Source organism: Halomonas sp. HP20-15, from assembly GCF_033446685.1.
Classification (GTDB): Bacteria; Pseudomonadota; Gammaproteobacteria; order Pseudomonadales; family Halomonadaceae; genus Modicisalibacter.
This window is the reverse complement of the sequence record NZ_JAWQLY010000008.1, coordinates 171,676-229,263: the sequence shown is the minus strand read 5'-3', so window position 1 is coordinate 229,263 and position 57,588 is coordinate 171,676. Positions and strand designations below refer to the sequence as shown.

The following is a 57,588-nucleotide window of genomic DNA, read 5'->3' as shown; positions in this document are numbered from 1 at the left end:
TTGACCTTGACCAGCGTCGACAGCGCCACGCCCACCGGGTAGTAGGTGCCGCCGGTGGTCGCGGTGCCCATGATGTAATGGCCGCCTCCGCCATTGTCCTGGGCGCTGGCAGCGATGCTGCCAAGACCCAGAGCGAAGGCGGTGGCGACACCGAGTGTCGACTTGAGTAGCTGATGCTTGTTCATAGCGTGGTTTCCTTTGACTCAGTTTCTTGTCGTTGTGGCTTCGAGAGACGCCGATGGCGACGTCTGGTTCATGGCGAGTCGCCAACGGCATGAGACGTTCCATCTCACGGTGGTACGCCAGGCAGAAAGATCCCGGGGCATCGATGGTCCAGAAGTGGCTTCCAGGCCGGTTCTTTGCGATGGATCTTCTTTAGCCGAATACTTGTTCTAAATATTAATACAGCGTTCCACATAAAGAGCGTGGCATAGCCCTTCGTAAAACGCCGACTAAACTTTAGTTCTAATCTCTCGTTCTCCAGGTCGGCGTCCCACCCCTACCCACCTAGCACTTCCCCGTCTCGACAGACACTTATCTCCTGGACATGACACGACTTACCCCCGCGCCAGGCACGGGAGCGTCGCGATCATTTGACAGGGGAACTTCGTATCATATACTGATACTACGTTCTATTATATGAGACACGCGGCGTGGCCGCGTCGCATTGGACGCTCGCTGTCTCGCCACTCGCTGTTCAGTAGCCTGAACACGACACCGAAATACCGCATGCAACATGAGGCCGAACCATGAAAGAACCACTCGAAGGGGTCACTGTCATCGAATTCTGCAACGTGGCGGCCGGGCCATTTTGTGGCATGTTGCTGGCCGACATGGGGGCGGACGTCATCAAGGTCGAAAGCCCAAAAGGGGGCGACAACCTGCGTGCCTGGCCTCCCATTACCGAGGGATTCAGCGAAAACTTCGCCTCGCTCAACCGCAACAAGCGATCCGTTGCCCTGAACCTGAAGGACCCGGACGATCGGGATAATGCCCGGTTACTTTGCGAAAACGCCGACATCGTGATCGAGAACAACCGTCCCGGTGTCATGACGCGTCTCGGCCTCGATTACGACACCCTTTCCCAGCGGAATCCGGCACTGGTTTACGTCTCCATTTCCGCTTACGGACAGACGGGTCCTCGCGCCCAGGAAGGGGGGTTCGATCTGACGATACAGGCCATGAGCGGCATCATGAGCGTGACCGGCGAACCCGGTGGCGCACCGGTCAAGTGCGGCGTACCGCTTGCCGACTTCTGCGCGGGTCTCTACGGCGCCTACTCCGCGCTGGCGGCGCTGCGTGCCGCACAGGAAACGGGCCAGGGAACGCATGTCGACGTGCCGATGCTGGGCGCCACGCTGGGTATCGCCGCGTTGCAGACCTCCGAATATTTCGGCAGCGGCAAGGATCCGGTGAAGCTGGGCAGCGCACATCCTCGCAATGCCCCCTACCAGGCCTTTGCCGCACGAGACGGCTATTTCGGCATGGCTGCCGGCAACGATGCGCTGTGGCAGAAAGTCTGTACCGTCGTCGACCGGCCCGAGTGGGAGAATGAGCCCAAGTACGCAACGACGACCTTGCGCGCCCAGCATCAGCACGAGCTGCGTGACAATCTCGAAGCCATCTTTCAGGAAGCGGATTGCGCCGTCTGGCTGGAACGGTTCCGCGCCATCGGCGTGCCCTGCGCGCCCATCAATTCCTACTCGCAAGTCCTGGCCGATCCGCAGGTGGAACACATGGGGTGGGTGCAGCCCCTGACGCTGCCGAACGGGGTCACGACCCGGACCTTTGGCTCGCCGGTCCTCATGGGCGGAACGCCCCAGACGATACGTCGCCCCCCGCCGCTTCTCGGCGAACATACGGAAGACGTCCTGGCCACGCTGCAACGGAAAACCCGCCATGAGTGAACGACTGAAGGTCTCGGAGCGCCCCGGCGCCCTGACCGTTTCGCTGAATCGACCCGACAAGCGCAACGCCCTGTCCTCGGCGCTCGTGGAAGACCTGATCGGGGTGATCGATGACGCGAGTCGACGCGGCATCGAAGTCATCGCCTTCCAGGGCGAGGGCAAGAATTTCAGCGCCGGCTTCGATTTCACGAACTGGCAGGAACACAGCGAGGGCGATCTCGTCCTTCGATTCGTACGCATCGAGCAGTTGCTGCAGAGGATCGTGCGCTCCCCCGCGCACACGATGGCGTTCGCCCACGGCCGCAACTTCGGTGCCGGCGTCGACCTGTTCGCCGTATGCAGACAGCGTATCTGCACCCCCGACACGACCTTTCGCATGCCTGGCCTGAAATTCGGCCTCGTACTGGGAACGCGACGCTTCGCCTCGATCGTCGGTCGCGACCGGGCGCACGAGATTCTCTCGTCCACACGGACCTTCGACGCCGCCGAAGCCAACCGCATCGGGTTCTCGACACGAGTCGCCGAGCGCGACGAATGGAAGTCGCTTCGCGACGAGGCGACCGCCGGAATCCCCGATCCCTCACGCGCGCTGCTCAACGCGGCATTGGCGGACAGGATGCTGGTCCACGACCTGGCATCCCTCGTGGAATCCGCGGCAACGCCCGGCCTGAAGCAGCGCATCGAGACTTATCTTGGATAGTCCAGGATCGCCATCACTCTCTGGAGGCCCGCCATGTCGTCGTCCGGTCATATCTCGAAAAACAAGATCATCGCTCTCGAGGAACTTGCCGCAAAGATTCCCGATGGCGCTTCCGTCGCACTCGGCGGCAGCTTTCTCCATCGCGGTCCCTTTGCCCTGGTCCGGGAACTGATCCGTCAGGGGCGGCGCGATCTTGAAATCATCAAACAGTCGCCGGGATACGATATCGATATCCTGTGTCGTACCGGCGTCGTGACACGTGCCCGTACCGGCATCGTGGCCATGGAGGGTAACTTCGGCCTGGCACCCTGGTACCGCCGGCGTATCGAGGAGGGAAACCTCCTGCTGGAGGAGCATGCCTGTGCAAGCCTGACCGCCGGCCTGCGCGCCGCCGCCTATGGCGTGCCGTTCCAGCCCTGTGGCGGGCTGCAGGGCAGCGGCCTCGCCGCGCTCAACGGCTGGCAGACGCTCGAGGATCCCTACGGCAGCGGGGAATCGGTGTATGTCATCCCCGCCATACGCCCCGATTTTGCCGTCATCCACGCCAACGAAATCGATGCCCAGGGCAATACCCGCGTCCTCGGCACGAGCCACTGGGATCGCATCATGAGCCGCGCGGCCGACCGTGTGCTCGTCGTTGCCGAGCGATGCGTCGATACCCTGACCTTCGTCGACCGGCCCGAAGCGACCCTCATCCCCTATTTCCTGGTCGAGGCGGCCTGCGTCTGTCCGCAAGGAGCCTGGCCCGGCTCCAACTATCCGGACTACGAGATCGATTACCCGGCCATCGACGCCTACCTGGCCCCGGGTGAAGACGCCCTGGAACGCCATCTCGCGTCTGCCCCCGAAGTCCGCGCCACGGCCGAGAGGAGTGACACCCATGTCTGAGCGCTGGTCAGCATTCTCGTACCTGGTCACCAACCTGGCGCGCCTCATCCGGCCCGACGAAATCACCTTTTCTGGCGTCAACTCGACGTTCCCGATGCTGGCCTGCCTGATGGCCAAACGTGCCTACGACTGGGATTTCATCTACATCAACGTCGCCGGCGGCGTGGACCCGGACGTCGAGCATATTCCGCTATCGAGCTCGGATCCCGCCCTGGCCCACGGCTCGGCATCGATCTTCTCCAACGAGGATTTCTACGACCTCTGCACCCGGGGCCGCATGGACCTGACCTTCCTGGGCGCCGCCCAGATCGACGGCGAAGGCAACGTCAACAACTCGGTCATCGGCGACTGGCATCACCCCAAGGTCAGGCTGCCGGGCGGCGGCGGCGGCGCCGTGATGCTGCCGACGGCCAGGCGGGCCTGCACCTGGCGAACCGAGCATTCCACCAGGACTCTGGTGAACACGCTTCACTTCGTCACCTCCTGGGGCGGGATGGACAGCGTGGTCACCCCGATTGCCGTCTTCAAGAAGCGCAACGGCCGGCTCGCTCTCGAGTCCTGGCATCCAGAGGTGACATTGGACGAGGTGCGAGAACGCACCGGGTTCTCCTTCGAGCATGACGGGGCCACGCTCACGCCACGACCGACCGGCGCCGAGCGCGACGCCCTGCAATCGCTCGATCCAGAAGGCCGCTTCGAGGCAGATGCCGCGGTTACCATTCGGTGAGGTGAGACATGCAAGAAGAGACTTTGCTCGATAAGTACAGGGTCCTGTGGCGGTCTCGGGACTGGCATGATCGCCCCGCTCTGCTCAGCGAGGACACGGCGCTCACGTACGGCGAACTCGCCGCTCGTGTCGACGCGCTGGCAGCCGACCTCATCGCTCGCGGCATCGAGCCCGGCGATACGGTCGCCCTGTCGATGGCCCGGACCGGAGACAGCGTCGTGGTCCTGTTGGCGATACTCCAGGCCGGCGGTTGCCTGTGTCCCATGGAGCCAAGAACCTCGCCGGAGGAAATGGCGGATCGGCTGCGGCGGCTTCGCTGTCGCTGGGTGGTTACCGACGAGACCCAGGCCCACCAGTTCGCCGACGCGCCTCATGACTGCACCGTTCTCGATCGTTCACGGTTGAGCGGCGATCGCGGCAGGACCGAGCCCGGATCGCCGGTGACGGCCGATAGTCCGGCGTTGATCCTGTTCACCTCGGGCAGTACCGGGCAACCCAAGGCACTTCAGCTGACGCACCGTGCGTTGAGCTGCAATGCGCTGGGCGTCGTTCGGCATACCGCGCTGACGCCCGACGACCGGCTCCTGCACATCATGCCGATCTATCACACCAACGGCATCAACAACCAGATCCTGACGCCGCTGCTTTCGGGGTGCTCGATCGCCTTCACGCCGCGCTTCAAGGCGGAGAACGTTCCCGGTCTCATGGAACGGTATCGACCGACGATCATTACCGGGGTACCCACCATGTATTCCCGCATGCTCGCCCATGACTTCCCGGCCGCCGCCTTGGCCGCCCTGCGCATGGTGCGGTGCGGATCAGCGCCCATCACCGTCGACCTCCAGGAACGTATGGAAGCCCTGTTCGGCTGCCCCGTGGTGGTTTCCTACGGACTTTCCGAGGCAACCTGCACCTCGACCATGAACCCGCCGGAGCGCCGGCGCATCGGCTCCGTGGGTACCGTGCTGGATGGCCAGACGGTTGCACTGCTGCAGGTAGATGGCGACGTCCCCGTTGCGCCGGGCCAGGAAGGCGAGATCTCCATCGCCGGGCCGGCGCTCATGAGCGGGTATCTCGACGAAAAGGGCATCCCCTGCCGCGACGACATCGCTTCCGGCTGGTTCCGCACCGGCGATCTCGGACGCTTCGATGAGGATGGCTACCTGTCGATAACCGGAAGGATCAAGAACGTCATCATCCGCGGCGGAGAAAACATCGCGCCCGAGCTGATCGAGCGCGTCCTCATCGCGGATCCCTCGATCGACGCCTGTTGCGTCGTGGGAAAACCCGACCCCGACCTCGGGGAAGTGCCCGTCGCCTTCGTGGTCCCCAACGCCGATCACGATATCGACACGGTCAGGCTGATGAATCTCGTCAGCCAGCGTCTTTCCCGCAGCCATCAGCCGGCTTGGATTATCGCCATCGGCGAACTCCCCGAAAGCGCCATGGGGAAAGTGGACCGAAAGGCACTGGCACGCCGTCTCGCCGAACCGGCCGGCGCCACGCCCTGAAACGCGGCATACCTCAGGGAGTGAGCGGCGATGGCGGCGTTCCCGGCGGGCACGTCACTTTGCCTCGGCGGGAAACCAGGCAAGCGGTCAATTGAGAATGGTTATCAGGAGTGATAGCCTGCTGCGATCGCAACGGGGAACACGCCATGGCCGCAAAGCAAAGCTATCGAATATTCGACGTCACCCTCGCCCGGCGTACCCAGGTCAGCCCCTCGCTGGTCAGGTTCACCTTCACCGGGCCGGCGGTCGGCCAGATGGCCACCCACGCGCCGGACCAGCGCATCAAGCTGTTCTTCCCCGGCACTGAATCCGGCAGCGAAACTGGCGTCCAGGGCGGTCTCGACGCGCTGTTCGAGATCGTCCGCCTCAAAGAGCACGACTGGTACGGCGCCTATCGCGCCCTGCCCGACGCCCAGCGCCCGCCGATGCGTACCTACACCATTCGCGCGTTGCGCCCGGCCAGTGCCGAGGTCGACGTCGAGTTCGTGCTCCACGGCGACAACGGCCCCGCCTCGCGCTGGGCGATGCAGGCCCGCCCCGGCGATCGCCTGGCGATGACCGCCCCGGTGGCCGACACGGACCCGGTGGGCTTCGAATGGAAGCCGCCGCGCGGGGTGCGGCGCATCCTGGTGGTGGCCGACGAGACCGCCCTGCCGGCGGCCGCCGGGATTCTGGAAGAGCTTGCCACGCGCTCCGACCGGCCGTTGGTACAAGCGCTGGTCGAGGTGCCGCAAGGCGGCGACGAGCAGCCGTTGACGCCCACCGCCCAGGTACGCTGGCTGCCGCGCGACGCCGCCCCCGGCTGTGCCCACGGCGAGCGGCTGCTGAGCGCGGTGCGCGATCTCAACCTGCACCAGGAAATCCGCGCCCTGGGCGGCCAGCCCGGCAGTACGCTCGGAAGTGCAGAGAGTGCGGACACTCTCGAAGAAACGGCCGACGACTGCCTGTTCTGGGAAGCCGCGAGCGCCGACGACAGCGCCCCCTTCTACGCCTGGATCGCCGCGGAAACCAAGGTGGCGCGGGGCATTCGACGTTATCTGGTCAACGAGTGCGGGCTGCCCAAGCGCTACGTCACCAGCATGGGCTACTGGTGCGAGGGCAAGGTGCTGGGTTAGCCGCCCGATTCGTCAAATAGCGCGCTGACCACGACCCCGTAAAAGCGCATTTGTGGCACCATGGCAGGGCTAATCGTACGTAGGAAAAGCCCGCCATGCCCCTCGCCTCGTCACCCGCCCTCCAGCCCGGCTTCATGGCCATCCACGGCAACCGCCTGGAGGACCTGCGCGGCGTGGCCGTGGAGTGGATGAAACGCCATCCGCTGACGCCGCTGGAAGACGAGGTAATCCTGGTCCAGAGCAACGGCATTGCCCAGTGGATGAAACTGGCGCTGGCCGCCGACGAGCGCGATGGCGGCACCGGCATCGCCGCCGCGCTGGACATCACCCTGCCGGCGCGCTTTTTGTGGCAGGCCTACCGCGCGGTACTCACTCATGTCGAGAACGACCCTGGCGCCGTGCCGGCCACCTCGCCGTTCGACAAGTCGCGGCTGGTATGGCGGCTGTGGCGGTTGCTGCCGGAGCTGATGTCGCGCGAGGTCTTCGCCCCGCTGCGCCAGTTCCTCGAGGGCGATGACGACCTGCGCAAGCACCATCAGCTCGCCGAGCGCCTGGCCGACCTGTTCGACCAGTACCAGGTCTACCGGGCCGACTGGCTGGACACCTGGAGCCGCGGTGAGGACGTCTTGATCACCGCCCGCGGCGAGGCCCGGGCGCTCGACGCGAGCCAGTGCTGGCAGCCGGCGCTGTGGCGGGCCGTCTGTGAGAGTGTCGCCGAGGACATCGGCGACGACGGCGTCGCGTCGAGCCGCGCCATGGTCCATCGCCGCTTCCTCGAAGCCGCGCATCATCTGGATTGCGACGCTCGCCCGCCCGGGCTGCCGCGCCGGGTGATGGTCTTCGGCATCTCCTCGCTGCCCCAGCAAACGCTCGAGGCACTGGCCGTCATCGCCCGCTGCTGCCAGGTGGTGCTGTGCGTGCATAACCCCTGCCAGCACTACTGGGCCGATATCATCGAGCACAAGGACCTGTTGAGGGCAGCGAGTCGTCGTCAACGCCGCAAGCCGGGCATGCCCACGCAACTCGACGTGCTCGGCGATGGTGACGGCGAGGCCGGCCTGCACCTGCACGCCCAGCCGCTGCTCGCCGCCTGGGGCAAGCAGGGCCGCGACTACCTGCGGCTGCTCGACGAGCACGACGACAGCCAGCAGTACGAGGGCCTGTTCGCCGCCGAGGCGCTGCGCATCGACCTGTTCGAGCCGTTCGTCGACAGCCGCGGCGGGCAGCGCCTGCTCAATCAATTGCAGGACGACATCCGCGAGCTGCGCCCGCCCCACGAGACCCGCGAGAACTGGCCGGCGGTGGACACCCGCCGCGACGACTCGATCGTCTTCCACCTCGCCCACAGCCCGCAGCGCGAGGTCGAGATCCTTCACGACCAGTTGCTCGCCGCGTTCAGCGCCGACCCCGAGCTTCGCCCGCGCGACATCATCGTCATGGTGCCGGACATCGACCAGTACGCGCCGCATATCCAGGCCGTCTTCAGTCAGTACGAAAGGAAGCAATACGAGTACAGCCCCCACGAGCGACGCCAGGCCGGCCCCAGCGACCCGCGCTTCATTCCCTACACCCTGTCCGACCAGGGCAGCCGCCATCGCCTGCCGCTGCTGATCGCCCTGGAAACGCTGCTGCGCCTGCCCGAACTGCGCCTCTCGGTGAGCGATCTGCTCGATCTGATCGACGTCCCGGCGCTGCGCGAGCGCTTCGGGCTCAAAGAGGACGATCTGCCCACCCTGCGCCGCTGGATTCAGGGCGCCGGCATTCGCTGGGGGCTGCACGGTCGCCAGCGCGAAAGCCTCGACCTGCCCGACGGCATGGAGCAGAACACCTGGGCCTTCGGCCTGCGCCGGCTGCTGCTCGGCTACACCGTGGGCGAGGCGGCCAGCGGCCCCTGGCGGGAGATCGAACCGTTCGACGACATCGGCGGGCTGGAAGCCCAGCTCGCCGGGCCGCTGGCCAGCCTGCTGGAAACCCTGGAGCGCCAGTGGCACGCGCTGCGCGAGCCCACCGACGTCAACGGCTGGGTGCAGCGGCTGCGCACGCTGCTCGAGGAGAGCTTCAGCGGCGACGACGCCCAGGACAGCCTGATGCTGGCCCAGCTCGAACTGGCCCTGCAGGGCTGGCAGGAGAGCGCCGAGGAAGCCGGACTGACCCGCGAACTGCCGCTTTCCGTGGTGCGCGAGCACTGGCTTGCGCAGATCGACGAACACAGCCTGTCGCAACGCTTCATGGCCGGGGCGGTCAACTTCGCCACGCTGATGCCGATGCGCGCGATCCCCTTCAAGCGCGTCTGCCTGCTGGGCATGAACGACGGCGACTATCCGCGCAGCCATCCGCCGATGGACTTCGACCTGATGAACGGCGACTACCGGCCCGGCGACCGCTCGCGCCGCGAGGACGACCGCTACCTGTTCTTGGAGGCGCTGCTTTCGGCCCGCGACCAACTCTACGTCAGTTGGGTGGGCCGCAGCATCGTCGACAACAGCGAGAAACCGCCCTCGGTGCTGGTCGGCCAGCTGCGCGATCATCTGCGCGCCGGCTGGCGCTCCGCCCACGACGAAGAGCTATTGAACGCGCTGACCAGCGTGCACCCGCTGCAGCCGTTCAGCCGCACCTACTTCCCGACCCCGGCGGCACTGGCCGGGCGCGGCGTCGGCCAGCGCCGGCTGATCACCTACGCCCACGAATGGCGCGCGGTGCATGGCGACACGTCCCCGATGGTCGAGCGTGGCGAACTCGGCGAATTCGCCCAGGAAGGCCCACTCACGCTCATCCAACTCGGCAACTTCCTGCGCGACCCGGCGCGGGCCTTTTTCACCACCCGGCTCAAGGTCGCTCTCGAGCGCGAGGACCTGGTCAGCCTCGACCACGAGCCCTTCGCCCTCGACGGTCTCGCCAACTGGCAGTTGCAGGATCAGTTGATCCAGGTACAGCGCCGCGCCGTGGACGACGGCGAGCCGCGGCTACCGGCCATGCACCAGGCGCTCGAGCGCCTGCAGGGCCAGGGCGTGCTGGCCATGGGCGCGTTCGGCAACCGCATGCGCGAGCAACTCGTCGAGCCGATGGAAGCGCTGTTCGAAACCTACGAAGCCGCGCTCGACGCCTGGCCCCACGCCCTCGACGAGCCCGAGCCGATCCTGCTCGACGTCCCCGGCGCGCCGCCGCTGGAAGACTGGCTGGACGGGCTGCGGCACAGCGCCGACGGCGAGCGCTGCCGCCTGGTACTGACCAGCAGCAGCCTGATCAAGAAAGGCAAGTATCACTGGCATCACATCCTGCGCCCGTGGGTCGCGCATCTGGCCGGCCACTTGAATGGCGAGCCGATGACCACGCGGCTGCTCTCTAAGGCCGGCCACGTCACCTTGCCGCCGCTCGAGCCGGCCACCGCCCGCCAGCATCTTCTCGACATCGTCGCCGCCTGGCAGGCCGGCATGCGCGGGCCACTGCCGCTGGCCAGCACCAGCGCCTTCGTCTGGCTCAGCAAATTGGGCACGCCGGACAGCGAGCGCGGCGACGACGCCTGGCATGCCGCACGCAAGACCTACGAGGGCGACGGCTACAACGCCGGCGAAGTCGACCGCAACCCCTACCTCGCCCACCGCTGGCCGAGCTTTGCCGCGCTGTACGAGCATCGCCTCGACGCCTTCGGCTTCGCCGAACTCACCGAGCGGCTGCTGGCCCCGGTGCATCGCGCCGTCAAGGGGGATAAACAAGAGCGGGACAAGCAAGAGCAGGGCAACAACGGCAAAGACAAGAAAGCACAGGGCAAGCAAGCGGGGAGCCAGCCATGAGCGACGTCACGCAGCTAGACCCACTCAGCTTTCCTTTGCACGGCAGCCGCCTGATCGAAGCCAGCGCCGGCACCGGCAAGACCTTCACCATCGCGCTGCTCTACGTGCGCCTGGTGCTCGGCGCGCGTCACGATGACGACCCGGCCGCCTTCGAGCGCCCGCTGACCCCGCCCGAGATCCTGGTGGTGACGTTCACCAACGCCGCCACCCAGGAGCTGCGCGAGCGGATTCGTTCGCGATTGGTCGAGGCCGCCGAGGTCTTTTTACAGTCGCGCTCTCCACAGTCGCCCGAAGACGCGACCGACCGCCCGGGGGCGACGGCGGAAGGTCGCAGCGAGGGTCTTTTTCCAGGGATGGAAAAAGTAGCGCCCAGGGAAGGGTTCACAGCGCCCTCGCAGAGGCCTGTCGACGGAATAGCCCCGACCACGGGAAGCCAAGCCGACCCGCTGCTTCTCGCCCTGCGCGACCAGTACGACCCGGCCAGCTGGCAGGCCTGCGCGCGACGCCTGCAACTCGCTGCCGAGTGGATGGACGAGGCCGCCGTCTCGACCATCCATAGCTGGTGCTACCGCATGCTGCGCGAACACGCCTTCGACAGCGGCAGCCTGTTCTCGCTCGACTTGGAAAACGACCAGACCGAGCTGGAGCTCGAGGTGGTGCGCGACTACTGGCGCAACTTCTACTATTCGCTGGACGCCGAGGCGCTGGCCAGCGTGGTGCGCCACTGGGACGCGCCGGAAGCGCTGCACCAGGCGGTACGCAACCTGATGGGCGAATGCGCGGCGCTGCCCAACGGCGCCCCGCCTCCCGCCGAAACCGTCTCCCGCGCCCAGCAAGAGGCCGCCCGGCGCCTGGCGGAGCTCAAGGCGCCGTGGCCGGCCTGGCTCGACGAATGCGAAATACTGTTCGAGGAAGCCGCCAGGCAGAAGGCCTTCAAGGGCCAGAGCTTCAACGCCAGGAGCCGCGCCAACTGGCTCGGCGCGTTGCGCGAATGGTGCCAGGGCGATGCCACCTGGCCGGGCCTGACCGACGCCGCCTGGCGGCGCCTGACCCCGGACGGCATGGCCGAGATTTGGCTCAAGGGCGAGCCGCCAGATCACCCGGCGCTGGCCGCGCTGGAGGCGCTCCAGGGCGAACTGCGCGCCCTGTCCGACCCGTACGCCGACCTGCTCACCCATGCCGTGCACTGGTGTCGCGAGCGGCTCGATCGCGAGCAGCAGCGTCGCGCCGAGATGGGCCCCAACGAGCTGCTGACTCATCTCGATCGCGCCCTGGCCGGCCCCAACTGCGAGACGCTGGGCGCGCAGATCCGCCGCCAGTTCCCGGTGGCGCTGGTCGACGAATTCCAGGACACCGACCCGGTGCAGTACCGCATCTTCGACTGCGTCTACCACATTCACGAGAACCGTCGCGAGTGCGGGGTCTTCCTGATCGGCGATCCCAAGCAGGCGATCTACGCCTTCCGCGGCGCCGACATCCATACCTACCTGCGCGCGCGCCGCGACACCCAGGGCCGCCACGTCACCCTGGGCACCAACTTCCGCTCCAGCGCCGAGATGGTCGCGGCGGTCAATCGCTGCTTCGCGCATGCCGAGTCCCACCCGCCCGGGGCGTTTCTGTTCAAGGAGCGCGACGGCGTCAACCCGGTGCCTTTCATCGGCGTCGGCGCCAAGGGCCGCAAGGACTCGCTCACCGTGGACGGCCGACCGCTGCCCGCCATGACGCTGTGGCGGCTAGACGCCGACGAGCCGCTCTCCAAGACCGCCTATCACGGCGAGATGGCAGAGCGCTGCGCCTCGCACATGGTCGAGCTGCTCAACGAGGGCCAGCGCGGTCGCGCCGGGTTTACCAGCGAGGATTCATTCAAAGCGCTGAAGCCCTCCGACATGGCGGTGCTGGTCAACGGCCTGGGCGAAGCGCGGGCGATCCGCCAGGCGTTGGCACGGCGCGGAGTGAAGAGCGTCTATCTCTCCGACAAGGACAAGGTGTTCGCCTCGGCAATGGCCTCGCAGCTGGAAGCCTGGCTGCACGCCTGCGCCGAGCCCGACAACGCCCGCAAGTTGCATACCGCCCTGGCGATGCCCGCGCTGGGGCTGGATATCGCCACGCTGAACGACTTGAACGACGACGAGTTGGCCTGGGAAGGCCGGGTCATGCAGTTTCGCGACTACCATCGACTGTGGCGCAACCAGGGCGTGCTGCCGCTGGTGCGACGGCTGATCAACGACTTCGAGATCGCCACGCGGCTACTTGAGGGCGGGCCGGCCAGCGAGGGCGAGCGCTTGCTCACCGACCTGCTGCACCTCGGCGAACTGCTGCAGCAGGCCAGCCAGGAGCTCGACGGCGAGCACGCGCTGATCCGCTTTTTGGCCGAGTCCATCGCCCATCCCGAAGGCCAGGGCGATGCCCACAAGCTGCGCCTGGAAAGCGACGCCGACCTGGTGCAGGTGATCACCATCCACAAGTCCAAGGGGCTGGAGTATCCGCTGGTGTTCCTGCCGTTCATCTGCGGCCATCGCCCCACCAAGAAAGAGGACTCGCCGCTGCGCTGGCACGACGCCGAGGGCCGGCTTCACATCAGCCTGGAGGCCGACGAAGAGACGCTGGCCACCGTCGACCGCGAACGCCTTGGCGAGGATCTGCGCAAGCTCTACGTCGCCCTGACCCGCGCCCGTCACGCCACCTGGCTGGGCATGGCGCCGCTCAAGGGCCTGGAGGGCAGCGCCATCGGCCAGATGCTCGACAACGGCGCCGCCATCGACCCGGCCGGCTTCGGCGATGCGCTGGCCACGCTCAAGGGGCACGGCGACGCTGCCTGCCCGAGCATCCACATCGAACCGGCGCCGCCGGCCCATGCCCGCATCGTCGAACTGGCCAGCGTCGATGACGTCCTCGGCGAGGCGCTCACCCCCGCGCGGCCCGCCCACGAGCACTGGTGGATCGCCAGCTACTCGGCGCTGCGCGTCTCCGCCGACGGCGTGTCGCCGAACGCCTTCGAACCCGCCCCAGTAAGCGCTGACACTCTCCACAGCGCCCCACCCACGGCGCCTGCCGATATCGCATCCATTAGTCTGGTCGAAGACGTGACGCTGCCCGAACCGACCACCGCGCTGGAATCCACCGCACTGGAAGTGATCGCCGAGCCCCGCGATCGCGGCAACAACGAGCAGACCGCCAGCCTGCATCGCTTTCCTCGAGGACCGGGACCCGGCACCTTCCTGCACGGGATTCTCGAATGGGCCGGCGAACAGGGCTTCGCCCGGGTGGCCGCCGATCCCGCCGCCCGGGAGGACGCCCTGGCGCGGCGCCTGAACCTGCGCGGCTGGTCCCACTGGCTGCCCACCCTGCACGAATGGTTCGGCGCGCTGCTGACCACCGAGCTGCCGTTGCCGGCGCCGGGCGGGGCCACGGCGACGTTCAGGCTCGATTCGCTCGCCACCTACCAGGTCGAGATGGAATTCTGGTTCGCCGCCAGCCGGGTCGACACCCCTCGCCTGGACGCCCTCGTAAGCGCTCACACACTCTCCGGTGCGCATGGCGCCACCCCGCGCTCGCCGCTGGACGCCGACACGCTCAACGGCATGCTCAAGGGCTTCATCGATCTGGTGTTCGAGTTCGAGGGGCGCTATTACGTCGCCGACTGGAAGTCCAACCACCTGGGACCGGACGATGCCGCCTACAGCCACGAGGCGATGCGTCTGGCGGTGGCCGAGAAGCGCTACGACCTGCAGTTCGCGCTCTACCTGCTCGCCCTGCACCGGCTGCTCAAATCGCGCCTGCCGGATTACGATTACGACCGCCACATCGGCGGCTCGTTGACGATCTTCCTGCGGGGCGGCATGGCCGAGAGCCGCGGCGTGTACGCCGAGCGCCCGCCCCGCGAGCTGATCGAGGCCATGGATGCGCTGTTCCAGGGCCACGCGGCCGCCGCCGGGGCGCCGACCGACACGGAGACGCCGGCATGACCAAGCGCACGCCTGGCAAAGGCAGACAGAGCACCCTGCACGACGCCACGCCCGATCTGTTCGAAGACCTTTTCGAAGACCCGAGCGATGGCTCGGCGACGGCCCCGCATCCGGCCCTGGACGATATCGATGCGCTCGTCGCGCTGCTCGACCGCTGGGTGGAACGCGGCTGGCTGCGCGCGCTGGACCGTGCGCTGGCGGTGTTCCTGCATCGCGAAGTGAACGACGGCCCGCCCCTGCTGCTGCTGGCCGCCGCGCTGGCCAGCCACCAGCTCGGCCGTGGCCATGTGTGCCTGGATCTTGCCCAGACGCTGGCCGCGCCCAACCTGGCGCTGTCGCTGCCGCCGGAGGGCGACGACCTGAGCGACCCGCCGCCGCTACCCAGCCAGGTGCTGGAGGGGCTGGAGCTCGAGCGCTGGCGCGCCGCGCTCGACCACCCGCCGCTGGTCGCCGACGGCCTCGATGATCATTCCGGCAACACGCCGCTGGTCAAGCTCGAAAGCCTCGGTAGCGTCCGGCTCTACCTGCGCCGCTACTGGCAGTACGAACAGGACATTCGCCAACAGATCAACGCCAGGCTCGCGGCGAGCGAAGCCGCCAGTGATGAATCGGCCACGCCGCTTCGCCAAGCTCTGGATGCGCTGTTCCCCGGCAATGGCCCAACACCCGGCCCCGACTGGCAGAAAATCGCCTGCGCGCTGGCCGCCCGCTCGCGCTTCGCGGTGATCACCGGCGGCCCCGGCACCGGCAAGACCACCACCGTGGTCAAGCTGCTCGCCCTGCTGCAGTCGCAACAGCTCGTCCACACGGAGCGCGCGCTGCGCATTCGCCTGGCCGCGCCCACCGGCAAGGCCGCCGCGCGGCTCAACGAGTCGATCGCCGGGCAGGTCGGCGGCTTGACCCTCGACGGCGTCACCGACGACCCCGAGTCGCTCAAGCGGCAGATTCCCACCGAGGTGACGACGTTGCACCGCCTGCTCGGCTCGCGGCCGGATACCCGCCACTTTCGCCACCACGCCAGCAATCCGCTGGCGCTCGACGTGCTGGTGATCGACGAGGCCTCGATGGTCGATATCGAGATGATGGCCGCCGTGCTCGGCGCCCTGCCGCCGCGGGCGCGGCTGATCCTGCTCGGCGACAAAGACCAGCTCGCCTCGGTGGAAGCCGGCGCGGTGCTTGGCGATTTGTGCCAGCGCGCCGAAGGCGGCCACTACACCCCGGCCACCTGCGCATGGCTCGAGCGCGTCTGTGACGCGCCGGTTCCCGACGATTACCGGGACACGCATGGCCAGCCGCTCGACCAGGCCATCGCCATGCTGCGCGTCAGCCATCGCTTCGATGCGGCCAGCGGCATCGGCCAGCTCGCCCAGGCCGTCAACGCCCCGCTGATCGGCGATCACCAGTCCCGGGACAAGCAGCACGCCATCCGCGATGTGTTCCGGGCGGGTTACGCCGATATCGCCCGCCTCGCCCTGGCGGATGCCGACGATCCGGCGTTCGAGCGGCTGGTGGTGGACGGCAACCCGGCCGGCTTCGCCAATCGCGGCGTGGGCCGCCACGGCAAAACCGGCGAGCTCGCCCCGCCCACCGGCTACCGCCACTACCTCGACGTGCTACATCATCAGAGGCCGAACCAGCGCGCCCTGGTCGAGGCTTCGGTCGACCGACAAAGAAAGCTATTCGATGGCTGGGCGCTGGCGGTGCTCGAAGCGCATAACCGCTTCCAACTGCTGTGCGCGCTGCGCAAGGGGCCTTGGGGCGTGGAGGGCCTGAACCTGCGCATCGGCCAGGCGCTACGCCGCCACGGACTGCTCAACGCCAGCGACGCCGAGCTGGAACGCGGCTGGTATCTCGGCCGCCCGGTGCTCGTCACCCGCAACGACTACGGCCTGGGCCTGATGAACGGCGACATCGGCATCACCCTCGCCCAGCCGCACCCGCAAGACCCGAGCAAGCGCGTGCTGCGCGTCGCCTTCCCCACGGCGGATGCCGACAAGCCCATCAAGTGGGTACTGCCCAGTCGCCTGCAGGCGGTGGGAACCGTGTTCGCCATGACCGTGCACAAGTCGCAGGGCTCGGAATTCACCCACACCGCGCTGCTGCTGCCCGACGCCCCCAACCCCATCCTGACGCGAGAACTGGTCTACACCGGTATCACGCGCGCCAGGCATTGGCTGACGCTGGTGGAAACCGGGCGCGGCATGCTCGATGAGGCCGTGTCGAGGGAGGTGGTACGGGTGAGTGGGTTGGAGAGTCTAAAGTCGCCCAGTCACAATAGGCTTGGCTGAAAATACGCAGCGTGTGGTTTCTCAAAGCAAAGGGAGTTGCAATGAAGCACTACGGAAAAATGAAACATGCCGGACGCCAGGGCCTTTCCCTGCTGGCCAGGCTCGGCCGCTACGAATTGGCGGTGCTGCTGTGCGTGTCGGTACTTTCCGGCGGGATCTGGGGATTCGTCGAGCTGGCCGATGCCGTCCTGGAGGGGGAAACCCAGAGCATCGACGAGAGGCTGCTGCTCGCCCTGCGCAACCCGGCCGATCACAGCGACCCGCTCGGCCCGGGGTGGGTCGAGGAAATAGGCCGGGACTTCACCGCGCTGGGGGGTGTCGCCGTGCTGGTACTCATTTCGCTGAGCGCCCTGGGCTACCTGCTGCTCGCCCGACGCTATCACGCGGCGCTCTTTGCCTCGATCGCGGTGCCCGGCGGCATGCTGCTGAGTACCGTGATGAAGATGGGCTATGACCGCGCCCGGCCCGATCTCGTGCCCCATGAAACCATGGTCTACACCGCGAGCTTTCCCAGCGGCCACTCGATGATGTCGGCCGTGACCTACCTCACCCTGGCCGCCCTGCTCATCCGTGTACAGCCCGCACTGCGGCTGAAGGCCTACCTACTGATACTGGCGGTACTGCTCACCCTGCTGGTGGGCGTGAGCCGAGTCTATCTCGGCGTACATTGGCCGACGGACGTACTCGCCGGCTGGACGGCCGGGGCGGCCTGGGCGTCGCTGTGCTGGCTCGTGATGCGCTGGTTGCAGCGGCGCGGCCAGGTGGAATCGGAACAGAGCTGGTCCGGCACCGAGTAGCGGGACTCCAGCTTGGCAGCGTCCAATACCCGGGCGCTGCCGCGCCGCCTTCATGCGGTGGAAACCGTATTCACCATGACCGTGCACGAGTTCCAAGCTCGGAATTTATCCACGCCACCCTGCTGCCCGACGCTCCTAACCCGAACATGACTAGAGAATTGGTCTACACGGGTGTTACTCGGGCTAAACACTGGTTTACCTTGGTGAAGAGCGGGCACGGCATATTAGATGAGGTGATGGGGGAAATGGTGTGGGGGTGCGGGTTTGCTTGAGACAACTAAAAGTCAGCTTACGACCCAAAGTCGACATGTTGGCAGGTCCAGTGGGCACGTCGATTCGTGTTATGCAGCTGGCGGGATGATTAGTTTGCCACCGTGTTACCCGCGAACAGTAGCCTTCTAAGGTAATTAATCAGTGAAAACCAAATCCTCTATTCACAAGCAACTGGAATACGCTGATCGTCGTGGTGATTTGATTCCTTGTCTTCTTTCGCTTGAGAGTCGTATTCGTAGGCAGGAATACGGCCCAGTATTATGCGAGCTTCATAATTCAGGAGAAATTTCGTTGGTTTCAGATCATAACCTGGCCGTTGTTGAGGGCCTTGATCACAACGAGTTTTGGTCGATTGTACATTTATTTAACCAGGCGATCCCCGAACTGGATTGTTCGTTTCGAGACGTGCTTAGGTTGGTCCACACGCTTGTTAGTAAAGCTGGATATGACGGCGCAGCAGGCATGCCAAATATTTCGCTGGTTAAATGGTGCAAAGCCAATCCTGAAAGGGCTAAACTGATCGTCAAGGGGGCTATATCTCTCGATGAATTATGCCTTTCACATTGTGTTTTTGCGGTTCAAGCCCTTGGGAGCATAGAGCTTGCATTCGAGTTGCTAGGGCACTCAGATAATGCTGTTGTCGCGGTGGGGCTACGTTCTCTTGGGATGCTTGAGGTGGGCAGTGAAGCTATTGCTAAGCGCATCATAGACGAGTGTTGCAAAGTCATCGCTATTGATAAAGATCAGGACGTAAGATCTTCCGCTATAGGAACTGCTTTCAATACCTGGGGGAAATTTGGTTCGTTGGAGCCATACCGACAACAGGAGTTCCTTGAAGCTATTGTCAATGCAAAGGATGGTGACGAATTAGTTCAGTTATCAGCTGCTCTCTTTTATCATTCAAAGGGCTTTGTGGCTGAGAGTATCGATATGATTTTGGAGGCTCTCGCTGGAGGAGTTTCAAATCCACAGGCAACCCTTCATTGGTTGGACCATGCTTTACATGCGAAAGACAGAGGGTGGGACCTGACTAAAGTCATAGATGTCCTCGCCGCTCAAATTCCGAAGCTGGAAAACTCAATCGAACCGAGTCAGCTTAACAATTTTTGCCAGTGGATATGGAGAGATTCTGACAATGCAGCTCAACTTTATTCGAGTTGGCTTGTTAGCGGTCAGTTTGCTTTATGCAAATTTCTTGCGGATATGGTTGGAGAAGGCGGCAAGAAAAACAAAATTGTTGAAATTTCTAGGGCCAGGTTGCCGGATGATTTAGACGATCAGGTTTTTTTGGCACGGAAGTGCGTTGGTTTTCTATGGCTTCATGAAGTTACCGCCGCGTCCATTCTTTTGAGTATCGTAAAAAATGGTAAGAAGTTGGCGCGAGAAGAGGCCGAAGAATTGTTATATGACCCTCTACTACTTAGCTACAGTGGTGCTCTTCGAAGCTTCCTTGATGAACAAAACAGAAAACCATCAAAGCGCATCTCTGGCTGCATTAAGCGCCTTATAAAAAGGCATGATGCTTACCTAGAAGGTCTTAAAACAACGGAGCACTTGGTCGAATTTTGTCCCACTATTGAGCAACGACGTGCCGCAGCGATTAAGGATCGTGAGCGCAATAAAGAAATTCAGAAACAAGCACATGAGAGATCAGTATTTTTCCAATTAGCCCCTCGCCAAACTCTCCTTTACGGAAAGAAAAGCTTTTCCCTAATACACGGGGAGGGTGGCAAGAAAGTACCCAGCGTCACGCCATTGTCAGAGTTTTCTTATACTACCGAATTTCCACGGCTTTCTGTAGTTGATCCCGTGGGTTTTAACGAGATGCTTATAGTATTTCGAATTGAGCAAAAGGTTTCGCAATGAAGATTATTTTGAAAGAGTACCTCGCGTCGCTTAAGGAACGTGGGGATCTAGATAAATCTGTTTTGCCCAACCTGCTCTCTGAAATTGGACTGCGCGTACTGAACACGCCAATGATAGGGACTAGGCAGAATGGTGTAGACATAGCAGCTGTTGGAAAAATAAAAGGCGAGGATAAGCAGAGATATCTATACCTATTCTGTATCAAGGCGGGAAACATTTCTCGTAGCGACTGGTCAACGGGAGTTCAGGCTGTCCGCCCGGAATTGGATGAAATTAGAGACGTTTATCTGCGGAGCAACGTGGCACGAGAGCACGCCGAGCTTCCGGTTAAAATCTGCCTGTGCTGCGGAGGAGAGCTAGAGGAAACAGCTCTTATGAACTGGGCAGGATACACTGACCGGTACACAACGGACAAAATAAGCTACGAAGAGTGGAATGGAGATCGACTAGCCGATCTCATGATGCGATGCCTCTTGGCCCGTGAGCTGTTAGATGAGGAACCACGTCGTAACTTCCAAAAAGCAGTGGCAATGGTCAATGAGCCTAATGTTTGTTATGAGTATACGCGCGCCTTTCTCGGAAACCTTCTACTAGAAGAACACTCTTCTCAGAAAGATCAACTTCTTCGCTTGCGCCAATCGTTTATCTGCTTACATGCAGTGATATCTTGGGCAATTGAGGCAAATAACTTAGAAAGCACATACAGGGTTTCCGAGCTTGGCATGCTGTTCTGCTGGAATTCAATTCGGAAGAGAGAGCCAAAGAAAAGGCCAGCTAAGCAAGATGATATCTTAATGTTCATTTTGGATCAGTTCTTAAAGCTGTATCTCACAGCATCGGAGATGTACTTAGAAAAAACGGCATATGCCCATGGCGGGACGCCGCACGCACTCTCTGTAGCTGTACGATCACGAGAGTCAGTTGATGTTAATCTGGCGATGTTTGAGCTTTTGGGAAGATTGGCTACGCGCGGAATTTGGACTGATCTATTTTCAAAACATTTACCAGATGCCGATCCAGATTTCTTGAAGTCTTTGACAGAGAGCACTAACCGCACATTGGATATATTGGTTTCGGTGATCAATTCAAATCCAACTCTCAGTTCGCCGATTCGAGATGATCACATGATTGAAATTGCGTTAGTTATGTATCTTGCTCAGTTAACACAGTCAGAGTCTCGCTTTCTTCCATGGCTAAAATCCATTTCTCACCGAACAACTTTCGCACTTATTACTAACTCTCAGTATCCCACATGTCTGAGAGACTACGCTGATCTTCTAGCGCATCCGGAAAGTGCGGATCAATCGTACCTTGATGAAGCATGTGTGGGCAGTATTTTATATCCTTATATTTATTTTTGGATGCAGTACGTGGCCGATGAGAGAGAGATAAAAGAATTCACTGAACGGCTAAATAAAAAGATACCAAACTGTACCCATCAAGCATGGTTTCCAGATGAGGAGTCCGATGATTTAATGTGGTGTGGTGACACGCATCACGGCATTTGCGTGACCGATGTATCGCCTCATAATGGACATGAAGCATTGGTGGAAACATTAAACAAAGCTATAGAAACTTGCACGACCATAAGTGATGTTAGTGCAGTTAGGACTGGTTTGATTCCTATGTTCTTAACTGCGTGCAGACATTACCGATTACCTATTCCGCCAAGTTTCTGGTTCCTGCGTACGTAAGAAAAGGACAACCACTTTCATGCTGATTGTATCGCCTGCTGAGCGAACCGCTATGGTACCTAGCCGGCCAAGCGGTTGGCGGTAGGGTTCAAGAAATTGGATGACCTTTTCTCTCTCTCCACCTTTATTACTAGATATTACGATTTTAGACGTAAGGGGAGTGATGAGATAGTTTACTGAAGAGCAGCTTGCTTCGCTTGTATTCTTTCGGGTTGCCTGGATACTGTTTGAGCAGTGGGAAGAGTTCGGCGGTGGTGATACAAGACTTTTTGAGTGGCTCATAAGCGATAAATATACGTACATCGCTCGGTCAGAGAAAGGTGACGAGTACAGAGAGCACTTGGTGCCACGTGCCGTGATCCGCAACATATGCGTCCAGCTATTTGAGTCGGGAGGGTCTGTAAAGCACGTTACTAGCGTTATTCGACAGCTCCTGAAGGTTGCAAGGATATCCCGCGCGGAAGCCCGCTATATAGATGTAGCGCTTGGCCTGCGCACGGCTATGCCAGATGAGTGGGACTACCGAAGTGGGGACTACATGGCGCGGCTGAGAGCTGGTGGCGTACGGCTCGTTGAATAACCTGAGTGTTCTGCAGAGCCAGCAGATTGTCCGGAGAATGAAAACATGGTCTAAGTAAGTGCTGCGGCCGAGAGCTACGCCGAGGCTGAGCTTTTACTTATATCATTTCTCACTGATCGGCCGCTCCTGGCCGATAGTGGCGGCCCGGACCAGGCCGTCTCTGATATCTCATTGACGCAATGGGTCATGTGGCCTGGTTATTCCTCCCACTACCTACACATTATACGAGCCTTCACACCATAACCTTCCGCTACCCTTTAAAATGGGTAGCGGAAGGTTATGGTGGGGCTTAGCTGAACAGCCAAGGGTCGAGAACGCCGCTTGGATAGGTGAGGGTCAGGAAATGGGCCATGCCGACAAGAAAGGCGACCACGCCAACAGCCATCCCCGCTGCCGTCCATAACTTCAGCCGGGCGATACCCAGTAGAAACAGCAGACAAAACAGCGCAGCAGTGCTGATGAAACCCAGGCCGAGGATGGTCGCGATCAGCGTGCAGAAGCCCGCCAACCAGATAAGTTCTTCACGACACACCTGGCGCTGCCATTGTGGACGGCGCATCAGGTGTCGTGCGATTTCGGCAAAACAGCCCAGTGCCATGATGGCGATAGCCAGTTTGGGAAACACGCTGCCCAATAGCGATAGACCTGCGACATCACTCCAGGCGAACGCGGCCAGACCCAGCAACCCTGCTAGTAGCAATATATCCACACCGCCCAACGTGGCACGTGCCGGCCCGGCTGGGGCGGTCGCATCAGCGTCCGTGCCTCCAGCTTCTTTAGTCTGCCGACGCTTCTGCCATAGTGACTTGAATGCCGGGATAAACAGCGCCGCCAGGATCAGCGCGCCGATAATCAGCACACCGGGACGGGCAAAGGCCGCACTGCCCTGGAACTGTAGCGCCTGGTAGAAATAGGTTTCGGCACCGGGAGCCAGTACGAAGCCGATCAAGAACGCTGGACGCGACCAGTTGGCCTTCTTGAATAGCACGCCAATGGCGCCGACGGCTGCCAGAGCGACCAGGTCGCCGGTGGCACGGGTCGCCTGATAGGCGGCGAACAGAATAAGAATGGTGATCAGTGGCGCGAGGATGGTGAAGCGTACCCGGGTAAGGCTGGCGACCGGCCCAGCGAGCCCCAGGCAAAGTCCTGCACCGATAATGTTGGCCAATGCCAGCGACCAGATAATGGTGTAGGTCAGGTCGAGATGGGTCTCGATCATGCCGATACCCGGCTGCAGGCCGAGCAATAGAAGCCCACCCAGGAACACCGCCGCACTGCCGGAGCCCGGTACGCCAAACAAAAGTGTCGGCACCATCGCTCCACAGGCGCAGGCGTTGTTGGCCGATTCCGGGGCGATCACGCCACGAATGTCGCCTTGGCCAAACTCACTCTTATCCTTGGCGCTCTGTACCGCATGACCATAGGTCATCCAGTCGACTACCGAACCGGCTAGCCCCGGGATGGTACCGATCAGGCTGCCAAATCCAGCACAACGGGCCACCAGACCTTTTTCGCGACGTACATCGCGAAAGCCTTGGCGCCACCCCGCGCCGAGCCGGCAGGGCTCGCTGGCTATGGTACCTCGCTGTGTCAGCAGATCGATGACCTCGGGCAATGCGAAGATACCAAGGCCGACTACCACCAGCGGCAAGCCATCGTAGAGATAATCGAGACCATAGTTCAGTCGAAACTCGCCAGTCGCCGGTGCCATTCCCGTGGCGCCGACCAACAAGCCCAGCCCGCATGCGGCTAATCCCTTAAAAAGGTCACGGCCCGAGAGCACGGCAACCATCGACAGGCCCAGCAGTGTCAGCATGAACAGCTCGGATGACGAGAAGGACAACACCAGCGGCCGGGCAATGAGAATGAAACCGGTCAGTACCACGGCACCGATCAAGCCGCCGATCATCGACGATAGGAAGGCACTGGACAATGCACGAGCCGCCTGGCCACGCTTGGCTAACGCGAAGCCGTCGATCACCGTGGCCTGTGAAGCGCTGGAGCCGGGAATGCCGAGTAGCACCGAGGCGAAGGTGTCGCCAGTAGGAATGACGGCCACCAAGCCCATCAGCATTCCCAGCGCTACCGAGGGTTCCATGCCGTACAGGAAGGGTAGCAGCAGCGACATGCCGGCTATGCCGCCAAGACCGGGGATGATGCCGACCACCAGGCCGACGATGATCCCGAGCATCATGTAGAGAAGATGGGAGAAGGTGAAGACCTGTCCCAGACTGGAGGTAAGAATATCGAGCATGGCGTGGTTTCTTCGCGTTGTCGTATCGGAATCGAGCCGGCCCCGTCGCTATGCGACGAGGCCGGAAGTTCAGCGCGTGGCCAAGTGGACGTCGAACTTGTCCGCCAACCAGGTGACCAGCCACTGACGCGTCTCATCCTTGATCGCCATGGCGTCCTCAAGATGGGCCGATACCGTCTTGCCGACGATCGGCGTATAGGGGCCGAGCTGAGCTGCCGATTCCTGCTTGAACTTGTCGGTCTTGATGAATTCGCGGGCCGCCTGCCGGTAGGTCTCGGTGAGTGCCTCCGGGGTATCGGCCGGCACCATCACCAGTTTCTGCAGGGCGTAGCCGGAGGCGAAGAACTTGCGATAGGCCTCGTAGGCGTTACCCGACGGTGCCTTGCTTTCGGTCTTCTGGTAAATCTCATTGAACGTTGGCAAATCGGGGAAGGTCGGATCACGAACGATCTTGCCATCGTCATTAAGCACGCCCAGGCTGAACAGTGGAATGGCCTTGCCGTCGTCGACCAGCGGCTGGACGTTGCTTAGGTAGGCCGAGGTGGTCTGGAAATCGATGTTCGCTTCACCACGTTCGAATGCCAGTCGACCCTCGCCGCGGCTACGCATCCCGAATACCGGATTGACGTCGACGCCCAGCATATCGAGGGCTATCAGAACCGGCAGTTCGACGCCTGTGGGCGATTGTGCAGCTAGTTTGACCGGCTTTTTAAGCAGGGCCTGCAGGGCGCTGTCGGCATCTTCACCGAGGCTCGGTGAAGCGTACACGACGCCACCTGTCGGCGTGGCAAGGATCGGTTTCCAGTCGGCATAGTCATAGCGCACGCGCGGGTCGCTGAGCATCGCCGGATACTGGGTCGAAGCCGAGGTACCCAGCCACTGGCTACCGTCGGCATGCGCCCGCATCGCAAAAAGATTGGCGCCATTGATCGAGCCGCCCCCGGGCACGTTATCGATCATGATGGTTGGCTCGCCGGGTAGATAGTCGCTGAACCAGGGAGCAAAGAAGCGTGCCCAGACATCGGTACCGCCACCCACGCCAAAGGGAATGGTCCATTTGATGTCGTCGGGCACGTTAGTATCGGCGGCGTCGGCCGTGGCGGGTATGGCCAAGGCGGTCAGTCCAGCACAAAACAGGCCTAGGCCCGCGGCGTACTTCAATCGGGCGGTGAGTGTCTGTTCGGTTTTCAAGGGACTCATGGCGTGACTCCTTGTTTTTGTGTTGCTCATTGGGTGGATTTTTCGTTGGAATTTGAGGCTTCTAACAGGCGTTTGCCTTCACTGCGTCGACCGGCGAATTGCTGGTTGATGTGCCGGAATAGTAGAGCGTGCCGGCCATGATCTTGCGTGCCGTACGGACCAGCGATACGCGAGCGACGTCATGCGAATCTTGCCCTCGGTGTTCGACGTCAAGATCGATGTATCCGGAGGGATGCTCGAGACGAACATGATTCAGCGGCTCGTCTTCGGTCAGACGGCCGGAAGCGAGGGCGATGCGATGGGCAACGGTGCCCGGCACGCTGACCGCTGTCGCCAAGGCGATGGCACCCGTGACGGCAAGCGCCTTGTGACAGCGGTGTGGCACGAAGTAGCGTGCGCGCAACGTGGCGTCGACGTCGTCGGCCGCTGACAGCAGAACCGGCTTGGGCAGTACGCCTTGGCTGACATCACCGAGTCCCATGCGTCGTCCGGCTTCACGGCGAATCAACTCGAGTCGGGCCAGCATGGGTTCATTGGCGTCGAGTTCGGCGGGTGTTTCGTTGCCATTCAGACCGAATTCTTCGGCTGCAATCAGCAGCGTGGGAGTCGCAGCGTCCAGGCATGTCACCGCGACTCCATCAATAGTTTCTTGCGTCTGTCCGGTGGGCAGCAACGCCCCGGTCTTTGTACCCACGACATCGAGGAAGCTCAGCTGAATACCAGCGGCAGTGCCTGGCACGCCGCTGATTCGAGTATCGCCCTCATAGAGAACCTGCCGGCCCGGTGTCGGTACGTGACACTCAATGAGACGCTGGGTGTTGAGATTGCGAACCCGCACTACGGTCATATCGTCGCTAGGCTCGATCAGCCCAGTCTCGATCGCATAGGGGCCGACCGCCGACAGCATATTGCCACAATTGGGGTTGAAGTCGACGCGACGGCCGGGGCCGTCGACTTGGGCAAAGAGATAATCAACATCGGCCTCGGGATGATCGGAGCGTTCGACAATAGCCACTTTGCTGGTGAGCGGGTCGCTGCCACCAATGCCGTCGATCTGAAGCGCATGACCCGCGCCCATCAGGCTGAGCAATGTCTCCGCTCGTGCCTCTGGCGATTCGGGCAGGTCGCTCATGCGCAGGAATGGGCCTTTAGACGTGCCGCCGCGCATGATGATGCAGGGAATGCTATTGATCATTGCTGTTTCACTTTCTTACGGACTCGTGAAACGAGCATGTCACCCTCATTTTGATGCCTCAAATGCAAATAAAAGCAAGACTTGATGTCGTTTTCGCATTAATGCGCTAAACTGTTTAATTACATCGTTTCAATGCAAGAATCGTCTATGTTGCATCGTATAGAGTTTCTCGATCTGCAGTCCTTCGTCCAAGTCGCCGAGCTGGGTAGTTTTCACGAGGCGGCGCAGCGCCTTCATCTATCGCAACCTGCACTATCGCGGCGTATCCAGAAGCTTGAAGAAGCGCTTGAGGTCACGCTCCTCGAACGCACCACACGGCGCACATGGTTGACGGCAATTGGTACTGACTTTCTGCCTCGGGCAAGAAGGATGATCGAGGACTACGAATCGTCGATACTGGGTATTCGCGAACTCGCAACCCATCAGAAGGGAACCTTGACCATCGCCTGCCTGCCCACGGCGGCGTTCTACTTTCTGCCCAGCGTTATTCGTCGATTCAACGAGGCCTGGCCGGGCATTCGCATACGCATACTCGATGTCAGTGCTAATGAAGGACTGGAGCGAGTGATCAATGGCGAGGCGGACTTTGGAATCAATATGATCAGCCCGCAATTACCGGAGGTATCGTTTACCCCGCTATTGCGCGATCCCTTTGTGTTAGCGCTGCGTTCCGATCATCCATTGGCTGCCAAGGAGACGATCACCTGGGCCGATCTAGAAGCGGTTCGAATGATTACCGTTAGTCGTGATAGCGGCAACCGTACGCTGCTGGACAATGTACTGTCCTCGGAGAGCATTCGTCTCAACGGTTTCTATGAAGTACAGCACCTTTCTACATCGCTTGGACTGGTGGAGTCCGGTCTTGGTGTCGCCATTTTGCCGAGAATGACCATGCCAGGGCCGGGGCATGACACGCTCTGCTCGCGCCCTTTACCCGAGCCGCGAATACAGCGCACCATCGGCTTGATCCAGCGAAACGATCACAATTTGTCGAGTACCGCGGAGTTGTTCATCGAGACGTTGTTAGCATTATGGGGCGAAGGGGATAGAAACCGCCCCTCTTAAAATAGTAGGGGAAACTTGTATCTCAAAGCTAGCTACAATTTAATTGAACATACTACACCTGCATTTCCTTCTTATTATAAATAACTCAATGTCCACTCTTGGCCGAAGCGGACTTGTTGAGCAGCCTCTTACTACAAGCGAGCCGCTCCTAAAAGCACCTAGAGCAGAGTCCTATGGTTAATAGTGATAAAGCACCACTAGCAGTCGTCACCGGCGCCAATGCCGGGCTGGGCCTCGAAACCGCCAAGGGCCTGCTGTATCAGGGCTACCGCGTCATCGTGGCGGCGCGCAATCCCGAGAAAGGCCACGCGGCGGTCGAAGCGCTGCACGGTGAAAGTCCGGGAGCCGACGTTCGTTTCGAGCCGCTCGATTTGGACGACCTGGCCTCGGTACGCGAGTTCGCCGCCAAGCTGCGTGCCGACGAAATCTCTCTGGATCTGCTGATCAACAATGCCGGCATCATGGCGTTGCCGACGCGGGAACTGACTGAGGATGGCTTCGAGCGCCAGCTCGGCGTCAACTACCTGGGGCATTTCCTGCTGACCAGCCTGCTGCTGCCCTCGCTGGAGTCGGCCCCTGCGCCACGTATCGTGCAACTCTCGAGCCTGGCGCACCGCGGCGGGCACATTCATTTCGACGACCTCCAGGGCGAGCGCCGCTACGACCCCTGGCGCGCCTACCGTCAGTCCAAGCTGGCCATGCTGCTGTTCAGCCAGGCCCTGCAACGCCACAGCGACGATGAAGGCTGGGGGCTGACCAGCCTGGCGGCTCACCCCGGCCTCTCGCGCACGGCGCTGTTCGATCACGGCATCAGGAGCCGCGCCCTGGTCGGCAGTCTCTTCAAGGTATTGATGCCTTTCATCAGCCAGACTGCCGCCGAGGGCGCACGCCCCACCCTCCATGCGGCGACCGCCGGCGACATTCGCCCCGGCGATTACTTCGGCCCCGCCGGTATCGCCGAGACGCGCGGCGCACCCAAGCGCGCCCATATGTCGCTGACGGCCCGGGACCAGGCCATCGCCGAGCGGCTTTGGCAGGTGTCCTGCGAGTTGACCGGGGCGACGTGGCATAGAGCCGATTGTCTTGCCGGTCGGCCTGGGTCAGTGCTCGGTCAATGAGCCGATTAACGAATTAATTCGGCTCACTAAATGAGCCGAATTGCCGGACTATTCGGCGCACGAGGTAAACAGAGCGTATCCGGTAGTCTCGCTACCTGGCCCGAGATCAAACCACCCTTATGTAGTTTTGCTACAACGACTTATGCAGCTAATGGCGCTTTGTGGAGCGTCTTGCCCTGGCCCATAGTGAAATCACGGTTCAGGCAGGGTGTCGCCACCCCCGACTCGCTGACCTGACCCCGGCTACACCTGAGCGCCATGCCTTGATTCGATCCAGGCGCCAGAAGCGAAGGTCTCGAACGCTTGTGACCCTATCGCTGTTGCAGCATCGGGCACTTACCCGGCCCAGCATGAGTAGCTAAGGCACCAGAACGCCATCGGAGATGGCCGCCCCAAAACGGGATTTCCCCGGGGGATGATGACCTTACATGAGGACTGAACCATGAACTGCATCCAACTGACCCAGCATGCCGATGACATCGCCAATACTTTCAGCAAGCAGGATCTGGCCAAGCTGGTGGTTGCCCTGAAAGCCGGCGGTGATTCTCTGCAGGATGCCGTCGAGGTGCTCGATACGATCAATGCTCACCAGAACTACACACTCGACCAGGCCTGGGACGAAGTGCGCGCCGGCGAGACTCGCGACATTGCCATCAACGAAGAATGACTGCTCCTTCACTCGCTCGATCGTTTACCCCTCCCTCGCCGGAGGGGTTTTTATTGCAGACCGGGACTCACCGGCAGTGCAGCTATCAAGACTTGCCAAGTGCCGGCTAACTTCTGCGATTGCATGCGAAGCGATCTCTTTGGCTGCTATTGGACAAAACACACAGCCACTAAGGGTTGAAAAACGGCCAGCCCTGTCGAAAACGCCGCGGCCCAAGCGACTAGCAGAAGGAAGCACAATCGACTGCCCAGTCATATCACCCAATGGAGCCGCACCATGTCGCGCATGATCTTCGTTAACCTGCCCGTCGCCGACCTCGACAGGGCGATGGCGTTCTACGACGTTCTCGGCTTTACCAACAATCCGCACTTCACCGACGAAACGGCGGCCTGCATGGTGTGGAGCGAAGCGATCCACGTGATGCTACTCACCCACGCCAAATGGCGCACCTTTACCACCCGACCCATTCCGCCTACCGACGCCAGCGAAGTGATGTTGGCCCTGTCGTGCGAGAACCGTGCGGCGGTGGATGCCATGTGCGAGGCCGCTGCGGCGAATGGCGGCACGGCCGATGTCAATCCGCCCCAGGACCTTGGCTTCATGTACGGCCGCGCCATGATGGACCTCGACGGTCACGTCTGGGAGACGGTGTGGATGGACCCGGCGGCCATGCCGCCGAACGAGTCAGCGAGCTGACGGTGCCCTTGCTGGCGTGCCGCGATTGCCTGCCTGCCGGTCAGTTACGCCGCCCTTCGAGCAAACCCCTCCCCCGCGCCGTCAACGCGAGCTGGCGGTGGGGCCACTCCTTGTGGGTGTCGCCGATCTCGAGCGGCGCCTGCGGTGTGGCGATCAGCGGCTGAAGCAGCCACCAGAACATCAGATCGCCCAGGTAAGGCAGCGGTTCGTACTCGCGCATGAGCCACGAGAACGCCTGGCCCACCGTCAACGGGCCGTGGTCGCGCACGATCTCGAGCGTAAGCCGTTCCGTCAGGCCCAGGCCGGTATCGGGCGCGGGCCGCTCCTGCAGGTGGCGAGCCAGCGCCCGCCCCATCATCGGCAGCGCCGGCGTGCCGGTGGCGACCAGCACCTGCAACGGTTCGGGCGTGTCGGCGGTGAGCGCCTTCCAGGCTTTTGCGCCCAGTTCGAGCAATGATGCTTGTACCGGGCGGCGCTGCCGCCAGAGCCAGGCGAGCAGGTCTGGGGCGAGCTGGCCGATGCCGATGAAGCGCGCCACGCCGGGAATCGCCTCCGCCGCCACCAGTTCGACCCTGGCACCGGGCGGGTTAGCATGCAGCCGAGACAACAAGTAGGCCAGCACCAACTGGTCGTAGCTGTCGTGTTCGAACCACAGCACGATTCGCTCGTAGCGCGCCAGGTCGTTCAGCGCTTCGTAACTCTTGCCCAGGCGGGCCAGGGCGTCGCGCTCGGCCATGCCGGACACTTCCGCCAGGAAACGCGCTCGCAGATGCATCAGTTCTTCGGGTGGCAGGTCGCGCAGCGGGCCGATGCAGAACGGATCGGAGAACTCGAGGAAATCGCCTGCGAAGCCGGCAACGCGCAGGTTATGCTGGATATCCGAGCCGCAGCGAATGTGCAGCGTGGCCCTGTCGCGGTCGCCGTTTTCGATCACTAGCCGCCGCGAGGCATCGAGCGTTTCGATATGCGCCTTGAGTTTCGGCCAACTGGGGAAGCCGCACTCGCGGGCGATGACGCACTGGGCGTCGGCGAGCTGCAAGGGCGCCTCGCGCGGCGGGATGTGCCGAACAATCCGTGCCAGGGCCTCGGGGTCGTCGGCTCGTGCCGCCTTGAGCAGTTCCTTGGCGCGCTTGCGCTGCTGTTCGAGGCTGAAGCGTCCATGTGACGTGGCGTCACGCGGGTAGAGCGAGGTCATACGATTCCCTCCATGCGCCTGTGTCCGCCAGTCAGGCTGGGAGTCGTATTGTGGAAATCGAGGGTGGTAATGGGCGCAGCCCTTTCCGCGGACGGGGACGCCTTGCGGCGCTGCGCTTAGCGTACCCCAGCCTGGAACGGTGTCAATCAGGGCTGCCTGCCCTCGCCCCGCGTCGGTCACGCGCGGCGCCCTATTCACCAGATATCAATCCGCATCCGCCGAGAAGGCCACGTCCTTCTGCGCCTCGAGCGCGCCAAGCCGCTCGCTCAGCGCACGCGTGATGGACGCATAGGCAGTGCTGCCGAGCGTCAGCCGCCGAGGCGGATCCTGCCGATCGGCGGTCGCGATCATCGCCTCGACCGTCCGATTGGCATCGGCCAGCTTGCCGAAAGTGCCTTCTGCAATGGCGCGCCTTATCTCCCCGGCGGGCGTGTCGTCATACACGGCCATCGGTTTCGCGTGAACGAGCCCGGCGGCGAAGTTGGTGGCCGTGGGACCCGGCTCGACCAGGATCAGGTCGATGCCGAACGGCGCCACGTCTTGTGCCGTTGACTCGACGAAGCCTTCGATACCCCATTTGGTCGCGTGATAGAGGGAAAAATTCGGGTAGGCGATCTGCCCGCCCTCGGACGAGACCTGCATGATCCGTCCTCCGCCCTGCGCGCGCAGGTGCGGCACGACGGCACGAATGAGCTGGATCGAGCCGGTGAGGTTGGTCGCGATCTGATGCTCGATCTGTTCGTCGCCCAGCTCTTCCGCGGCGCCAAAGAGGCCATAGCCGGCGTTCGATACCACGACATCGATCCGGCCCATGTCGGCGAAGGCCCGCTCGACGGTGGCGCGGATGCCCGCGGTATCGGTGAGATCGAGCTTCATCACCGCGAGGCGGTCACCGTGGGCCTGCTGAAGGCTCTCGAGCGCGCGCTCCTGGCGCAGCGTGGCGACGACGCGGTCGCCGCGTGCCAGTAGGCTTTCCGTCATCAGGCGGCCAAGGCCGGAGGAAGCGCCAGTGATTAGCCATGTCTTACTCATGAGAATGCTCCTTTCCTTCACTTCAGTTGACAAGGTCATCCTGACCGCCCCGATTGAAAACGAGAAGTAGGCTACGATGGGATGATTTAGTGCAGAGAATTCACCAATGACGAAACCCACCCTGGCGGATCTGGAAGCCTTCTCGGTAGTAGCAAGCGAGCGCAGCTTTCGTAGGGCCGCCGATCTCATGGGCATATCGCGCTCGGCGTTGAGTCACCGAATGCGCAAGCTGGAAGAGCAACTCGGCGTTCGGCTGCTGCACCGCACCACGCGCAGCGTTTCCCTCACCGATACCGGCAGCAAGTTGCTCGCACGCATCACGCCGACCCTGAGCGAGCTGGATGTAACGCTCGATTCGCTCGCCGAGGAGCGCGGCGAGCCCAGCGGTTCATTGCGGATCAATACCAGTAAAGGCGCCGCTCGGTTGTTGCTGACCCATGTCATTCCGGCTTACCTGGCGCGCTATCCCGATGTGGAGCTCGATCTGGTCAGCGAGGGGAGGCTCGTCGATATCGTCGAGCAGGGTTTCGATGCCGGCGTTCGGCTGGGCGAGGCGGTGCCCCAGGACATGATCGCCGTGAGCATCAGCAAGCAGCTCCGCTTTCTCGCCGTGGCCGCGCCAGCGTATCTGCGTCGGTTCGGCGAGCCCCGCGTCCCGGACGATCTCCATCGGCACCGCTGCATTCGCCAACGCCTGCCGAGCGGCAAACGCTACCACTGGGAGTTTGCACGCCACGGCCAGGAAGTCGCCGTCGACGTGCCGGGTGCGCTGACGCTCGATGACAGCGACCTGATGGTCGAGGCGGCCAGCGCCGGGCTGGGTATCGCCTTCATTCCCGAAGAAACGGCGCGCGACCGGCTCGAGTCGGGGCAGCTCGTGGCGGTACTGGAAGCGTGGAGCCCGCCCTATCCCGGGCTGATGCTGTACTACTCGGGGCGCCGGCACGTGCCCTCCGCCCTGCGCGCCTTCATCGAACTGTTGAAAGCGCCCGAGACGCAGGCGAGCCTAGGCTCAAACTTTATGTACAAACTTAAGTAATCTTTGATCTGAATCAACGCATACAAAATACGTATGTTTTGTATTCTAAATAGCTCGCTATCAACGCCGATACCTTTATTGGCCTTACTTACAGCTTGCGTTTGATGACGCTTGTTGAGGTGCGGCTATTTCCAAAACTGGAATCATTCGAGGCCTATTGGTCGTCCCTATGCGAGAGTAGAAAATGCATAATGTGTTGAAAAATCTAACCATCAAGACGGGTTTGACAGTTGTTCTGGCCTTATTCACGCTTCTGATCCTCCTTGTCGCTGCGCTTGGCTACCAATCTAGCTCTCTGGGGGCTAGTTCGATAGATGAGCTGAACCGTATTAATGTGCAGCAGTTGTATTCGCTTAACCGCGCCCGAGTAAATATCGCCGATACGCAACTGAACTTCCTGAATCACTTGAATGCGTTAAATGAGGGAGAAAAGGCCCTGGCAACAGCGCACCTGGAGCAAGCGGATAGCACGCTGAAAGCCGCGCAACAGCGTTTCGATGCCTTCTTGGCTGCTCCGAAAACCGAGCAAGGCAAGCCCTTTGCGGATGACGTTGCGGCGGCCTTTTCTAAGCTCATGGCACAGGGACTTCTTCCGCAGAAAGAAGCGCTGGAGCAGGGTGATGAGAGTGCTTACCATGCTGCCAAGCGCGAAGGGGACAGACTCAATCTAGCGTATGTCAACGCCAACCAAGCCTTCATCGACTTTGCCAGCACAAGAGGCCAGGAGTTGTTGTCTGGTTTCAGGGCGACGATGACAACCTTTGGCTATGTCGGCCTTGCGGCCTTGTTAATGGTTGTCCTGTGTATCGTCATGGTTCGTATCGGTATGATGCGTGTCGTCATTCGCCCATTGCAGGAAGCCGTGACTCATTTCGAACGGATTGCCCAAGGCGATCTGTCGCATAAAATCGCTGATCGGGGGCGTAATGAGATTGGCCAATTGTTTGCTGCCATGAAGCACATGCAGACGGGGATATCACAAACGGTTGCCTTGGTTCGGGATAGTAGCGGCTCCATCCACATCGGCACCCGGGAAATCGCTAGCGGTAATACCGACCTCTCGTCTCGTACTGAGCAACAGGCCGCTTCACTCGAGGAAACGGCCGCCAGCATGGAGCAACTGACAGCCACCGTTAAGCAGAATGCCGACAATGCGCGTCAGGGCAACACCCTGGCTAGTGAGGCTTCCGGCACTGCAGAGCGAGGCGGTGACGCGGTTGATCAAGTCATCGACACCATGCGCGGAATCTCTGAGAGTTCGCGGAAGATTACCGACATCATTAGCGTCATTGACTCGATTGCTTTCCAGACCAATATCCTGGCGCTCAACGCCTCGGTTGAGGCTGCCCGGGCTGGTGAGCAAGGCCGAGGCTTTGCCGTCGTGGCGACTGAGGTCCGCAACCTGGCAAGCCGTAGCGCCGATGCTGCCAAGGAGATTCGCGCTCTGATCGAGACCTCGGCAGCTCAAGTCGAGCAGGGGGCGACCCTGGTTGAGGGCGCGGGGCAGACAATGGATGACATCATGGCTTCGGTGAAGCGCGTCGCCGATATCATGGACGAAATCTCTGCTGCCTCGCAGGAGCAGAGTGACGGTATCGAGCAAGTCAACCAAGCCGTCTCGCAGATGGATGAAGTGACCCAGCAGAATGCGGCACTAGTACAGGAGGCCGCGGCGGCTGCCTCCTCGCTAGAGGAACAGGCTGCGCAACTTGAGTCGGCAGTAGCTATCTTCCAGCTTGCAGAAGTCGAGGTGCGAGGCGACCAACAGGTCGGCAAGCTCGAATCTCGGCCTGCACTGTCCTCTAAGACTGTGCAGCCTGCACCTCGGAAGGCTGCTAATTCCCAGCCCGCCGTACTCGAGTGGGAAGAGTTTTGAGTAGACGCTTCGACCGGGTATTGGTTCTTGCCAGATAGCAATGAAATCCCGGCCAATCGGCCGGGATTTCATATTCGGAATAGTGCTACCTGCCAGTGAACTCGTGTGGCTTTCTCCAAGTAAAACCGATGCGGTCTTTTACAGCAATGGGATGGATTATTCAGAACAAAAGGTCTCCAGCCCCTAAAGATCAGCCTGTTTACTTCTGATGTGTCATTAACTTAGACGCGACGACAGCGGCAACCAGACGTGCTCGTAGCCGATGGACAGCGCGACAGCCGCGAGCAGTGCGGCCATTGCCAGGCTGAAGCTCTTGAGGATTGCCGGGTTCTCGACGCGCTTGCCGAGCACGGCGCCGATCAGCGCATAACTGCCGGGCGCGCCGACCGCCAACACCGCCAGGCCGAGTGACCAGAGCACCAGGCTGACGCCGTCGATGCCCACGGCGGGAAACTGGATCGTGGCGATCGGCAGCGTCGCCACCACGCCCTTGGGATTGCACAGTTGCATGATCAGGCCGTCGCGAAAGCGCATCACTCGCGGCGCCTGGCGCACGGCGCCCAGGTCGATGCTCGACCGGGCGATCTTGATGGCGAGATAGAAGATGTAGGCGCATCCCAGCGCGCCGACCACGGCGAGCATATCGCCCCTCACCCAGGCGGCACCGGCCCAGCCGAACAGCAAGAACAGGATGAGCAAGGCCGTCCCGACCCCGAAATAGAATCCCAGCGAGGATTTGGCCTGGCCATGGAGCCCGGCATTCAGGCCGAGCAGGTTCACTGGCCCGGGCGTATACATGACGCCCAGGGCATAGGCGACGATCGCTAACATGGTGGAATCTCGGCCCGAAATTGATTGGATTGCTTCGCCATGCGCCGTCCCTGCTGACGCTGACCAGGCCAGCTTAGGTCCGTCGCCTTGCCGGCGGCTTGAACATAATTGCTCAACCAGTGCGAGTGGACGGTGATGACGCGATTTCGGCGGCGCTACTATGTTGAGTGGGTTGGGTTGAGTGAACTGGGTTGAGTGGACTGGCCCGGCAGGAAATTCAAAGGCCAGCAGGAATTTAAAGGACGGTGAATTTAAAGGACAGTACAGCGCAATGAGCGAAGCCAATGAGCAGCGCATCATCGAGACTTGGCGCATAAATGGGCAGGCCTGGGCCAATGCAGTCCGCGAGGGCGATCTCGAGAGTCGTAAGCTGGTGACCAACCGGGCAATCGTCGAGGCCGTGATGGAGCACTCGGTCGGCTCCGTATTGGATGTGGGATGCGGCGAGGGATGGCTGGCTCGCGAACTCGCGGCGAAAGGGCGAAGTGTCATTGGCATGGACGCCGTGCCAGGGCTAATCGACGCGGCCAGCAACGCGGGTGGGGGAACCTTTCATCTGGCCTCGTACGAGGATATTGCGGCAGGCCGATTCCATTGCCTTGTGGACACAATCGTCTGCAATTTTTCGCTACTCGGGGAAAAATCCGTCAGTGACCTGTTCGCGGCGATACCGGGATTGTTGACGCCAGAAGGGGCGCTTATCGTGCAAACGCTTCACCCCTTGGCGAGTATCCATGAACCCCCGTATGCAGACGGTTGGCGGCAGGGCTCGTGGTGCGGCCTGGGTTCGGGGTTCACGAGACCGGCGCCCTGGTATTTCCGCACGCTGAGTAGCTGGATCGCCCTGTTCAAAGACAATGGGTTTCGAGTGCGCGCCCTACGCGAACCGATCCATCCCAAGACGCAAATGCCGGCATCGATCATATTCGTTGGCACCCGTGACGCCTGACCCGTCGCTTCTGTTGGAACCCAACGTGTCGCCGCGCTTGGCTGCCGGAGGGATCCGAAGGAGTCCGGTCAGGGGGTGACGCTGCGCTGGTATTGATACGGCGTCATGCCGTAGATGCGCTTGAAGCGGCGATTGAAGTGGCTGAGATCGGCGAAGCCATATCGGAACGCCACCTCGCTGGGCACCACGCCGGCATCCAGTGCATTGCGCGCGGCATTGATGCGGCTGTTGATGACGTACTGGTGCGGCGTCATGCCGAACTGCTGCCGGAACAGCCGCAGGAAATGGTATTTCGAGAGGTGGGCGGCCTGGCTGAGATCGTCCAGCGACATGTCCTCCTCCAGGTGGGTGAGGACGTAGTCCTTGGCGCGTTTCAGCAATGCATCGGGGCGCGTGACGGTACCGTCCGGCTGGAACTTGCCGTCGCGCTGCACGAGCCGCGTGGCGATCCGGTGAAGGGCGTGTTCCTGATCGATGCGGCTGCCGACCTGTTGGGTCACCAGGCGGACCAGTTCCAGGATCGCATCGCGCAGCGCGGGGTCCTGAATCAGGGTGTCGCGACTTTTGAAAACGCCGGCGCTCTCACGCCCCAGCGCATCGGCAAACAGCGCCTCGAGCTGAGCGGGCGATACGTAGGTCATCACGTAGCCGAGCGTACTGTCGCCGCCCGGCTGCCCGTCGTGCACGTCCCCGGGATTGAACTGGATGACGTTGCCGGGCGGGCTGCGGTGAAACTGTCCGCCGCTGAAGAAGTCCTGCCGCCCGGCTAGGGTGACACCGAAGGCGTATTCGTCATGGGCATGGGGGTCGTAGCGGAAATCGCTCATCGCCGCCTGCAGCACGGTAAGCTCGGGAACGTGCCGACTCTTGAAGAACCGAAACTGGCTGGCCTGCTTCGCCATGCAAATCTCCCTGAACACTGCCCTTACCCAGCCTAGGCCGCTCGGCATGCCGGCGGCTTGGACATTATTGCTCACCCACCCTGACCCGCTGTCGAAATCGCCACGGCCCGTTCGATCAGCAGGAGTCGGCATGCCCCCATCGAATCGGCTGGAAGAGGCCCATGATGTGGCGCATGCTTTCGCAACCCGGCATGAGGGAGGCAATACCATGGTGTACGCGGCCAACGACATCCTGCTCTGGTTTTCCGCGCTGGGTTGCGGGCTCATGGCCGGGCTCTACTTCGCCTTCTCGACTTTCGTCATGACGGCCCTCGGGCGCATCGACCAGGGCGCCGGCATTCTCGCCATGAACTCGATCAACTCGACGATCCTCGCCTCGCCGTTCATGCCGCTGTTCTTCGCTACGACGCTGGCAGGCGCCGTGCTCGCGATCCTCGCCCTGTTCGCCTGGAACGAACCGGGATCGGCGTTCGCGCTTGCCGGTGGGCTGGTCTATGTCGTCGGCATGTTCGGCGTAACGATGCTCTGCAACGTGCCTCTCAACAACGAACTGGACAGGGCCAAGGCGAAGGGCGGTGACGAAGCCGCCATCTGGACGCGTTACCTGCGGGATTGGACGCGCTGGAATCACCTGCGAACGCTCGCCTCGACGCTCGCTTGCGGCTGCTTCATCGCGGCGCTGCTGGCCAGGGCCGCGGCTGGCATCTGAATCCGCTGCTCAACGTAGCCGACGCTCCGGTAATTGCGTTCAAGCCGTCTCGCCGATGATCCTGGTTCGTTCGGCCTTCTCGGCTTTTTCGATTTCCTCGACGCCGAGCATGCTGACGCCCGTGGTGGCGATATCCGCCGCGCCGTCGATTGCCGGCAGTTGCCAGTGGTTGGCGCTGAAGCCGCTATCGATCTGGATGCGCTCGGCGACCATGTCGACGAAGCTGCGCACCTTGGGCGAGACGAGCTTGCCGCTGGGGAATACCGCGTTGAGCTCGGTTTCCGGTCCCGACCAGCCTTCCAGCACCCGATGCAGCTGGTATTCCTCCGGGCCCCAGCACGCCACGATCTCGCTGGCCAGCATCAACCCGTGGCCCTCGACCAGCAGGCGACGCAGCACGAACGGGTCGTTGGCCACGGCGATGGGCTCGACCGCTATCTCTTCCTGGCGCGAGCCGTTCTGCAATTGCCAGAAGTAACGCTGGTTACGCCGGTCGGTGCTCTTCGCCAGCACCGGATGCTGCGCCAGCTCGGCGGGCGTGCGCGGCTCTCCGTGACGGGCGATATAGCGCTCGCTGGCATACACGAACGAGCGGTAGCGGGCCAGCGGGCGAGCGACCAGGCTGGAATCCGGCAGATTGCCGACCCGCAGCGCCACATCGATCTGATGGGCGACCAGGTCCAGCTGTTCGTTCGACAGCACCAGGTCGATCCTGACCTCGGGATAGAGTTCGCGAAAATCGCGGACCAGCGTCGAGGTGAATTCCGTGCACATGGTGAACGGCGCGGTGACCCGCAGCCAGCCGCGCGGGCTGCCTTCGAGCTGGTGCACGGCGCTTTCCGCCTCGCTCAAATCCTGGGTAATGCGATTGCAATATTCGTAGTAGACCCCGCCGGCCTCGGTGAGGCTCAGCCGGCGTGTAGTGCGATGCAACAAGCGGGCGCCCAGGCGCTGTTCCAGCCCCTGGATCTTGCGACTCACCGTAGTCTTGGGTATGCCCAGAAACCTCGAAGCGGCGATAAAACTCCCCTGCTCCACGACCTTGGCGAAGATCAAGGCGTCGTTGAGATCCTGCACCATATTGTTGTCCTTGCCGTGCATAGTCCTGAGTGAATACCGCGGGGCAACGGGGCACGGAGACTATCCCGCCACTGGAACAGTATTTCCCTCCAAACCCGACTAATCAAGTCGGGTTAAGCGGTTTATCTTCTCCGTTCCACCAACGCCGAATGTCGATTTCCCCCGCCCCGCAACGACTACGGGGCACGAGGACTATTTCCCGCTACAAGCTGGCTGGCATTGGTGCCGACAAGCGACTGGCTACAGAGGCCCACCCATGAACGTCCACAAGATGTTCCGTTCGTTGCGCCATTCGCGCGCGACACTGACGATTCCCGCACTGCTGGGGCTGGCCCTGCTCGCGGGTTGCGACACCCAGGCGGAAAGCACCCAGCAGGCCCCGCCGCCGCCCCAGGTCAGCGTGGCCGAGGTGCTGGTGCAGGACGTGCGTTACTGGGACGAATACACCGGCCACGTCGAGGCGGTTGAAACCGTCGACTTGCGTCCGCGCGTCGGCGGCTACATCGAGCGCATCAACTACACCGAAGGCCAGCTCGTCGACAAGGGTGACGTGCTGTTCGTCATCGACCAGCGCCCCTACCAGGCGGAGTTGTCCCGGGCCGAGGCCGACCTCAAGCGCGCCGAGGCGAATGCCGAGCTCGCACGCGCCCAGGCGGCCAGGGCCGAGACCCTGGCCAAGAGTCGCGCCATCTCCCGCGAGGAGCTCGACCAGCGCCGCGCGGCGAGCGCCCAGGCGGCGGCCGACGTTCTGGCATCGCGGGCCGGCGTCGCCACCGCCAGCCTGAACATGGCCTACACCGAGGTGCGCGCGCCGATTGCCGGGCGCACCGGTCGCGCCCTGGTCACCGCCGGCAACCTGGTATCCGAGGCCTCGCCGCTGACCACCATCGTGTCGATGGATAAGGTCCACGTGCACTTCTATGCCGATGAGCAGAGCTACTTGCGCTACGACGCGATGGCGCGTAGCGGCGAGCGCCCCAGTTCCCGCGAGGAGCGCACGCCGGTGCGGATCGGCCTGGCCTCGGACAGCGGCTACCCCTACGAGGGAGAAGTGGACTTCGTCGACAATCAGCTGGATCCGGCGGCCGGCACCATCCTGATGCGCGCCGTGCTCGACAACCACGACGGTCACTTCGCCCCGGGCATGTTCGCCCGCGTGCAACTGCGCGGCGGCAGCGACGACCGGGCGGTATTGATCGACGACAAGGCGGTACTGACCGACCAGGATCGCAAGTTCGTCTACGTCGTGGATAAGCAAGGGCTGGCGGTACGCAAGGATATCCAGCTCGGCCGCATGGTCGGCGGCTTGCGGGTGGTGAAGTCCGGGCTCGAAAACGGCGATCGCGTCGTGGTGCGCGGCGCGCAACGGATCTTCTTCCCCGGCATGCCGGTTACCGCACAAAGCGTCGCCATGCGCGATTCGAAGCCCGCGATGGATCTCTCGGCGGCTCATTGACCGACGCCCCTGACGCCTGCCTCGCCCCGATGATGGAGTAACCTGCATGGACTTCGCGAAGCTTTTTATCGATCGGCCGATCTTCGCCGCGGTGCTGTCGATCGTCATCTTCATCGCCGGCCTGATCGCGCTGCCGCTGTTGCCGATCAGCGAGTACCCCGAGGTCGTGCCGCCGACAGTACAGGTCCGTGCGGTCTACCCCGGCGCCAATCCCAAGGTGATCGCCGAGACCGTGGCCACGCCGCTGGAAGAGTCGATCACCGGCGTCGAGAACCTGATGTACATGAAGTCGGTGGCCGGCTCCGACGGGGTGCTGGCGATGACCCTGACGTTTCGCCCCGGCACCGATCCGGACGAGGCCCAGGTTCAGGTGCAGAATCGGGTCGCCCAGGCACTGGCGCGGCTGCCCGAGGACGTGCGTCGCCAGGGCGTGACCACGGACAAGCAGTCGCCCGACCTGACCATGGTACCGCAGTTGATCTCGCCGGACGGACGCTACGACAGTACCTACCTGCGCAATTACGCGGCGTTGCACGTGCGCGATGAGCTGGCGCGCCTGCCCGGGGTCGGCCAGGCGATGCTGTTCGGCGCCGGCGACTACGCGATGCGGGTATGGATAGACCCCGATCGCGCCGCCGCGCGCGGGCTCACCGCCGGCGATATCCTCGCCGCCATCCGCGAGCAGAACGTGCAGGTCTCGGCCGGCCAGCTCGGCGCGCCGCCGACGCCCCAGGATTCGGACTTTCTGATCTCCATCAACGCCCAGGGCCGCCTGTCCACCGAGGAGGAGTTCGGCGACATCATCGTCAAGACCGGCAGCGACGGCCAGGTCACCTATCTCGACGATGTCGCGCGCATCGAGCTCGGCGCCGCCGAGTATTCGCTGCGCTCGCTGCTCGACAACAACCAGGCGGTGGCGATCGGCATCTTCCAGGCGCCCGGCTCCAACGCCATCGCGCTGTCGGACAGCGTGCGCGACAAGCTGGCCGAACTGGCCACGCGCTTCCCCGAGGGCGTGGAGTACCGGGTGGTCTACGACCCCACGGTGTTCGTGCGCGATTCCATCAAGTCGGTCATCAAGACGCTGCTCGAGGCGGTGCTGCTGGTGGTGCTGGTGGTCACGCTGTTCCTGCAGACCTGGCGCGCGTCGCTGATTCCGCTGCTGGCGGTGCCGGTGTCGATCGTCGGCACCTTCGCGGTGCTCTACCTGCTGGGTTTCTCGATCAACACGCTGACGCTGTTCGGCCTAGTGCTGGCGATCGGCATCGTGGTCGACGACGCCATCGTGGTGGTCGAGAACGTCGAGCGGAATATCGCCGATGGCCTGGCGCCGCTCGCCGCCGCCCACCAGGCCATGCGCGAGGTCAGCGGGCCGATCGTCGCCATCTCGCTGGTGCTGTGTGCGGTGTTCATCCCGATGGCCTTCCTGGAAGGCGTCACCGGCCAGTTCTACCGCCAGTTCGCGGTGACCATCGCGATCTCCACGGTGATCTCGGCCTTCAATTCGCTGACGCTCTCGCCGGCGCTCGCGGCGATGCTGTTGAAGCCGCACGGTGCACCCAAGGACATCGCCTCGCGCCTGATCGATCGACTGTTCGGCTGGCTGTTCCGGCCTTTCAACCGCTTCTTCAATGCCAGCTCGGCGCGTTATCAGAGCGCGGTCTCGCGCAGCTTGCGCCGCCGCGGTGCGGTGTTCGCCGTCTACGTGGTGTTGCTGGCGGCGACCGGCGTGATGTTCCAGGCGGTGCCCGGCGGTTTCATCCCCACCCAGGACAAGATGTACCTGATCGGCGGCACCAAGCTGCCCGAGGGCGCGTCGCTGGACCGTACCGAAGAGGTCGTCCGGCGCATGACCGAGCTGGCGCTGGAGACCGAAGGGGTGAGTTCAGCGGTGGCCTTCCCGGGCCTCAATCCGCTGCAGTTCACCAATACGCCGAATACCGGCACGGTGTTCTTCGGCCTGGACCCGTTCGCCGAGCGCACGCGTAGCGCCGAGGCGATCAATGCCGAGCTCAACGGCAAGTTCGCCGCCCTGCAGGAGGCGTTCAGCTTCGCCTTCACTCCGCCGGCGATCATGGGGCTGGGCACCGGCTCGGGCTTCTCGCTGTTCGTGCAGGACCGCGCCGGCCTCGGTTACGGCGCGCTGCAGGAAGCGGCCAACAGCCTGGCGGGCGCGCTGTCGCAGACGCCGGGAATGGGCTATCCGATCAGCTCCTACCAGGCCAACGTGCCGCAACTCGATGCCGAGGTGGATCGCGCCAAGGCCAAGGCCCAGGGCGTGGCCCTCACCGACCTGTTCGAGACGCTGCAGGTCTATCTGGGCTCGGCCTACGTCAATGACTTCAACCGCTTCGGACGCACCTGGCAGGTGATCGCCCAGGCCGACGCCGAGTTCCGCACGGACGCCGAGAGCATCGGCAACCTGCGCACCCGCAACAGCCTCGGCGAGATGGTGCCGATCGGCAGCATGATCCAACTCAGCGAGACCTACGGCCCCGATCCGGTGATCCGCTACAACGGCTATCCCGCGGCCGATCTGATGGGCGAGGCCGACCCGCGCGTGCTGTCGTCCAACCAGGCGCTGGCGGCGGTCGAGCAGATCGCCCCGGCGGTGTTGCCGAGCGGCATGAACTTCGAATGGACCGACCTGAGCTACCAGCAGGCCAACCAGGGCGGCGCCGCCCTGGTGGTGTTCCCGCTGTCGGTGTTGCTGGTGTTCCTGGTGCTGGCCGCTCTCTACGAGAGCTGGACGTTGCCGCTGGCGGTGATCCTGATCGTGCCGATGTGCATGCTCTCTGCGCTGATCGGGGTGTGGTTCGGCAATGGCGACAACAACATCTTCGTGCAGGTCGGGCTGGTGGTGCTGATGGGCCTGGCGTGCAAGAACGCGATCCTGATCGTCGAGTTCGCCCGCGAGCTGGAACTCCAGGGGCGGAGCATCGTCGAGGCCGCGCTCGAAGCGTGCCATCTGCGCCTGCGGCCGATCATCATGACCTCAATCACCTTTACCGCCGCCGTGGTACCGCTGGTGCTGGCCAGCGGCGCCGGCGCCGAGGTGCGCGAGGCGCTGGGCACCGCGGTATTCGCCGGCATGCTCGGCGTGACCCTGTTCGGACTGTTCCTCACCCCGGTGTTCTACGTGGCGCTGCGCAAGCTGGTCGAGCGCGGCCACCGCGAACCGCAGTCAGGCGATCTGCCGGTGAGCGGCGAATACCGTGCATAATCGAATGCTCCGACAACGCGACCCAGGGAGCGAAAACGCAAATGGCTACGTCTTCATACAAGAGCCGGCCGCGCGGCGGGCGCTGGCCGCGGCGGCTGGCCTGGCTGAGCGTGCTGGTGGTGATCGCCGCGGCGCTATTGCTCGGCGGTGCGGGGCCGGCCCATCGGCTGGAGCTGGTGGACCTGGGCGCGGCCTTCGGCCTGTTGCGCCAGGGAGCCTATCTGGCGCTGGGCGCGGCGGTCCTGGGGCTGGCGACGCTGGTGGTGGCAAGCCTGTGCCGGCGCCCCAGGCCGGCACTGGTCGGCGCCCTGGTACTCGCCACGGTGGCGGCGATGATGGTCGTGCCCTGGCAGATGCAGCAGCGCGCCCGTCAGGTGCCGGCGATCCACGACATCACCACCGACATGCGGGATCCGCCGGCCTTCGTCGCCCTGGCCCCCGCCCGTGAAGCCGCGCCCAATGGCCTGGCCTACCCCGGCGAGACGACCGCAAGCCAGCAGCGCGAGGCCTATCCGGACATTCGGCCGCTCATCCTGAACCTGCCGCTGGCCGAGGCGATGGATGCCGCCGAGGCGACCGCCCGGCAACAGGGCTGGGAACTGGTCGACGTCGGCGACGACAGCCTCGAGGCCACCGCGACCACACGCTGGTTCGGCTTCAAGGACGACGTGGCGATCCGCCTGCGCGACGTCGAGGACGGGGTGCGGGTGGACGTGCGCTCGGCCTCGCGGGTCGGACGCAGCGACGTCGGCACCAACGCCGCGCGGATTCGCGCCTATCTGGCGGCGCTGAGCCGGCGAGCCGAATAAGGGCACCGTCGGCTCGCCGGGCCGTACGACGACGCTCAATCGCCCCGTTCGGCCAGGCTCGGCGCCTGCAGCGCGGCGGTTTCTCCCACCATGTCCGTCACCGTGGCACCGACCACCCGGATGGCCTCGGCCACCGTGGGGGTCATGGGCGAGGCGTAGTTCAGGCGCAGGCAATGGCGGTACTTGCCCGAGGCGGAGAACAGCGAGCCCGGCGCGATGCGGATCTGCGAGGCCGCCAACCGCTCGTTGAGGCGCACGCAGTCGACGCCGGCCGGCAACTCCAGCCACAGGATGAACCCGCCCTGGGGGTAGCTGACCCCGGTCCCGGCGGGAAAGTGACGCTTGACCCAGCCGAGCATGATGTCGCGGTGGCGCTGGTACTGGCGCACCATCTCGCGCAGGTGACGCTCGTAATGCCCCTTGACGATGAACTCGGCCACCGCCAGCTGCGGCAACGTCGCCGACGCCCCGGTGGAGACGTACTTCATGTGCATCACCTGGTCGCGGTAGCGTCCGGGGGCGATCCAGCCGACCCGCAGCCCCGGGCTCAAGGTCTTGGAAAAGGCGCTGCACAGCAGCACGCGGCCGTCGTCGTCGAACGCCTTTAGGGTCTTCGGTCGCGGGGTGGAAAACGCCAGGTCGCCGTAGATGTCGTCCTCGATGATCGCCACGTCGAAGCGCTGGGCCAGCGCCACCAGGGCACGCTTGCGGGGCTCCGGCATGGTATAGCCCAGCGGGTTGTTGCAGGTCGGGGTGACCTGGATGGCGCGGATCGGCCACTGCTCCAGGGCCAGTTCCAGCGCCTCTAGGCTGATCCCGGTCTGCGGATCGGTGGGAATCTCCAGCGCCTTGAGGCCGTTGGCCTTGAGGATCTGCATGGTGCCGTAGAAGCTCGGCGAGTCGACGGCGACCACATCGCCCGGCGCGGTCAGCGTGCGGATGGCGATCGACAGCGCCTCCTGGCAGCCGGTGGTGATCAGCACGTCGTCGGGGTGCAGCAGGCATCCCGAGGCCGTGGCCAGGCGCGCGATCTGGCGGCGCAGCTCGAGGCTGCCGGCCAGCGCGTCGTAGTTGAGCTCGTGCACCTCGGCGTGGCGATGCAGGCCGGCCAGCAGGCGCAACAGCGGCTTGAGCGTCGCGCTCTCCAGGTCGGGAATGCCGCGGCCGAGCATCAGCACGCCGGTGTCGCGCGGCATGCCGACCAGCTCGAGTACCTGGTCCCACTGCGACACGTCCAGCGGGCGCTGTGCCGGGCGCGTCATCGACGGCAGCACCGCCGGCACCTGGCTGGGCAGCACGTAGTAGCCGGACTTGGGGCGGGCCTCGATCATAAGCGCGTCCTCCAGTCGGAGGTACGCCTCCTGGGCGGTGGAAACGCTCACCTTGAAATCGCGGCAGACGCTGCGGATCGAAGGCAATCGGGCACCCACGGCATACTGGCCCTGTTCGATGCTCCGTCGCAGCGTGGCCGCGACCTCTTCATAGCGTTTCAAGACAGCGTCCTCGCAAATAAAACAAAAGCAGTACAGAAGTGATCGATATAATCGATACAGCCAGGCAAAAACCGATTCTGTACCGCAAAAATACTATTTATCTGAATCTGTATCGATCATTGAGCAAACCATACCCTGTTTGCAGGCCCAGCAACAGGAGTATCGCCATGTCCTCCACCCCGCTGCATCGTCTCGTCGCCACGTTACGCCTCTATCGGCATCGCCACCTCACGCGCCAGCGACTGCGCGAACTCGACCCTCATCTGCTCGCGGACGTCGGCATCACGCTCACTGAAGCCCGGCGCGAAGGCAGCAAGCGCTTCTGGGAGGCGTGAAGCGCATCAAGGCAGGCATCAAGCGCGCAACCGGGCGTTCCGTCCCGGTCGCGTGTCCCTTACTTCTGCTTTCTGCACGCGCGCAGCGAACTGGCATCGTGAACGAGGCCGGCCTATCCTTTTTGCGGCCAATTTATCATGATAAATTGGCCGGCAGCGTCTTTCCGCCTCCAGACGCAGACCACAAAAAGGACAATGCCATGAGTACTCATCAAGAGGCGCTGTCACAGCGCAAGAAGAAGTGGTACCGGACGGTCCCCGACCCCATGGTGCTGATCTTCATGATCCTGCTGGCCACCTATGCACTCACCTTCGTGGTGCCCGCCGGCGAGTATCAGCGGATCGAGGAGAATGGCCGCACCCAGGTGGTGTCCGGCTCCTTCGAATACCTCAACGACGTGGGCCCCATCTCGCCCTTCGATATCTTCGTCGCCGTGCCGCGCGGTCTCAACGAGGCCTCGCTGTATCTGTTCATCGTGTTCATCGCCGGCGGGCTGTTTCACATCCTGCAGCGTACCGGGGCGCTCGAGAACGCCATCGGGGTGGCGGTCAACCGTGTCGGGGTCGAGCGGCGCAACCTCATCATCACCGTCGGCACCTTCATCTACGGTTTCTTCGGCGTGGCCGTGGGCTTCGAGAACAACATCGCCCTGGTACCGATCGCGGTGCTGATCGCCGGCGCGATCGGCTGTTCCAGCCTGGTCGGCACCACCATGGCCGTGGGCGGCATCGGGATCGGCTTCGCCCTCTCGCCGATCAACCCCTACACCGTCGGCGTGGCCCAGGGCATCGCCGACCTGCCGACGTTCTCCGGCGCCTGGCTGCGGACCCTGATGGTGATCTCGTCGCTGGCGCTGCTCTCGCTCTACATCTGCAAGTGGGTGGTCAAGATGGACTTCGAGGAGCCCGACGACAGCAAGATGATGAGCAAGGCGCTGCACGAATACCGGCTTTCCCAGCGCGACAAGCTGACCCTGGCGGTGTTCGTGCTGGGCCTGGCGGCGATGCTGGTGGGCGTGTTCACGCGCGGCTGGTACATCAACGAGATCGCCGGGATGTTCCTGCTGATCGCCATCGTGATCGGCATCGTCAACCGGCTCTCGGCCAACGAGATCGTCAGGCAGATGATGGAGGGCGCCTCCAAGGTCACCCCCGGCGCGCTGGTGATCGGGCTGGCCGCGTCCATCCAGGTGCTGCTCGACCAGGCCCAGATCATCGATACCATCGTGCATGCACTCAGCGGCCTCATCCAGGGCATACCCGGTACGTTGTCGGCGATCATGGCGAGCGTGGTGCAGGGCGCGATCAACCTCTTCGTGCCCTCGGGCTCGGGCCAGGCGCTGGTCACCATGCCGATCCTGATTCCGGTGGCCGACCTGGTCGGCATGAGCCGCCAGCTGATGATCACCGCCTTCCAGGTCGGCGATGGCCTGACCAACCTGATCGTGCCCACCTCGGGCGGCACCCTGGCCATGCTGGCGCTGGGCCGGGTCTCCTACGAGAAGTGGCTGAAGGCCATCCTGCCCTTCATGGTGCTGGTCTACATGCTCGCCTGGGTCGGCCTGGTGATCGGCCACTACGTCGGTTACTGAGCCCGCCGTGACCCTGTCGCTGATCCACGTGCAGCCGGCCACCGGCACGGTCGCCGCGCTGACCGCCACCGGCGGCGTGGCGGTGGGCGGCTACGTGCATCATGCCTGGCGCGGCCTGGGCGCCTGCGCCACCCAGGGACTGGCGACCAATCCCTGGTACCCGGAAGGCATCCGCCACGCGCTGTCCCAGGGTCGCACCGTACGCCAGGCCCTTGATCAGGTGACGAGGCGGGACGGCGGCGCGGCGCGGCGCCAGTGCCTGGTGATGGATGCCGGCGGCCGGGCCGCAGTGCATAGCGGCGGGGACAATCTGCCCGAGGTCGCCGCCGAGCTGCGCCCGACGATCGCCGCGGCCGGCAACATGCTGGCCGGTGGCCAGGTCGTCGCGACGCTGGTGCAGCGTTTCCTGAGCCTGACCTGCACGAACCCCGACGCCGCGTGGGCGCGCAGCGCAGCGCCCCGTTACCGCGACGGCTACGAATCCCGGCTGCTCGAGACCCTGATCGACGCCCTGGACGCCGCGCTCAGAGCCGGTGGTGACAGACGCGGCGCGCGCTCGGCCGCCCTGCGGATCGAATCCTTCGACGCCGCGCCCATCGACCTGCGGGTGGACTGGGACGAGCGGCCCGTCGAGGCGCTTCGCACACTCGCGGGACGCGTGCGCGCACCGGACTTCGCCGAATTCCTCGCCTCGCTCCCCCGCCAATGATGCCAGGAGGAACCATGAACGATTCCACGCACCCGGAGAACCCGGGCCAGCAATTGATGGCGCGCCTGGACGAGGCCGCCCAGTACTCGCTGCCCGGCGATGGCGTCACGCGGCTGTTCTGCTCCGAGGAGCATCGCCAGGTGCTGACGTTGATCGGCGACTGGATGCGCCAGGCCGGGCTGACTCCCGAACTCGATGCCTCGGGCAACCTGGTGGGCCGCAACGCACGCGCCCTGGCCGGCGAGAGGACGCTGATCCTCGGTTCCCATCAGGACACCGTGGTCGAGGGCGGCAAGTACGACGGCATGCTGGGCGTGGCGCTGCCGCTGCAGGCCCTGCAGGCGCTGAAGGACGAAGGCGTCGAGCTTGCCTACGGGGTCGAGGTGGTGGCCTTCGGCGACGAGGAAGGCACCCGCTTCCAGTCGACCCTGATCGGCAGCCGCGCCCTGGCCGGGAGCTTCGATCCCGCCAGCCTGGAGGCGCGCGACGCCGACGGCGTCTCCCTCGGCGAGGCGCTCTCGCGGTTCGGCGGCGCGCCCGAGCGCATCCCGCAACTGGCGCGCAGGCGCGAATCGCTGATCGGCTACGTCGAGGTGCACATCGAACAGGGGCCGGTACTCGAGCAGCGCGACCGGGCGGTGGGCGTGGTGAGCGCGCTGACCGGCATCGAGCGGCACCGGCTGAGTGTCGCCGGCAAGGCCGGCCATGCCGGCACCACGCCCATGCCGGGCCGCCGCGACGCCCTGGTGGGGGCGGCCCGGATGGTGCTGGAGGCCGACCGGGTACTCAACGCCACCGACGATTTCGTCGGCGTGATCGGCAAGCTCGAGGTGCGCCCCAACGCCGTCAACGTGATTCCCGCCGAAGTGAACTTCACGCTGGAGCTGCGCTCGCCCGATCCCGACGTCCGCGCCCGGGGCCGCGAGGAGATCGTGGCGGCCTGTCGCCGGATCGCCGCGGACGGCGAGCTGGAATTGAGCTGCGAAACCACCTACCAGGCCGAGGCGGTGGCCTGCGCCGAATGGCTGATCGAGGCCCTGGAGGGCGCCTGCCTGAACTGCGGCGAACCCGCCGAGCGGCTGTTCAGCGGCGCCGGCCACGACGGCCTGGCGATGCACGACGTGACCGACATCGGCATGCTGTTCGTGCGCTGCAGGGACGGTCTCAGCCATCACCCCGACGAGGCGATCAGCGCCGAGGACGCCGACCGGGCGACCCGCGTGTTGATGCGCTTTCTCGGCGACCTGGATCCCGACCGCCGGGCCTGACTTCTCAGCCGGCCAGGAACCCGCGCCGGACCTGGGCCTCGTTGTCGTTCATCACCGCCTGGGCCGAGCGCATGTGCTCGCGCATCAGCTCCCGCGCCCGCTCGGCGTCGCCCTGCTCGATGGCGTCGAGGATGCGCGCGTGGTACTGGCAGCCGACCGGACCGATCTGGTGATCGCCGGGCTCGTAGAGTCGCCGGTAGACGGTCAAATCGGAGAGCACCTGCACCGTGAAGCGGATGATGAACGACAACAGCGGATTGCCGCCGGCCAGTTCCGCGAGCATTTCATGAAAGTGCAGCGAATCGATGTGCTGCTGGCGCTCCGCCTCCAGGTCGGGCGCCTTGTCGCAATAGCCGTTCAAGCTCTCGCGCAGACGCGCCAGATCCTCGGCTCCGACCTTGCCGGCCAGCGAGGCCGCCAGTTCGGGCTCAAGGGCCTGGCGGATCTGGTAGATGTCGCGGATCGAGATGTCCTGGAAATAGAAGTAATGGCTGAGCAGCGAGGTGGCCTTCGCCTCGCTCATCTGGCAGACGAAGACGCCGCCGCCGGGGCCGGTGCGCGTCTGCACCAGCCCCTGGGCCTCCAGCACCCGGGTGCTTTCGCGAATGGTGCCCTTGGAGACGTTGAGCGAGGCCATCAGCTCGGCCTCGCTGGGCAGCCGATCGCCGGGTATCAGTTGGCGATCGACGATCCAGCCCTTGATGGTATCCGCGACGTGATAGGGGAGACGACGCGATACGGAACCAGCCATCATTGCTCTCATGCCGACATAGGGATGCCAAGGGTAAGCCATTCGCGCAAACGCGAATAGCGTTTCCCGGCCCGAGCCTGGCCGCCCGATCGTGGCGTCATCGATCCGTCGCGCTGGCGATGCCGTTAAGTTCGTCGAGCATCGCCTCGGGGAGCTCGAGCTCGGCCGCGGCGAGATTCTCGTGCAGATGCGCGACCGAGGAGGTGCCGGGTATCAGCAGGATGTTCGGTGCCCGGCGCAACAGCCAGGCGAGCGCCACCTGCATCGGCGTGGCCGCCAGTCGCCGCGCGACGTCGGATAGCGTCGACGATTGCAGCGGGGTGAACCCGCCCAGCGGGAAGAACGGCACGTAGGCGATCCCCTCGCGCGCCAGCTCGTCGATCAAGGCATCGTCGTCGCGATGCGCGAGGTTGTAGTGATTCTGCACGCAGACGATCTCGCACAGACGACGGCCTTCCGCGACCTGGCGGGGCGTGACGTTGCTGAGCCCGATGTGGCGCACCAGGCCCTGGCGCTGAAGTTCCGCCAGCGCCGTGAGCGGCTCCTCGATGGCGCCTTCGGCGGGGCCGTGGGTATCGAACATCAGGCGCAGGTTCACCACGTCCAGCACGTCGAGGCCGAGATGGCGAAGGTTGTCGTGGACGGCCCGGGTCAGTTCCTCGGCCGAGAAGGCCGGCAGCCAGGCGCCCTTTTCATCGCGCCGCGCGCCGATCTTGGTGACCAGGCAAAGATCGGCGGGATACGGCGCCAGCGCCTCGCGAATCAGCCGGTTGGTGACATGCGGGCCGTAGAAATCGCTGGTGTCGATGTGGTTGACGCCCTTCGCCACCGCCTCGCGCAATACCGCCAAGGCGGCCTCGCGATCCCTGGGCGGACCGAAGACGCCGGGGCCGGCCAATTGCATGGCGCCATAGCCCAGTCGGCCGACGCGGTGATCGCCCAGCGCGAAGCTGGCAGGTTGATGCTGATTCATGGTGTTGCCCTCACTTGGACTTCTCGTGGTTGGTAAGACCACCATAGGCGCTGGGCTTTCCCGCGATAATCCCACACAATCCGCACAGGTTGTGCAGGATGGCGAACAATGAACAACGAGCTGGGTGATCTGAACGCCTTCGTGACGGTGGCGCGCGCCGGCGGCTTTCGCGAAGGGGCGCGCTCGAGCGGGGTCAGCGCCTCGGGCCTGAGCGAAGCGGTGCGTCGCCTGGAAGCGCAACTCGGCGTCCGGCTGCTGAACCGCACGACGCGCAGCGTCGTGCCGACCGAGGCCGGCCAGGGCCTGTTGGCGCGACTCGGCCCGGTGTTCGCCGAGATGGAGGCCGCGCTGGACGTGATCAACGTGTTTCGCGACAAGCCGGCGGGCCTGCTGCGCCTCAACGTGCCGGTGAGCGTGGCGCGGCTGGTATTGCCGTCCATCGTCCCGCCCTTTATGGCGGCCTACCCCGAGATTCGCCTCGAAGTGGTCACCGAGGAGAGCTTCGTCGATGTGCTCGCGGCGGGCTGCGATGCCGGCATTCGCTACGAGGAGCGGCTGGAGCAGGACATGATCGCGATCCCCATCGGGCCGCTCACCCAGCGCTTCGCTGTGGGCGCCTCGCCCGCCTATCTCGAGCGCCGCGGGCGGCCGTCGCATCCCCGCGAGCTGCTCGACCATGCCTGCCTGCGTCATCGCTTCCCCAGCGGGGCGATGCCGCCCTGGGAATTCGAGCGTGACGGTGAGGTGGTGCGGGTCGACCCCCACGGCCAGATGATCGTCGAGGCCGGCGGGGCGAGCGATCTGGCCATCGAGGCGGCGGTCGCCGGCCTGGGCATCGTCGGTCTGTTCGAGACGTGGCTGGGCCCGCGGTTCGACAGCGGCGAGCTCGAGCCCATCCTCGAGCCCTGGTGGCAGCGCTTCTCGGGGCCCTTTCTCTACTATCCGGGACGCCGTCTCATGCCCGCGCCGCTGCGGGCATTCGTCGACTTCGTCAAGGCGTCGGGAGGCGGCGCCTGAACGCCGCGATGCCCGAGGCACCATTCATCAAGAAGTCACTCACCAAGGAGCCCATTGCGTGAAACCCGAGGACCTGGAAAAGCTGGTGACCCGCAGAATGCCGTTCGGCAAGTACGAGGGCCGGTTGATCGCCGACCTGCCCGGACCGTACCTGAACTGGTTCGCGCGGGAGGGTTTCCCGCGCGGTGAGATAGGCCAGCTGCTCGAACTGATGCACGAGATCGACCACAACGGTCTGAGCGACCTGCTCGTGCCGTTGCGGCAACAGCACGCCGAATGACGCTCGCTCACCCGGGTCTGGCGGCCGCCCTCGCCCGCAGCCCCAGCCAGGCATTCGCGACCAATGTGACCAGGGTGAGCGTACCGCCGTAGACGGTGGCGCCCGGTGGGCGTTCTCCGAGTACCCACCAGACCCATAGCGTGCCGAGTATCGCCTCGACGAGGTAGAAAAGCGCGACTTCGGCGGAAGGCAGGTAGCGCGTCGCGTTATTGATCAGCGCCGTCGCCAGCGGCATCTGGACCAGCCCCATGACGGCGAGGACGGCGTAGCTGCCGGGGGCGAGTTTCAGCGGGGTCGCCATGGGCAGTGCGATCACCGCCGAGACGAGGCCGCCGGCGACGATCAACGGTAGCCTGTCCATCGCGGGAAAACGTCGCAACAGCGTGAGATTGCCGCCCACGGCCGCAGAGGCGCCCAGCGCGTAGACGTTGCCCAGCATCCCTGCGCTTTCCATCGAGCCGGCGAAGACGATCAGTAACCCCAGAGTCGAGAACGCGATCGCCACCCAGGTTCGCGCCGAGACGGTTTCGCGCAGGCAGAAGCGGGTCAACAACGCCGCGAACAAGGGCGCCGTGCTTAGGATGACCACGACGTTGGCGACCCGTGTATGCATGACCGCCATGACGAACAGTATGGACATGGCGGCCAGCAGCAACGCCGACAGCAGGGCGGCGCCCTCGTGGCCCTTCAAGGTGGCAAGACGCGATTTCCGGCAATAGAGAAGCCCCATGGAGAGCGCCATCAAGCTGCCCCGCCAGAACACGATGTTCCAGCCGTCGCTCGATGCCAGGCGGACCAGCAGGCTGTCGAAGCTCAACACCAGAACGCCGAACGCGGCCAGCAGCAGGCCACGGCGGTGATCCTGCAATTCAAGAGACATCGCATGGACCTCGCGTCCAAGGTTCGGGGGCCACGCCGTTGGCGACGCGCCCCCCAGCGATGGCAGCAGCCAGCGGTGGCGCCATCCGCGTCAGGTGTCGGTGGCCACACCTTGCGGCGCCCCGGCGCGGCGGGTTCTGGCGACCCGATAGCCCACCGCACCGGCGATGAACAGCATGCCGCCACAGCCAACTGCCAGTGCATAGGCGCCCAGCGTGGCCGAATCGGCGACGTGGAAGCGGTCCGCCAGCCCGGCGAGCGTTTCCGCGTATTGGTACCACAGGAAGACACCCACCAGAATCCCCGTCACCATGGTGCAGATGGCGATCCGGCGTGTGCCGCTTTCCCAGCGACCCTGGATGTCTTCATCCCGCCGATGCAGGCTTGCCAGGTAGTCGCGCTCCGCCTGGCTGACCGTAGTCAGGCGCGAGGCCAGCATGATGGCCACTACCGCCGCCGCGGTACTGATCACGACGGGGTGCAGATAGACGGGCAGCGCGATCCATTCGGCTTGGGTGGCCAGCGAGAGCAGCAGGTTGCCGACGAAGCCGACGATCAGGCCCCAGGCCGCGCCGGCGGCGGTGATCCGACGGCTCCAGATGCTCATCAGCGCCACCGGCCCCCAGGACGAGGCGAACAGGGTCGCCGCGAACCACACCACGGCCATCACCGCCGGCGGCTGGAACAGCGCCAGCACCAGCGCGGTCAGGCCGGCGGCCAGCACCGCGAGCCGGCTTGTGCGCATTGCGGTTTTCTCGTCACGCGAGGCGGGCAGGATGTCGTTGGAAAGGCTGAAGCCGATGATCGACAGGAAGGTCGAGCAGGACGACAACCCGGCCGCAAAGACACCGGTCAGGATGACGATACCCAGCCAGGTCGGCAGCACGTTGAGCGCCGACCAGACCATGGCGTGCTCGGCATCGAGCCCGGGGTCGTAGAGGTTGATGGCCGCGCCGGTCATCATCATCAGGGCATAGAAGATCGCCAGCGCCACGGCGGTGAGCATCGCCGAGCGCATCACCACGTGCTCATTGCGAGCCATCAGATAACGGCTGGCCTGCCAGGGGCTGGCGGCGAGCACCGCAGCCCAGACCAGCCCCAGCGTCAGCCCCCAGGTCAACGCCTCGGCGGGCGAGGAGAAGGTCGCGTCGTCGCCTTCGACGACACCGTGCCATAGCGCGATGCCGGGCTTGTCGGACTGGCTCAGCAGCCCTTCGATGACACCGTGCCAACCGCCCAGGTCGTTGATGATGTAGAGCGAACCACCCAGCGCGGCCAGCGAGAAAATGACGAACATCACCGTGTCGGTCAATACCACGCCGGGCGACCCTGAATACAGAATGAAGCCGGTGTAAGTCAGCCAGACCAGCACCAGCCCCACCCAGTACGGCAACCCGGTGAGCTCCTCGAACATGATCCCCGCACCCTGCATCACGCCCAGCAAGTAGGCACCCAGCCCGACCACGGTGGTCAGGCCGGCAACCACCTGCACGCGCCGAGAGGCGAAACGCTTGCCGAAGAACTCGGGCACCGTAAGGGCGCCGCTGCGCCGCAGGTAGCGACCGAAGGCCAGCGCGCCCAGCAGACAGCCCGAGGTACTGATGGCGGCAAATATCAGCATGACGAAGGGATACCCGCTGTAGGCGAAGCCGGTCTCGCCGAGGAAGGCGCTGGTGCTCAGGTAGCTGGCCACCAGCGTACCGAGGATGAGAAAGGTCGGCGCATTCCGACCTGCAACCAGGTAATCGTCGAGATGCTTGACGCGACGCCCAGCCAGGTGACCGATGATGAAGTAGCCGATCAGGCTGAGCAGAATGGCGGTGGTATAGACCATGGCGGAAACCGTTCTTGTTCATTGGAGCCCGCCATAATGCGGGCCGTGCCCATACCTATCGTTCTCTCAACGTCACGCCGAAAGGTTTACGCGACACCGATCCGTATCCATTCCTCGGTTAAGCCGGCCCCGTCGAGCCCGGCGGCGAAGCCCCGTTCGGCCGCCGATGTCGTGAAGGGAACGCTTGACGTCGCCAACGGGCCTGCCGCTCAGGGGGCGTTGCATGAAGCTCTGGGTCGACCATTACAATCAAAAGGATTCCCTCATGCTTGGCAGCCCCCTGCTTACGCTCGGCCGTGTTCTGAAGCGTTCCCTATTGACGCTCGGCCTGGTGACACTGGCCGCGCCCGTCTACTCGGCCTCCAGCATGGATTTCTCGAACGAATACAATGCCAGTTCAATCCATGCCCAAGGCGATGCCTGGTTCATCGACCGGGTCAAGGAACTGACCGACGGCGAAGTCGACATCACTCTGCACACGGGCGGCTCGCTGGGCTTCCGCTCGGCGGATCACTTCTACGCCGTAGCCGACAATGCCGTACAGATCGCCGATAGCCTATCCGGCACTCTGGGCGGCATCGACCCCATTTTCCTGCTTTCCTCATTGCCCTTCGTGGCGGACGATATCGAATCCGCGCATCGGCTCTACGACATCGCCCGGCCCGAATACGCCAAGGTCTTCGAGGACAACAACCAGATTCTGCTGTACGCCTCGCCGTGGCCGGCCAGCGGTATCTGGTCCAAGAACGCGGTGACCAGCATGGAAGATCTCCAGGATCTCAAGATCCGCAGCTACGATCGCAACGGCACGGAGACGCTGATGAACGCCGGCGCCTCGCCAGTGAAGCTGTCCTGGGCCGATGTCGTGCCCCAGCTTGCCACCGGTGGCGTCGAGGCCGTGCTGACCTCGGCAGAGGCGGGCGCCAACGGCAGCTTCTGGGAACATCTCAATGACTTCAGCGCCATCAACTACGCCGTTCCACTCAACATGGTGCACATGAACAAGGATGCCTTCGAGGATCTCGACAAGGCCACTCAGCAGGCGGTCCTCCAGGCAGC

At 63.5% G+C, this 57,588-nt stretch carries 43 protein-coding genes and 2 pseudogenes (1 of these 45 only partly in view); 31 read left to right on the top strand and 14 right to left on the bottom strand.

Features of this window, described 5'->3' with window-relative positions; translation table 11 throughout:
• Positions 1-185: pseudogene (locus R6258_RS12605) on the bottom strand (C4-dicarboxylate ABC transporter substrate-binding protein); the annotation flags it as partial.
• A 564-nt stretch (positions 186-749) separates the two neighbouring features.
• Here R6258_RS12605 and R6258_RS12600 point away from each other — a divergent pair.
• The 13 genes and pseudogenes from R6258_RS12600 (at position 750) to R6258_RS12545 (ending at position 21,522) form a co-directional block, all read left to right on the top strand.
• Positions 750-1,907 carry a CoA transferase gene (locus R6258_RS12600; protein WP_318450779.1) on the top strand — a complete coding sequence of 386 codons (1,158 nt, stop codon included), beginning with the start codon at positions 750-752 and terminating at the stop codon, positions 1,905-1,907.
• Positions 1,900-2,607, top strand: a complete 708-nt coding sequence (locus R6258_RS12595; protein WP_318450777.1) for an enoyl-CoA hydratase/isomerase family protein — start codon at positions 1,900-1,902, stop codon at positions 2,605-2,607. Before R6258_RS12600 ends, R6258_RS12595 begins: the two co-directional genes overlap by 8 nt.
• A 33-nt stretch (positions 2,608-2,640) precedes the next feature.
• Positions 2,641-3,495 (top strand): CoA transferase subunit A, encoded by an 855-nt coding sequence (locus tag R6258_RS12590; RefSeq protein ID WP_318450775.1) that lies wholly within the window; start codon positions 2,641-2,643, stop codon positions 3,493-3,495.
• On the top strand, positions 3,488-4,222 hold the full coding sequence (locus R6258_RS12585) for a CoA-transferase subunit beta (protein WP_318450773.1): 735 nt from the start codon (positions 3,488-3,490) through the stop codon (positions 4,220-4,222). The genes R6258_RS12590 and R6258_RS12585 overlap by 8 nt, the downstream gene beginning before the upstream one ends.
• 8 nt (positions 4,223-4,230) lie before the next feature.
• Complete coding sequence (locus tag R6258_RS12580) at positions 4,231-5,733, top strand: class I adenylate-forming enzyme family protein (RefSeq protein WP_318450772.1); 1,503 nt, start codon at positions 4,231-4,233, stop codon at positions 5,731-5,733.
• A 146-nt stretch (positions 5,734-5,879) separates the two neighbouring features.
• Positions 5,880-6,848: a siderophore-interacting protein gene (locus R6258_RS12575; protein ID WP_318450770.1), complete on the top strand. Its 969-nt coding sequence runs from the start codon at positions 5,880-5,882 to the stop codon at positions 6,846-6,848.
• Between the two features lie 95 nt (positions 6,849-6,943).
• Positions 6,944-10,639, top strand: coding sequence for an exodeoxyribonuclease V subunit gamma (gene recC / locus R6258_RS12570; RefSeq protein ID WP_318450768.1), 3,696 nt, complete (start codon positions 6,944-6,946; stop codon positions 10,637-10,639).
• Positions 10,636-14,604, top strand: a complete 3,969-nt coding sequence (gene recB, locus R6258_RS12565) for an exodeoxyribonuclease V subunit beta (RefSeq protein WP_318450766.1) — start codon at positions 10,636-10,638, stop codon at positions 14,602-14,604. The genes recC and recB overlap by 4 nt, the downstream gene beginning before the upstream one ends.
• Positions 14,601-16,892, top strand: a complete 2,292-nt coding sequence (gene recD / locus R6258_RS12560; RefSeq protein ID WP_318450764.1) for an exodeoxyribonuclease V subunit alpha — start codon at positions 14,601-14,603, stop codon at positions 16,890-16,892. Before recB ends, recD begins: the two co-directional genes overlap by 4 nt.
• Before the next feature lie 41 nt (positions 16,893-16,933).
• Positions 16,934-17,689 (top strand): phosphatase PAP2 family protein, encoded by a 756-nt coding sequence (locus R6258_RS12555; RefSeq protein WP_318450762.1) that lies wholly within the window; start codon positions 16,934-16,936, stop codon positions 17,687-17,689.
• A 36-nt stretch (positions 17,690-17,725) separates the two neighbouring features.
• Positions 17,726-17,961, top strand: a pseudogene (locus R6258_RS18890) (ATP-binding domain-containing protein); the annotation flags it as partial.
• A 142-nt stretch (positions 17,962-18,103) separates the two neighbouring features.
• Complete coding sequence (locus R6258_RS12550; protein ID WP_318450760.1) at positions 18,104-19,828, top strand: hypothetical protein; 1,725 nt, start codon at positions 18,104-18,106, stop codon at positions 19,826-19,828.
• Positions 19,825-21,522: a hypothetical protein gene (locus tag R6258_RS12545; protein ID WP_318450758.1), complete on the top strand. Its 1,698-nt coding sequence runs from the start codon at positions 19,825-19,827 to the stop codon at positions 21,520-21,522. Before R6258_RS12550 ends, R6258_RS12545 begins: the two co-directional genes overlap by 4 nt.
• 869 nt (positions 21,523-22,391) lie before the next feature.
• Here R6258_RS12545 and R6258_RS12540 read toward each other — a convergent pair.
• From R6258_RS12540 to R6258_RS12530, 3 genes are all read right to left on the bottom strand, one after another.
• The gene (locus R6258_RS12540; protein WP_318450756.1) at positions 22,392-24,356 is read right to left on the bottom strand and encodes a tripartite tricarboxylate transporter permease; all 1,965 of its coding nucleotides are present in this window, start codon (positions 24,354-24,356) and stop codon (positions 22,392-22,394) included.
• 69 nt (positions 24,357-24,425) lie between these two features.
• Positions 24,426-25,556, bottom strand: coding sequence for a tricarboxylate transporter (locus tag R6258_RS12535; RefSeq protein WP_318450754.1), 1,131 nt, complete (start codon positions 25,554-25,556; stop codon positions 24,426-24,428).
• A gap of 61 nt (positions 25,557-25,617) precedes the next feature.
• Positions 25,618-26,751, bottom strand: a complete 1,134-nt coding sequence (locus tag R6258_RS12530; RefSeq protein ID WP_318450752.1) for a 4-oxalomesaconate tautomerase — start codon at positions 26,749-26,751, stop codon at positions 25,618-25,620.
• Positions 26,752-26,898: 147 nt separating this feature from the next.
• Here R6258_RS12530 and R6258_RS12525 point away from each other — a divergent pair, with 147 nt between their 5' ends.
• From R6258_RS12525 to R6258_RS12510, 4 genes are all read left to right on the top strand, one after another.
• Entirely contained in the window at positions 26,899-27,816 is a 918-nt protein-coding gene (locus R6258_RS12525) for a LysR family transcriptional regulator (protein ID WP_318450750.1), read from the top strand.
• A gap of 173 nt (positions 27,817-27,989) precedes the next feature.
• Complete coding sequence (locus tag R6258_RS12520; protein WP_318450748.1) at positions 27,990-28,934, top strand: oxidoreductase; 945 nt, start codon at positions 27,990-27,992, stop codon at positions 28,932-28,934.
• 442 nt (positions 28,935-29,376) lie between these two features.
• Positions 29,377-29,601 carry a hypothetical protein gene (locus tag R6258_RS12515; protein WP_318450746.1) on the top strand — a complete coding sequence of 75 codons (225 nt, stop codon included), beginning with the start codon at positions 29,377-29,379 and terminating at the stop codon, positions 29,599-29,601.
• A 276-nt stretch (positions 29,602-29,877) separates the two neighbouring features.
• The gene (locus R6258_RS12510) at positions 29,878-30,297 is read left to right on the top strand and encodes a VOC family protein (RefSeq protein ID WP_318450744.1); all 420 of its coding nucleotides are present in this window, start codon (positions 29,878-29,880) and stop codon (positions 30,295-30,297) included.
• A 40-nt stretch (positions 30,298-30,337) separates the two neighbouring features.
• Here the strand turns inward: R6258_RS12510 and R6258_RS12505 are convergent, their stop codons facing one another.
• Together R6258_RS12505 and R6258_RS12500 are read right to left on the bottom strand one after the other, a co-directional pair.
• Positions 30,338-31,492, bottom strand: coding sequence for a DUF1835 domain-containing protein (locus R6258_RS12505; protein WP_318450742.1), 1,155 nt, complete (start codon positions 31,490-31,492; stop codon positions 30,338-30,340).
• Positions 31,493-31,696: 204 nt separating this feature from the next.
• A complete protein-coding gene (locus R6258_RS12500) occupies positions 31,697-32,524 on the bottom strand; it encodes an SDR family oxidoreductase (RefSeq protein WP_318450740.1) in 828 nt (275 codons plus the stop codon).
• Between the two features lie 106 nt (positions 32,525-32,630).
• Here R6258_RS12500 and R6258_RS12495 point away from each other — a divergent pair, with 106 nt between their 5' ends.
• The gene (locus R6258_RS12495; RefSeq protein WP_318450739.1) at positions 32,631-33,563 is read left to right on the top strand and encodes a LysR family transcriptional regulator; all 933 of its coding nucleotides are present in this window, start codon (positions 32,631-32,633) and stop codon (positions 33,561-33,563) included.
• A 184-nt stretch (positions 33,564-33,747) separates the two neighbouring features.
• Positions 33,748-35,439 (top strand): methyl-accepting chemotaxis protein, encoded by a 1,692-nt coding sequence (locus R6258_RS12490; RefSeq protein ID WP_318450737.1) that lies wholly within the window; start codon positions 33,748-33,750, stop codon positions 35,437-35,439.
• A 216-nt stretch (positions 35,440-35,655) separates the two neighbouring features.
• Here R6258_RS12490 and R6258_RS12485 read toward each other — a convergent pair whose 3' ends face one another.
• A complete protein-coding gene (locus tag R6258_RS12485; RefSeq protein ID WP_318450735.1) occupies positions 35,656-36,270 on the bottom strand; it encodes a LysE family translocator in 615 nt (204 codons plus the stop codon).
• A gap of 271 nt (positions 36,271-36,541) precedes the next feature.
• On the opposite strand from R6258_RS12485, the gene R6258_RS12480 reads away from it, so the two are divergent.
• On the top strand, positions 36,542-37,219 hold the full coding sequence (locus R6258_RS12480) for a class I SAM-dependent methyltransferase (RefSeq protein WP_318450733.1): 678 nt from the start codon (positions 36,542-36,544) through the stop codon (positions 37,217-37,219).
• Between the two features lie 68 nt (positions 37,220-37,287).
• Here the strand turns inward: R6258_RS12480 and R6258_RS12475 are convergent, their stop codons facing one another.
• Positions 37,288-38,121 carry an AraC family transcriptional regulator gene (locus tag R6258_RS12475; protein ID WP_318450731.1) on the bottom strand — a complete coding sequence of 278 codons (834 nt, stop codon included), beginning with the start codon at positions 38,119-38,121 and terminating at the stop codon, positions 37,288-37,290.
• 130 nt (positions 38,122-38,251) lie between these two features.
• Here R6258_RS12475 and R6258_RS12470 point away from each other — a divergent pair, with 130 nt between their 5' ends.
• Positions 38,252-38,830 (top strand): DUF1772 domain-containing protein, encoded by a 579-nt coding sequence (locus tag R6258_RS12470; RefSeq protein ID WP_318450729.1) that lies wholly within the window; start codon positions 38,252-38,254, stop codon positions 38,828-38,830.
• Between the two features lie 39 nt (positions 38,831-38,869).
• Here R6258_RS12470 and R6258_RS12465 read toward each other — a convergent pair whose 3' ends face one another.
• Positions 38,870-39,910 (bottom strand): LysR family transcriptional regulator, encoded by a 1,041-nt coding sequence (locus R6258_RS12465; RefSeq protein WP_318450727.1) that lies wholly within the window; start codon positions 39,908-39,910, stop codon positions 38,870-38,872.
• A gap of 271 nt (positions 39,911-40,181) precedes the next feature.
• On the opposite strand from R6258_RS12465, the gene R6258_RS12460 reads away from it, so the two are divergent.
• The 3 genes from R6258_RS12460 to R6258_RS12450 are packed head-to-tail and all read left to right on the top strand — an operon-like array spanning position 40,182 to position 45,398.
• A complete protein-coding gene (locus tag R6258_RS12460; RefSeq protein ID WP_412176376.1) occupies positions 40,182-41,366 on the top strand; it encodes an efflux RND transporter periplasmic adaptor subunit in 1,185 nt (394 codons plus the stop codon).
• A 46-nt stretch (positions 41,367-41,412) separates the two neighbouring features.
• Positions 41,413-44,589 carry a multidrug efflux RND transporter permease subunit gene (locus R6258_RS12455; RefSeq protein WP_318450724.1) on the top strand — a complete coding sequence of 1,059 codons (3,177 nt, stop codon included), beginning with the start codon at positions 41,413-41,415 and terminating at the stop codon, positions 44,587-44,589.
• A 41-nt stretch (positions 44,590-44,630) separates the two neighbouring features.
• Positions 44,631-45,398, top strand: coding sequence for a DUF1499 domain-containing protein (locus R6258_RS12450; protein WP_318450722.1), 768 nt, complete (start codon positions 44,631-44,633; stop codon positions 45,396-45,398).
• Positions 45,399-45,433: 35 nt separating this feature from the next.
• On the opposite strand, the gene R6258_RS12445 is transcribed toward R6258_RS12450, so the two are convergent.
• Positions 45,434-46,891: a PLP-dependent aminotransferase family protein gene (locus R6258_RS12445; protein WP_318450720.1), complete on the bottom strand. Its 1,458-nt coding sequence runs from the start codon at positions 46,889-46,891 to the stop codon at positions 45,434-45,436.
• A 167-nt stretch (positions 46,892-47,058) separates the two neighbouring features.
• Here R6258_RS12445 and R6258_RS12440 point away from each other — a divergent pair, with 167 nt between their 5' ends.
• The 4 genes from R6258_RS12440 (at position 47,059) to R6258_RS12425 (ending at position 50,795) form a co-directional block, all read left to right on the top strand.
• Positions 47,059-47,226 (top strand): DUF1127 domain-containing protein, encoded by a 168-nt coding sequence (locus tag R6258_RS12440; protein WP_318450718.1) that lies wholly within the window; start codon positions 47,059-47,061, stop codon positions 47,224-47,226.
• 200 nt (positions 47,227-47,426) lie between these two features.
• Complete coding sequence (locus tag R6258_RS12435) at positions 47,427-48,818, top strand: YfcC family protein (RefSeq protein ID WP_318450717.1); 1,392 nt, start codon at positions 47,427-47,429, stop codon at positions 48,816-48,818.
• 7 nt (positions 48,819-48,825) lie between these two features.
• On the top strand, positions 48,826-49,527 hold the full coding sequence (locus tag R6258_RS12430; protein ID WP_318450715.1) for a DUF1028 domain-containing protein: 702 nt from the start codon (positions 48,826-48,828) through the stop codon (positions 49,525-49,527).
• A 14-nt stretch (positions 49,528-49,541) separates the two neighbouring features.
• Positions 49,542-50,795 (top strand): M20 family metallo-hydrolase, encoded by a 1,254-nt coding sequence (locus R6258_RS12425; protein WP_318450713.1) that lies wholly within the window; start codon positions 49,542-49,544, stop codon positions 50,793-50,795.
• Positions 50,796-50,799: 4 nt separating this feature from the next.
• Here the strand turns inward: R6258_RS12425 and R6258_RS12420 are convergent, their stop codons facing one another.
• Positions 50,800-51,549 carry a FadR/GntR family transcriptional regulator gene (locus tag R6258_RS12420; protein WP_318450711.1) on the bottom strand — a complete coding sequence of 250 codons (750 nt, stop codon included), beginning with the start codon at positions 51,547-51,549 and terminating at the stop codon, positions 50,800-50,802.
• A 94-nt stretch (positions 51,550-51,643) separates the two neighbouring features.
• Positions 51,644-52,519, bottom strand: coding sequence for an aldo/keto reductase family oxidoreductase (locus R6258_RS12415; RefSeq protein WP_318450709.1), 876 nt, complete (start codon positions 52,517-52,519; stop codon positions 51,644-51,646).
• 108 nt (positions 52,520-52,627) lie between these two features.
• Between R6258_RS12415 and R6258_RS12410 the strand changes: the two genes are divergently transcribed.
• A complete protein-coding gene (locus R6258_RS12410) occupies positions 52,628-53,536 on the top strand; it encodes a LysR family transcriptional regulator (RefSeq protein WP_318450707.1) in 909 nt (302 codons plus the stop codon).
• Positions 53,537-53,594: 58 nt separating this feature from the next.
• Positions 53,595-53,816: a DUF3820 family protein gene (locus tag R6258_RS12405; protein WP_318450705.1), complete on the top strand. Its 222-nt coding sequence runs from the start codon at positions 53,595-53,597 to the stop codon at positions 53,814-53,816.
• Between the two features lie 7 nt (positions 53,817-53,823).
• Here the strand turns inward: R6258_RS12405 and R6258_RS12400 are convergent, their stop codons facing one another.
• Together R6258_RS12400 and R6258_RS12395 are read right to left on the bottom strand one after the other, a co-directional pair.
• Entirely contained in the window at positions 53,824-54,696 is an 873-nt protein-coding gene (locus R6258_RS12400) for a DMT family transporter (protein WP_318450703.1), read from the bottom strand.
• A gap of 90 nt (positions 54,697-54,786) precedes the next feature.
• Positions 54,787-56,529 (bottom strand): sodium:solute symporter family protein, encoded by a 1,743-nt coding sequence (locus R6258_RS12395; protein ID WP_318450702.1) that lies wholly within the window; start codon positions 56,527-56,529, stop codon positions 54,787-54,789.
• 265 nt (positions 56,530-56,794) lie between these two features.
• Between R6258_RS12395 and R6258_RS12390 the strand changes: the two genes are divergently transcribed.
• A protein-coding gene (locus R6258_RS12390) for a TRAP transporter substrate-binding protein (protein ID WP_318450700.1) crosses the window boundary here: on the top strand, positions 56,795-57,588 show its 5' portion. It continues 223 nt past the right edge of the window; 794 of the gene's 1,017 nt are visible here — the first part of the coding sequence; its start codon is at positions 56,795-56,797; the stop codon falls past the right edge of the window.

Excerpts from the sequence above, each read along its gene's own strand:
- R6258_RS12460 (WP_412176376.1), top strand. The coding sequence starts at position 40,182 with ATGTTCCGTTCGTTGCGCCATTCGCGCGCGACACTGACGATTCCCGCA.
- R6258_RS12450 (WP_318450722.1), top strand. The coding sequence starts at position 44,631 with ATGGCTACGTCTTCATACAAGAGCCGGCCGCGCGGCGGGCGCTGGCCG.
- R6258_RS12485 (WP_318450735.1), bottom strand. The coding sequence starts at position 36,270 with ATGTTAGCGATCGTCGCCTATGCCCTGGGCGTCATGTATACGCCCGGG.
- R6258_RS12575 (WP_318450770.1), top strand. The coding sequence starts at position 5,880 with ATGGCCGCAAAGCAAAGCTATCGAATATTCGACGTCACCCTCGCCCGG.
- R6258_RS12400 (WP_318450703.1), bottom strand. The coding sequence starts at position 54,696 with ATGTCTCTTGAATTGCAGGATCACCGCCGTGGCCTGCTGCTGGCCGCG.
- R6258_RS12515 (WP_318450746.1), top strand. The coding sequence starts at position 29,377 with ATGAACTGCATCCAACTGACCCAGCATGCCGATGACATCGCCAATACT.
- R6258_RS12505 (WP_318450742.1), bottom strand. The coding sequence starts at position 31,492 with ATGACCTCGCTCTACCCGCGTGACGCCACGTCACATGGACGCTTCAGC.
- R6258_RS12410 (WP_318450707.1), top strand. The coding sequence starts at position 52,628 with ATGAACAACGAGCTGGGTGATCTGAACGCCTTCGTGACGGTGGCGCGC.
- R6258_RS12555 (WP_318450762.1), top strand. The coding sequence starts at position 16,934 with ATGAAGCACTACGGAAAAATGAAACATGCCGGACGCCAGGGCCTTTCC.
- R6258_RS12440 (WP_318450718.1), top strand. The coding sequence starts at position 47,059 with ATGTCCTCCACCCCGCTGCATCGTCTCGTCGCCACGTTACGCCTCTAT.
- R6258_RS12600 (WP_318450779.1), top strand. The coding sequence starts at position 750 with ATGAAAGAACCACTCGAAGGGGTCACTGTCATCGAATTCTGCAACGTG.
- R6258_RS12415 (WP_318450709.1), bottom strand. The coding sequence starts at position 52,519 with ATGAATCAGCATCAACCTGCCAGCTTCGCGCTGGGCGATCACCGCGTC.
- R6258_RS12520 (WP_318450748.1), top strand. The coding sequence starts at position 27,990 with ATGGTTAATAGTGATAAAGCACCACTAGCAGTCGTCACCGGCGCCAAT.
- R6258_RS12500 (WP_318450740.1), bottom strand. The coding sequence starts at position 32,524 with ATGAGTAAGACATGGCTAATCACTGGCGCTTCCTCCGGCCTTGGCCGC.
- R6258_RS12510 (WP_318450744.1), top strand. The coding sequence starts at position 29,878 with ATGTCGCGCATGATCTTCGTTAACCTGCCCGTCGCCGACCTCGACAGG.
- recD (WP_318450764.1), top strand. The coding sequence starts at position 14,601 with ATGACCAAGCGCACGCCTGGCAAAGGCAGACAGAGCACCCTGCACGAC.
- R6258_RS12420 (WP_318450711.1), bottom strand. The coding sequence starts at position 51,549 with ATGATGGCTGGTTCCGTATCGCGTCGTCTCCCCTATCACGTCGCGGAT.
- R6258_RS12495 (WP_318450739.1), top strand. The coding sequence starts at position 32,631 with ATGACGAAACCCACCCTGGCGGATCTGGAAGCCTTCTCGGTAGTAGCA.
- R6258_RS12455 (WP_318450724.1), top strand. The coding sequence starts at position 41,413 with ATGGACTTCGCGAAGCTTTTTATCGATCGGCCGATCTTCGCCGCGGTG.
- R6258_RS12425 (WP_318450713.1), top strand. The coding sequence starts at position 49,542 with ATGAACGATTCCACGCACCCGGAGAACCCGGGCCAGCAATTGATGGCG.
- R6258_RS12580 (WP_318450772.1), top strand. The coding sequence starts at position 4,231 with ATGCAAGAAGAGACTTTGCTCGATAAGTACAGGGTCCTGTGGCGGTCT.
- recC (WP_318450768.1), top strand. The coding sequence starts at position 6,944 with ATGCCCCTCGCCTCGTCACCCGCCCTCCAGCCCGGCTTCATGGCCATC.
- R6258_RS12535 (WP_318450754.1), bottom strand. The coding sequence starts at position 25,556 with ATGAGTCCCTTGAAAACCGAACAGACACTCACCGCCCGATTGAAGTAC.
- R6258_RS12545 (WP_318450758.1), top strand. The coding sequence starts at position 19,825 with ATGAAGATTATTTTGAAAGAGTACCTCGCGTCGCTTAAGGAACGTGGG.
- R6258_RS12470 (WP_318450729.1), top strand. The coding sequence starts at position 38,252 with ATGCCCCCATCGAATCGGCTGGAAGAGGCCCATGATGTGGCGCATGCT.
- R6258_RS12540 (WP_318450756.1), bottom strand. The coding sequence starts at position 24,356 with ATGCTCGATATTCTTACCTCCAGTCTGGGACAGGTCTTCACCTTCTCC.
- R6258_RS12530 (WP_318450752.1), bottom strand. The coding sequence starts at position 26,751 with ATGATCAATAGCATTCCCTGCATCATCATGCGCGGCGGCACGTCTAAA.
- R6258_RS12435 (WP_318450717.1), top strand. The coding sequence starts at position 47,427 with ATGAGTACTCATCAAGAGGCGCTGTCACAGCGCAAGAAGAAGTGGTAC.
- R6258_RS12585 (WP_318450773.1), top strand. The coding sequence starts at position 3,488 with ATGTCTGAGCGCTGGTCAGCATTCTCGTACCTGGTCACCAACCTGGCG.
- recB (WP_318450766.1), top strand. The coding sequence starts at position 10,636 with ATGAGCGACGTCACGCAGCTAGACCCACTCAGCTTTCCTTTGCACGGC.
- R6258_RS12525 (WP_318450750.1), top strand. The coding sequence starts at position 26,899 with ATGTTGCATCGTATAGAGTTTCTCGATCTGCAGTCCTTCGTCCAAGTC.
- R6258_RS12590 (WP_318450775.1), top strand. The coding sequence starts at position 2,641 with ATGTCGTCGTCCGGTCATATCTCGAAAAACAAGATCATCGCTCTCGAG.
- R6258_RS12475 (WP_318450731.1), bottom strand. The coding sequence starts at position 38,121 with ATGGCGAAGCAGGCCAGCCAGTTTCGGTTCTTCAAGAGTCGGCACGTT.
- R6258_RS12395 (WP_318450702.1), bottom strand. The coding sequence starts at position 56,529 with ATGGTCTATACCACCGCCATTCTGCTCAGCCTGATCGGCTACTTCATC.
- R6258_RS12465 (WP_318450727.1), bottom strand. The coding sequence starts at position 39,910 with ATGGTGCAGGATCTCAACGACGCCTTGATCTTCGCCAAGGTCGTGGAG.
- R6258_RS12490 (WP_318450737.1), top strand. The coding sequence starts at position 33,748 with ATGCATAATGTGTTGAAAAATCTAACCATCAAGACGGGTTTGACAGTT.
- R6258_RS12480 (WP_318450733.1), top strand. The coding sequence starts at position 36,542 with ATGAGCGAAGCCAATGAGCAGCGCATCATCGAGACTTGGCGCATAAAT.
- R6258_RS12595 (WP_318450777.1), top strand. The coding sequence starts at position 1,900 with ATGAGTGAACGACTGAAGGTCTCGGAGCGCCCCGGCGCCCTGACCGTT.